39 protein-coding genes are annotated in these 57,671 nt (G+C 66.3%); 13 read left to right on the plus strand and 26 right to left on the minus strand.

Annotated elements, in window-relative coordinates:
• The 11 genes from NP3_RS23490 to NP3_RS23540 all read right to left on the minus strand — a co-directional run.
• Positions 1-623: flavodoxin-dependent (E)-4-hydroxy-3-methylbut-2-enyl-diphosphate synthase (locus NP3_RS23490; protein WP_373864783.1), on the minus strand; the 623-nt coding region annotated here is incomplete at its 3' end.
• A 25-nt stretch (positions 624-648) separates the two neighbouring features.
• On the minus strand, positions 649-1,680 hold the full coding sequence (locus NP3_RS23495; RefSeq protein WP_063043760.1) for a 4-hydroxy-3-methylbut-2-enyl diphosphate reductase: 1,032 nt from the start codon (positions 1,678-1,680) through the stop codon (positions 649-651).
• A 20-nt stretch (positions 1,681-1,700) separates the two neighbouring features.
• Positions 1,701-3,605 (minus strand): 1-deoxy-D-xylulose-5-phosphate synthase, encoded by a 1,905-nt coding sequence (gene dxs, locus NP3_RS23500; protein WP_245721082.1) that lies wholly within the window; start codon positions 3,603-3,605, stop codon positions 1,701-1,703.
• Positions 3,606-3,633: 28 nt separating this feature from the next.
• Positions 3,634-5,064, minus strand: a complete 1,431-nt coding sequence (locus NP3_RS50600; protein ID WP_063043761.1) for a cytochrome P450 — start codon at positions 5,062-5,064, stop codon at positions 3,634-3,636.
• The gene (locus NP3_RS23510) at positions 5,061-6,161 is read right to left on the minus strand and encodes a terpene synthase family protein (protein WP_063043762.1); all 1,101 of its coding nucleotides are present in this window, start codon (positions 6,159-6,161) and stop codon (positions 5,061-5,063) included. The genes NP3_RS50600 and NP3_RS23510 overlap by 4 nt, the downstream gene beginning before the upstream one ends.
• A gap of 19 nt (positions 6,162-6,180) precedes the next feature.
• A complete protein-coding gene (locus tag NP3_RS23515) occupies positions 6,181-7,281 on the minus strand; it encodes a terpene synthase family protein (protein ID WP_157124489.1) in 1,101 nt (366 codons plus the stop codon).
• Positions 7,282-7,307: 26 nt separating this feature from the next.
• Positions 7,308-8,465 carry a polyprenyl synthetase family protein gene (locus NP3_RS23520; RefSeq protein WP_063043764.1) on the minus strand — a complete coding sequence of 386 codons (1,158 nt, stop codon included), beginning with the start codon at positions 8,463-8,465 and terminating at the stop codon, positions 7,308-7,310.
• 1,034 nt (positions 8,466-9,499) lie between these two features.
• Entirely contained in the window at positions 9,500-12,130 is a 2,631-nt protein-coding gene (gene polA, locus NP3_RS23525) for a DNA polymerase I (RefSeq protein WP_063043765.1), read from the minus strand.
• Entirely contained in the window at positions 12,127-12,771 is a 645-nt protein-coding gene (locus tag NP3_RS23530) for a hypothetical protein (RefSeq protein WP_063043766.1), read from the minus strand. The genes polA and NP3_RS23530 overlap by 4 nt, the downstream gene beginning before the upstream one ends.
• Positions 12,768-13,469 (minus strand): hypothetical protein, encoded by a 702-nt coding sequence (locus NP3_RS23535; RefSeq protein ID WP_063043767.1) that lies wholly within the window; start codon positions 13,467-13,469, stop codon positions 12,768-12,770. Before NP3_RS23535 ends, NP3_RS23530 begins: the two co-directional genes overlap by 4 nt.
• Positions 13,470-13,508: 39 nt before the next feature.
• Positions 13,509-16,859, minus strand: a complete 3,351-nt coding sequence (locus NP3_RS23540; RefSeq protein WP_063043768.1) for a hypothetical protein — start codon at positions 16,857-16,859, stop codon at positions 13,509-13,511.
• A 51-nt stretch (positions 16,860-16,910) separates the two neighbouring features.
• On the opposite strand from NP3_RS23540, the gene NP3_RS48180 reads away from it, so the two are divergent.
• Together NP3_RS48180 and NP3_RS23550 are read left to right on the plus strand one after the other, a co-directional pair.
• Positions 16,911-17,315, plus strand: coding sequence for a hypothetical protein (locus tag NP3_RS48180; protein WP_157124490.1), 405 nt, complete (start codon positions 16,911-16,913; stop codon positions 17,313-17,315).
• Between the two features lie 104 nt (positions 17,316-17,419).
• A complete protein-coding gene (locus tag NP3_RS23550; protein WP_063043770.1) occupies positions 17,420-18,394 on the plus strand; it encodes an ATP-dependent DNA ligase in 975 nt (324 codons plus the stop codon).
• Positions 18,395-18,621: 227 nt separating this feature from the next.
• Here NP3_RS23550 and ligA read toward each other — a convergent pair whose 3' ends face one another.
• From ligA to NP3_RS23575, 4 genes are all read right to left on the minus strand, one after another.
• The gene (gene ligA, locus NP3_RS23555) at positions 18,622-20,613 is read right to left on the minus strand and encodes an NAD-dependent DNA ligase LigA (protein ID WP_063043771.1); all 1,992 of its coding nucleotides are present in this window, start codon (positions 20,611-20,613) and stop codon (positions 18,622-18,624) included.
• 945 nt (positions 20,614-21,558) lie between these two features.
• On the minus strand, positions 21,559-22,572 hold the full coding sequence (locus tag NP3_RS23560; RefSeq protein ID WP_063043772.1) for a nucleotidyl transferase AbiEii/AbiGii toxin family protein: 1,014 nt from the start codon (positions 22,570-22,572) through the stop codon (positions 21,559-21,561).
• Entirely contained in the window at positions 22,572-23,189 is a 618-nt protein-coding gene (locus NP3_RS23565) for a DUF6088 family protein (RefSeq protein ID WP_063043773.1), read from the minus strand. Before NP3_RS23565 ends, NP3_RS23560 begins: the two co-directional genes overlap by 1 nt.
• A gap of 748 nt (positions 23,190-23,937) precedes the next feature.
• Entirely contained in the window at positions 23,938-24,816 is an 879-nt protein-coding gene (locus NP3_RS23575; protein WP_157124491.1) for a DMT family transporter, read from the minus strand.
• A 918-nt stretch (positions 24,817-25,734) separates the two neighbouring features.
• On the opposite strand from NP3_RS23575, the gene NP3_RS23580 reads away from it, so the two are divergent.
• The 3 genes from NP3_RS23580 (at position 25,735) to NP3_RS23595 (ending at position 30,190) form a co-directional block, all read left to right on the plus strand.
• The gene (locus tag NP3_RS23580; RefSeq protein WP_063043776.1) at positions 25,735-26,982 is read left to right on the plus strand and encodes an IS110 family RNA-guided transposase; all 1,248 of its coding nucleotides are present in this window, start codon (positions 25,735-25,737) and stop codon (positions 26,980-26,982) included.
• A 116-nt stretch (positions 26,983-27,098) separates the two neighbouring features.
• Positions 27,099-28,412, plus strand: a complete 1,314-nt coding sequence (locus NP3_RS23585) for an IS256 family transposase (protein WP_063043777.1) — start codon at positions 27,099-27,101, stop codon at positions 28,410-28,412.
• 803 nt (positions 28,413-29,215) lie between these two features.
• Complete coding sequence (locus tag NP3_RS23595) at positions 29,216-30,190, plus strand: ATP-binding protein (RefSeq protein WP_063043779.1); 975 nt, start codon at positions 29,216-29,218, stop codon at positions 30,188-30,190.
• A 120-nt stretch (positions 30,191-30,310) separates the two neighbouring features.
• On the opposite strand, the gene NP3_RS23600 is transcribed toward NP3_RS23595, so the two are convergent.
• From NP3_RS23600 to NP3_RS23645, 10 genes are all read right to left on the minus strand, one after another.
• Positions 30,311-31,147: a class I SAM-dependent methyltransferase gene (locus NP3_RS23600; RefSeq protein ID WP_063043780.1), complete on the minus strand. Its 837-nt coding sequence runs from the start codon at positions 31,145-31,147 to the stop codon at positions 30,311-30,313.
• 67 nt (positions 31,148-31,214) lie between these two features.
• Entirely contained in the window at positions 31,215-32,174 is a 960-nt protein-coding gene (locus NP3_RS23605; RefSeq protein WP_063043781.1) for a fused (3R)-hydroxyacyl-ACP dehydratase subunits HadA/HadB, read from the minus strand.
• A gap of 13 nt (positions 32,175-32,187) precedes the next feature.
• Complete coding sequence (locus tag NP3_RS23610) at positions 32,188-33,321, minus strand: class I SAM-dependent methyltransferase (protein ID WP_063043782.1); 1,134 nt, start codon at positions 33,319-33,321, stop codon at positions 32,188-32,190.
• The gene (locus NP3_RS23615) at positions 33,318-34,721 is read right to left on the minus strand and encodes an FAD-binding oxidoreductase (RefSeq protein WP_063043783.1); all 1,404 of its coding nucleotides are present in this window, start codon (positions 34,719-34,721) and stop codon (positions 33,318-33,320) included. The genes NP3_RS23610 and NP3_RS23615 overlap by 4 nt, the downstream gene beginning before the upstream one ends.
• Entirely contained in the window at positions 34,718-36,052 is a 1,335-nt protein-coding gene (locus tag NP3_RS23620) for a class I SAM-dependent methyltransferase (protein WP_063824879.1), read from the minus strand. Before NP3_RS23620 ends, NP3_RS23615 begins: the two co-directional genes overlap by 4 nt.
• Positions 36,053-36,126: 74 nt before the next feature.
• Positions 36,127-37,374: a 3-hydroxy-9,10-secoandrosta-1,3,5(10)-triene-9,17-dione monooxygenase oxygenase subunit gene (hsaA, locus tag NP3_RS23625; protein ID WP_063043785.1), complete on the minus strand. Its 1,248-nt coding sequence runs from the start codon at positions 37,372-37,374 to the stop codon at positions 36,127-36,129.
• Positions 37,371-38,120, minus strand: coding sequence for a class I SAM-dependent methyltransferase (locus NP3_RS23630; RefSeq protein ID WP_169814557.1), 750 nt, complete (start codon positions 38,118-38,120; stop codon positions 37,371-37,373). The genes hsaA and NP3_RS23630 overlap by 4 nt, the downstream gene beginning before the upstream one ends.
• Positions 38,113-45,294 (minus strand): type I polyketide synthase, encoded by a 7,182-nt coding sequence (locus tag NP3_RS23635; RefSeq protein WP_063043787.1) that lies wholly within the window; start codon positions 45,292-45,294, stop codon positions 38,113-38,115. Before NP3_RS23635 ends, NP3_RS23630 begins: the two co-directional genes overlap by 8 nt.
• The gene (locus NP3_RS23640; protein WP_063043788.1) at positions 45,294-45,788 is read right to left on the minus strand and encodes an OsmC family protein; all 495 of its coding nucleotides are present in this window, start codon (positions 45,786-45,788) and stop codon (positions 45,294-45,296) included. The genes NP3_RS23635 and NP3_RS23640 overlap by 1 nt, the downstream gene beginning before the upstream one ends.
• The gene (locus tag NP3_RS23645; RefSeq protein ID WP_281197485.1) at positions 45,775-49,590 is read right to left on the minus strand and encodes a non-ribosomal peptide synthetase; all 3,816 of its coding nucleotides are present in this window, start codon (positions 49,588-49,590) and stop codon (positions 45,775-45,777) included. Before NP3_RS23645 ends, NP3_RS23640 begins: the two co-directional genes overlap by 14 nt.
• A 164-nt stretch (positions 49,591-49,754) precedes the next feature.
• Here NP3_RS23645 and NP3_RS23650 point away from each other — a divergent pair, with 164 nt between their 5' ends.
• Positions 49,755-50,840, plus strand: a complete 1,086-nt coding sequence (locus tag NP3_RS23650; RefSeq protein ID WP_063043804.1) for an aldo/keto reductase — start codon at positions 49,755-49,757, stop codon at positions 50,838-50,840.
• A 151-nt stretch (positions 50,841-50,991) separates the two neighbouring features.
• Positions 50,992-51,522 (plus strand): class I SAM-dependent methyltransferase, encoded by a 531-nt coding sequence (locus NP3_RS23655; RefSeq protein ID WP_063043790.1) that lies wholly within the window; start codon positions 50,992-50,994, stop codon positions 51,520-51,522.
• A 302-nt stretch (positions 51,523-51,824) separates the two neighbouring features.
• Here NP3_RS23655 and NP3_RS46985 read toward each other — a convergent pair whose 3' ends face one another.
• Positions 51,825-52,124 carry a hypothetical protein gene (locus tag NP3_RS46985; protein WP_084508866.1) on the minus strand — a complete coding sequence of 100 codons (300 nt, stop codon included), beginning with the start codon at positions 52,122-52,124 and terminating at the stop codon, positions 51,825-51,827.
• A 318-nt stretch (positions 52,125-52,442) separates the two neighbouring features.
• Here NP3_RS46985 and phoU point away from each other — a divergent pair, with 318 nt between their 5' ends.
• From phoU to NP3_RS23690, 6 genes are all read left to right on the plus strand, one after another.
• Entirely contained in the window at positions 52,443-53,117 is a 675-nt protein-coding gene (gene phoU, locus NP3_RS23665) for a phosphate signaling complex protein PhoU (RefSeq protein ID WP_063043792.1), read from the plus strand.
• A 449-nt stretch (positions 53,118-53,566) separates the two neighbouring features.
• Positions 53,567-54,370: a metal ABC transporter solute-binding protein, Zn/Mn family gene (locus NP3_RS23670; RefSeq protein ID WP_245721083.1), complete on the plus strand. Its 804-nt coding sequence runs from the start codon at positions 53,567-53,569 to the stop codon at positions 54,368-54,370.
• Entirely contained in the window at positions 54,371-55,285 is a 915-nt protein-coding gene (locus NP3_RS23675) for a metal ABC transporter ATP-binding protein (RefSeq protein WP_063043794.1), read from the plus strand.
• Entirely contained in the window at positions 55,282-56,271 is a 990-nt protein-coding gene (locus tag NP3_RS23680) for a metal ABC transporter permease (protein ID WP_084508868.1), read from the plus strand. The genes NP3_RS23675 and NP3_RS23680 overlap by 4 nt, the downstream gene beginning before the upstream one ends.
• Positions 56,268-57,134, plus strand: a complete 867-nt coding sequence (locus NP3_RS23685; protein WP_063043795.1) for a metal ABC transporter permease — start codon at positions 56,268-56,270, stop codon at positions 57,132-57,134. The genes NP3_RS23680 and NP3_RS23685 overlap by 4 nt, the downstream gene beginning before the upstream one ends.
• The gene (locus NP3_RS23690) at positions 57,106-57,579 is read left to right on the plus strand and encodes a Fur family transcriptional regulator (RefSeq protein WP_063824876.1); all 474 of its coding nucleotides are present in this window, start codon (positions 57,106-57,108) and stop codon (positions 57,577-57,579) included. The genes NP3_RS23685 and NP3_RS23690 overlap by 29 nt, the downstream gene beginning before the upstream one ends.
• Positions 57,580-57,671: the final 92 nt, after the last annotated feature.

The raw sequence follows: 57,671 nt of genomic DNA on the forward strand, positions 1-57,671 counted from the left end.
GGGTAATCGGACTGCGCGGCCAGCTGGCGGTAGGCCTCGACCATGACCACCGGATCGTTGTGCTTGACCGAGATCTTGATATCGCCGAAGCCGTGTTCCTCGAACAGGCTCGCCTCCCATAGCGCCGATTCGACCAGCGCCTCCGGGGTGGCCTTGCCGTACTTCTCCAACATCCGCTTGTCCAGCGAACCGGCGTTCACGCCGATGCGAATCGGGATGCCCGCCGCGCCGGCGGCCTTGGCGACCTCGCCGACCCGGCCGTCGAATTCCTTGATATTGCCCGGGTTTACGCGCACCGCGGCACAACCCGCATCGATGGCGGCGAAGATATAGCGCGGCTGGAAATGGATATCCGCGATGACGGGGATCTGGCTCTTGCGCGCGATGGTCGCCAGTGCGTCGGCGTCCTCCTGACGCGGGCAGGCGACGCGCACGATATCGCAGCCCGAGGCCGTCAGTTCGGCGATCTGCTGCAGGGTGGCGTTGACGTCGTGGGTTTTGGTGGTGGTCATGGATTGAACCGCCACTGGGAAGTCGCTGCCGACTCCGACAGTGCCGACCATCAATTGGCGGGTCTGGCGGCGAGAGGCGAGAACGGCCGTTGAGGGTGACACACTACCCATCGTCGGTATGCCGAGCGCGGTGGCGTTATTCATCGTGGGCCCTGCCGCTTTGAACATCCGGGCTTGATCGGCGGCCTGCCCGTACACCTCGCGGAAGGGAGAAGACCACCGTTTCGGAAGCGGTCGTCACGGCCTGTACTTCACGGAAACCATTTTGCGCCAACAGCTCCAACACACCGCGAACCAATATCTCGGGCACCGAAGCGCCCGAGGTCACTCCGACAGTGCGAACGTTATCTAACCATCCGGGTTCCACCTGGCGGGCGTAGTCGACCCGGTAGGCTGTTCGGGCTCCGGCGTCCAGGGCCACCTCGACCAGGCGCACGGAATTCGATGAGTTCCCGGAGCCGACGACGATCACCAGATCGCATTCCGGCGCCATCGCTTTCACCGCAACCTGACGGTTCTGGGTCGCGTAGCAGATGTCATCGCTCGGCGGATCGGTCAGTGCCGGGAAACGCTGGCGCAGCCGCTGCACCGTGGCCATGGTCTCGTCGACGCTCAGCGTGGTTTGCGACAGCCAGACGACCTTTGATTCGTCGCGCACCGTGATGGCATCGACCGCGTCGGGACCGTCGACCAACTGCACTTGATCCGGTGCCTCACCGGCAGTGCCCTCGACCTCCTCGTGACCAGCGTGACCAATCAGCACGATGTCGAAATCGTCTGCGGCGAAACGCCGCACCTCCCGGTGCACCTTGGTCACCAGCGGGCAGGTCGCATCGATCGTGCGCAGATTGCGTGCTGACGCCGACTCGTGCACCGCGGGTGAGACACCGTGCGCGGAGAATACGACCAGAGCCCCCTCGGGCACCTCGTCGGTCTCGTCGACGAAGATCACACCCTGCTCACGCAGCGTCTGCACCACGTGGCGGTTGTGCACGATCTCCTTGCGCACGTAGATCGGGGCGCCGTGCTTCTCGAGCGCCTTCTCCACCGTCTCGACCGCACGGTCCACACCGGCGCAGTAGCCACGCGGTTCGGCTAGCAGCACCCGCTTGCCCGTGGGTGCGCTGTCGTGGGCCTGCGGCTGTGTGCTGATCAGGGTATGTGTCACTGTGGCGTTTCCTTCCGCTTCTATGGTGTCGGCTCGGCGACATGCGGCCCGGTCAGCCAAGCAGCGATACGGTGCGCGATGCCGGTGGGGTCTAGCCCGAGACTGTGGAGGAGTTCGTCGCGCGATGCGTGCTCGAGGAATCGTGTGGGCACACCGATGCCACGCACCGGGGTGTCGATATTCGCCTCGGCGAGGTGGCGTGCAACCGAGGCGCTGATGCCGCCGTTGTCGATGCCGTCCTCGATGGTGACGACCACGCCGGCTTGATCGGCGAGTTTTGTCAGGGCGTCGGGAACGGGCAGGACCCACCTGGGGTCGACGACCCTCACACGGATGCCTTGATGTGTCAGGATCGCTGCGGCTTCGACGGCGACGCCCGCCATGGCGCCCACGGCGACGACGAGAACGTCAGCGGCGCAACCGGATTCGGGGACGACCAGCACATCGATTCCGTCGATCTGGTCGACCGCGGCGATCTCGGCGACAACACGGCCTTTCGGGAATCGCAGTGCGGTCGGTGCTGTAGTGGCCAGTGCTTCGGTCAACTCCTCCCGCAGTGTTGCGGCGTCCCGTGGCGCGGCCACTCGCATTCCGGGCACTATCGACAACAGCGCCAGGTCCCATACGCCGTGATGGCTCGGACCGTCGGGACCGGTGACCCCTGCGCGGTCCAGCACCAAGGTGACCGGCAGGCGCAACAAGGCCACATCCATGAGCACCTGGTCGAAGGCGCGGTTCAGGAATGTGGAGTAGATCGTGACCACCGGGTGCACACCGCCGAGTGCCAGTCCCGCGGCGGAGGTGACTGCGTGCTGCTCGGCGATGCCGACATCGAACATCCGATCCGGGAAGCGCTCTGCGAACGCGCTCAAACCGGTCGGCCCCGGCATGGCTGCGGTGATCGCGACAATATCGTCGCGTTGCTCACCGTGGCGAACCATCTCGGCGGCGAACAGCGACGTCCAACTCTGCCCAGCTGGGGCCATCACCGCTCGGCCGCTCAGGGGATCGAACGGTCCCGGAGCGTGCATCTGATCGTCCAACTGATTCTCAGCGGGGGCATAGCCCATCCCTTTACTGGTTACGATGTGGACGAGCACTGTTCCGCCGAAATCCTTGGCGCGCCAGAGTGCCAATTCGAGCGCCTGTAGATCATGACCGTCGACCGGACCCACATACTCGATATCGAGATCACTGAACAGCGCCTGCGGATTCATCGCATCACGAACACCAGTTTTGATCGCGTGCAGCAGCGGATAGGCTGGTCCGCCGAGAACAGGGATCTGCTCGAGCTGTTTTATCGCATCGGCGAATCGCAGGTAGGCGGGCTGGGTGCGCAGCGCGGTCAACCGGTCGGCGAGGCCGCCGATGGTCGGCGCGTAGGAGCGGCCGTTGTCGTTGACCACCACGACGACGGGTCGGTCGGGTGCGGCGGCGATATTGTTCAGTGCCTCCCAGCACATGCCGCCGGTGAGCGCGCCGTCGCCGACGACGGCGACCACATGCCGGTCCTGCCCGGTCAGCGCGAAGGCCTTCGCCATGCCGTCGGCATAGGACAGCGAGGCCGAGGCGTGCGAGGACTCGACCCAGTCGTGCGCGCTCTCGGATCGGCTCGGGTAGCCGGACAACCCACCCTGCTTGCGCAGCGTGTCGAACTGATCCTTGCGACCGGTGAGGATCTTGTGCACGTAGGCCTGATGCCCGGTGTCGAAGATCAACGGATCGGCCGGCGAGTCGAAGATCCGGTGCAGTGCGATGGTCAACTCCACCACGCCGAGATTGGGTCCGAGGTGCCCGCCGGTAACGGCGACCTTCTGCACCAGGAACTGGCGAATCTCCTCCGCCAGTTGTACGAGTTCGGCGCGGTGCAACCTCTTCAAGTCACGAGGTTCCCTGATCCGTGCCAGCAGCTGCTCCTTGCTCACGCCGGGTCTGTGCGAATCACTCACTGCCTCAACCCTTTCGCTGGCTCTCGTCTCGTATCCCCGCGGTACTTGTGTTCGCCTGAGATACCTCCAGTGCCGGGCGATTTCGGGGCATGGGAGGCTGGCGGTGTCGGTGGCCGGGCGGGTGGCGGTGCAGCCGTAGCCGTAGCCGGTTCGGGGTGAGTGTGGCGCCGATTCCCCGGTGTACCGGGCCGGGCAGGGATTCCAGGTGCCACGTGGCGGCGATCGTCGCAAGCGACAGCGTGGTCTGTGCGAGGGCGAAGTTGCTACCCAGGCATTTGCGAGCACCACCTGCGAATGGGACATAGGCGTCGGTGCGCGGGCGTCCCGGCTCGGCCCAGCGGTCGGGGTCGAATGTCTGCGGATCGGGCCAGAAGTCGGGGTTGTGATGCAGGATGTATGGGCTCACGGCGACTGTCGTGCCGCGCGGGATCGGCACCCCGCCGAGTTCGGCATCGGTGGTGGCGGTGCGGGTGAGGAGCCAGCCGGGCGGGCACAGCCGCAACGTCTCGTCGATGATCTGGCGGGTATAGACAAGCTGGCCGATGTCGTCCCAGGTGGCGGCTCGCCGACCCAGCACGGCGTCGGCCTCGTCGTGCAGTCGCCGCTGCACGTTGGGATGCTCGGCCACCAGGTGACAGGCCCACGACAACGTGCTGGCGTTGGTTTCGGTGCCGGCCAGATACAACGTCGTGATCTCGTCGATGATGGCGTTGTCGCTGAGCGGCTCGCCGATGTCGGTGCGGGCGGCGAGAAGCATCGACAGCACGTCGGGCTCGTCGATTCCGGTGGCCCGGTAGTGGGTGATGATCTGTGCGCTGATATGCCTCATGCGGATACGTGCCCGCTGGAACCGGTGGCGGCCCGGCAGCGGCAATCGGTCCCATGCTGGCGGGACCAGCATTCGGAGCGCCATGGATTGCAGCATGGTGCTCATCGCGGCCGCGAATTCATCAGTGTGCGCGGTGATTTCGTCGCTCGAGAACAACGTCTTGGCGATGATGCGGCTGGTAACGGAGGTGAGTGCTGGATACACCGCGAGGGTGCCGCCGTCGCGCCATCGACCGGATTCCAGGGCGAGCTGGCGCGTCATTTCGGCCGCATATCCGGCCATCCGGGACCGATGGAATGCGGGCTGCACCAGGCGGCGCTGCCCGCGATGCGCATCGCTGGGGCAGGAACCGACACCGGAGCCGATCACCTCGCGCAATCGCTCATACAGCATCCCGCCCTTGTCGTAGATCCGGTCATGGGTCAGCACGTCACGCGCAAGGTCCGGGTGGCACACGATCAGCAGGTGCGCCGGGCCGATCCACAGACTGACCAGATCGCCGTACTGGGGCAACGAGGTCAGCAACGACAGCGGGTCGCGCAGCCCGGCGGCGTGCCCGATCAGCGGCAGGCGCCTGGGTGCTGAGGCTCTGGTGTAGGTCGTCATCGCGGGCCCTCCGAGATCTGTTCGGGGACAGGGCCGGTGAGCAGGTCTTCATACGCCCAGGGGCCGGGCGCCGGGCGTTGGGCCAACGCGTTGAGGTAGCGCGCGCTGCGACGGTGCCACGGCTCGTAGCCGCCCAACCAATACTCCAGAGCGGCCCCGTACCGCAGCGTGCGCTCGCGGTCGGGGGCGCTCAGCTCCAATGCGGTACACACCTGCGGCAGTTCGCTGTGCAGCTGGCGGAAGCGTCGGACGCGGGCAGCGATGAGGTCGAGTACGTCGCGCCGGGCTACGGGCACCGACTGGCCTGTCTCGGCGCGCACGACCATCACCATGTTGCTGGTCTGGCCGCGGGCCAGCTCTTTCGGCAGCGAGTACACGTCGTTGACGAAGTTGCCGAGATCGACGACGAGATCGCGCATCAGACGAAGGTGTGGCGAATAGTAGGCCAGATCGATCAGCTCGAACTCAGGTCCTGCAGCAGGCTCGAGCACATCCAGGAACGGCACCATGAACCCGCTCGCATGACGGATGGTGAGGTGGATGTCGCGAGGCGCTGGACCCCCGCGCAGTTCGCGGTCGGTGATCTCATGCACGATCGCGAGAAGACTGGCCTGCCAGGCCTGCGCGGCGCGTTGCCACCATGCGACCGAAGCACGTGCGCGGCAGTCACGGATCATCTCGGCGAATGCCGTGTGCAGCGGCAGGGTCGCCGCTGCGGGGATCCGTTCCCCGCCGCCGTCGACGATGTCGAGGAACGGGCGCACCTGGCGCGCGCAGTCCGCCGGGGAACCCAGCTCGTCGAGCTGATCGTCCAGCAGGATCGCGACCGCCATGAACCGTCCGACCAGATCCATCCCCTCACCCGGTGTGGCGTCGGGGTAGCTGCTCGCGACGAAATCATGTATCCCCCACGCCGCAAACCATGCGAATGCCTCTGGGCTCACGACCAGTCCTCGCTCGAGCACCCACTGCTGGACGCGGATGCGGCTGGCCGTGGCGTCGTCGTCGGTGTGCCGACGTGAACGCAGTCCCAACTCGATGGCGTCGGCAGCGTCCAGATGTGCTGGGTTCGGCAGCTGGTCGGTCGAGTCAGTCATCGGGAACTTCCTTCGCTGGTCAGGCGAGACACCGCCACCACCGCGCGATTTCGGGGTATGGGGGCGGTGTGAGATCGGCGGGGTCCCACAGTGTCGGTGCGCTGGAAACGATCAGCGTGGGTGGAGTGGGATCGGCCTTGTCTTGGTCGTCCACTCGGTAACGTGCGGTGGTGCTGGCCCAGTGCAGTCCGGCCGGAATCCATTGGGGCAGCTCAGCGGCGAAGCGCGCGACGGCGGGACGAGGATCGGCCAGCAGTCGTTGTTGCAGGACCACTACCGCGATGACGAGGCGCTCGTAGAGCTGCCAGGCCGCAGCGACGGCGGCGACGGGATCGAGGTGCTCGGCGTGGCCGAGGACGGTGACCAGATTCATTCCCCCCGTCCCGGCGACGAATTCTTTTGCGGCACTGAACAGGTCGTTGAGGATCGCGCACGCCAGCATCGTTGCCTGGCTGAACGCTCGAACCAAGGGTTCGTCGAATTGCCGGGCGGTCATCTGCAGCGATCCCATGGTCGCGCCGGTGAACGGAATCAAGGTGCCGACGCCGACTTTGGTCCACCTCATACGCAGCCACTCGCCGATCTCGGGTGGTGTGGCGCGCTGCCGGAGCTCGGTGTACCACAGTTGGCCGTTGAGCCAGAGGGCATGCTCGTAGCGGAAGACCGCGAACTCGGTATCGGTGAGCACGCTCTCAAGCTGTTCACGCAGATCCCGCAGGCTGGCTGTCCACTCGTCGTCTGGCGGGAGCGGAGCGTCGGGGGCCTCGGCCATCACCCGTTGCAACTCACCGGCATGCGCGGCCATTCCGGTGGGGTGGGTGTCCCAATGGTCATCGAGTAGCGAGCCCCACAGAAAATGCTTAGTCGCTGCCAGGACCGTGCTCTCGGCGGCGAACCGCAGGGCAGGCGCGATGCCGTGGGCCCAACCCATTCGCGTGGCGCGGCTGCCCGACTCGCATAGCCCGTTGGTTACAGCCCAGTTCACCGCCTGCTGGTCTATGCCCGCCACATCGAAGGGGGGATCTGGCAGCGGAAACGGACAATACACAGTCAACGCAGCAGGTAGCGGCAGAAACACGGTCTCGGCCGGGTTCGCCCCAGCGAAATGTGCTGTGGTCATGGGATCTCCAAGGCGACAGGGTTGATTCAGATGTTGCGGTCGACGACGAGGGCGGCCAGTGCGGTGAGCAGCTCGGCGCCGTGCGTGGTGGGCTGGGCTCGGGTCAGCTGCTCAAGCGCAGCGTCGATCTGCTGGCGGGCGTAGTCGCGTACCCATTGCCGGGCACCTGTCGCGTCGATCAATTCAGCGGCCTCGTGGACCTCAGTGTCGGTGAGCGGTCCCTCGCCGTCGTAGATAGCGGCCAGCGCGGCGGCCGCTGGAGTTTGGGTGTGTAGTGCCCTCACCACCAGCAGTGTGCGTTTGCGGCGGCGCAGGTCTTCGCCTGCGGGCTTGCCTGTGACTTGCGGGTCGCCAAAGATGCCGAGGTCGTCGTCGATTGCTTGGAATCCCATGCCGAGGTGGTGCCCGAAGCGTCCGAGCGCGTTGATGCGCTCGGAGGTCGCCGAGCCGTAGCGGGCACCCAGCACACATGCGCATTCGATTAGGGCGGCGGTTTTGTCCGCCATCATGTCCAGGCACTCCGTCACAGTCACGTCCCGACGCGTCTCGAACGAAATGTCTGCTCGCTCGCCCTCGTTGAGGCGCTGACCGGCTGCGGTCAGCGCGGCTATCGCGTCCACGGTGTGCCGCGGCGCCCCGCGCAGTAGTGCCTGGATGGACGCGAAGAACAGTGCGTTACCCGCGAGGACTGCGGTGGGGGTGGAGTAGGCGGCACAGACTGTTTCCCGGTGCCGCCGCAGGCGATCTTCATCGAATACGTCGTCGTGGAGTAGTGATGCCTCGTGCATCACCTGGAGCGCGACCGCTGCGGGCAGCGCTGCGGATGCGTGGCCGCCGACAGCTTCCGCGCAGGCCAACGCCAGTGCCGACCGCAGTCCCTTGCCCCACGAACCGTCGCCGTCAAGGGACCGGCCGTCTTGATCCATCCACCCGAAGTGGTACTTCACGACCTGCCCGATGCCCTGCGGCAGGGCGTCGACGGCGGCGCGCAACTCGGGCGTGACCACGGCCCGTGACTGGTCCAGGAGGTCGTCGACCTCCGATTCCGTCCGCGCTGTGGACGGTGCAACCGCATTCGCCATGCGGGCCTTCGGATTTCGGCCCGCTTGGGCGCGGTGTTGCCTGGTCGCGGTGCGGGGCTGAGCTGCGGGTGTGGCGATGCTCTGGTCGTCGGCAATGGTCATGATGTGTACCTCCCTGCGGATTACGAAAGTGGTTGCACGGCAGGAAGGTTCCCGTTGCGCAAGGCGTGCCGGGCCATCGGCGGATGGGGCTGGGACAAGGTGGTCGCGCGGCGATTCGTGGTAGTGGTGTCGGGCGGTGCCGAACAGATTCTCAGCAATAGCCGGCCGGTACTCGTCCCCCGACCAGTGAGCCCGCCGGACTGCCCCTGCTGCGGGTTCGTAGAGCAGGGGTAGCCCGTTTCAGCTGGTGCGCTGGCCGCCCAGCCTGGATTCTCTCGTCAGTGTGGAATGAAGGGCCACACGATGTTGATCAGGTTCGACACGATCGAGAGGCCGAGGTTGACGATGTAGAGGATTTCGCCCATTGCTGGTGTTCCTTTTCTATTTTGGGTGCGTCTTTGCGGCGCACCACATTTCGCTATGACCGGCGCATGCCCTGCTCGCCGCGGCCGATCGGGACAGGGTGAGCCCATGGCGCTGTGGCTGCGGCTCGGCCCGGTGAGTGAGTTGCGAGATCCCGCGCGGCGAGCGCCGGCTGGCTGGGTTCGGTGCACGGCTGTCCAGTGCTTCGACGCACATCCGTTTGCCGTGCCAGCCCGACCGCGATCACGATTCCCCTCCCCTCGGTGTCAACTTTCTGAGAACACCGAGAGCTATAGGCGGTCGAATGCGGCGACCTCAAACAACCACGGGCCAACCCAAACGATCTGCTGGGCAACACCACCGCAGTCGGAATAGATCGAAAAGCACTGGTGCCGAACAGTTCTCCCTGAAGTCCTGGCCTTTTCCAGCAGAGGCACCTTCGGGCCGGCTCTCACACCTTCAACTGTGACGTAGATCACTATTGATGTGTTAGTTGCGGAGGCAACCGGCGTTTCACTGTCGGATTGCGGATCGGTTCGCGGGCGCTGGAAGGAAGACGTCTTACGTCCGGCGATCGCGCCCCCTCTCGCGCATGCCTGCGGGTGTGCATGACGGCGGTTTCACATCAAAGGACCCGAATCCCGGCCTGAACAGCGCTGATGGCACGTCCCTCAGCGATGGGCTTGTGCCCAGCTGCATCCGGTGCCGATCGAGACGTCCAACGGCACCGCAAGTTCGACGACTGCTGGCATGATCTGTTCGACGATGGCGGCCAAGGCGGGCTCTTCATCGGCGGGCAGTTCGAAAAGCAGCTCGTCGTGGACCTGCAGCACCATGCGTGCTCGCAGGCCCGCATCAGCCAGGGCGGTGTCGATGCGGGTCATGGCGAGTTTGATGATGTCGGCGGCCGTGCCCTGGATCGGCGCGTTGAGTGCGGCGCGTTCGGCAGCCTCGACGGTCTGGGGGTTGCTGCTGTTCAAATCGGGCAGGTACCGCCGGCGGCCGAGCAAGGTTTCGGTGTATCCGGTGCGGCGGGCCTTTTCGACCAAGCCGTCGAGATAGTCACGGACGCGGCCGAATCGGGCGAAGTAGGCGTTGTAGTGGTCACGGGCCTCGGCCAGCGGGAGTCCGAGTTCGGTGGCCAGACCGCGCACGGACTGGCCGTAGGCCAAGCCATAGGAGATGGCTTTGACGCGGCGGCGCAGTTCCTGAGTGACCTCGCTCACCGGCACCCCGAACACGAGGGAAGCGACATAGCGGTGCATGTCCTCGCCGCTGGTGAAGGCGTCGATCAAGTGCCGGTCACCGGAGGCATGCGCCATGATCCGCATCTCGATCTGGCTGTAATCGGCCGCCAGCACCAGGTCGTAGCCCGTGCCGGGCACGAAGGCCTCCCGGATGCGGGCGCCGTCGTCGGTACGGATCGGGATGTTCTGCAGATTCGGAGCCTCCGAAGACAGCCGGCCGGTTTCCACGGTGGTCTGCTGCAGTGTGGTGTGGATCCGGCCGTCGGCGGCGACGTGTTTGAGCAGACCGTCGATCATCGACGCCAGCTTGGCCGCGGACCGGTAGTCCAGCAGCTGTTGCAGGAATGGGTGGCCGGTGTTCTTCAGCAGCCTGGTCAGTTCCTCGGCGGCGGTGCTGTAGCCGCTTTTGATGCGGCGGGTGCGTGGTAGGCCCAGGTCTTCGAACAGGGCCTTCTGTAGCTGCTGGGTGGAGCCGATATTGACAGGGTGGCCGAGGATCTCGGTCGCCGACACAGCCGCGGCATCCGCAGTCGCGGTGAATTCGTCGCGCAGGGCGGCCAGCTGCTCGGCGTCCACAGCGACGCCGCGGTGTTCGATCGCGGCCAGTGTTGCGGCCGTGGGCAATTCGACCCCGGTGTGCAACCGTGCCATGCCCGCGTGGGCGAGCTCAGCGGACAGCGTGTCGGCCAGCTGCGCGATAAGTGCGGCGTCGGCGACCGCCGCGGGATCACCATTGCCGGCGAACAGCGTGCCGACCTCACCCAGGTGAGTCAAGAATGCGTCGCCGGTGAGGTGGCGGGTCGCCAGCGTGGTCAGGGTGAAGTCACGGCCACCCGGATGGAGCAGGTAACCGGCGAGGGCGACGTCGATGTCGACCCCGGCCAGGTGCCAGCCGTGTGGACGCAGGGCGTGGATCATGGCTTTGGTGTCGTGCACTGCTTTCGCCGCGGCCGGGTCGGCGAGCCACGTCCCGAATGCAGCGCGATCGTCGGCAGTGGTGTCGGTCAGGTCGAAGTAGCCGATCGCTCCTGCGGGGGTGGTGATGGCCACGGTGGCGATGTTGTTCTGGTCGCCGGTGAGGGCCAACGCATGGCGACCGCGACCGCGTGCGTGGTCGGACAGCCAGGTAGCGACGTCGCCGGGGCTGATCGGCTGCGCGGGTGCGGCGTGCGGTGCGGGTGCGCCGAGGGCGGTGAGGATCTGGGTGGCGAGACCAGGGAGCTGGAGGTCGTTGAGCCGCTGCTGGATTCCGGTGCGGTCGGTGAGCCTGGGAATGGTGAGCTCGTCGAGTTGGGGAACGGTCACATCAGTGGCGAATCGCAGGACGGTCCGGTAGGTGGCGACCTTGGCGGCGTGAGCCCGCAGCATGGTGCTGGCGCGAGAGCGGTTGTCGAGCCGGGCGAGCAGGGTATCGAGGGTGCCGGCCTCGGCGAGCCACGCGGCTGCGGTGCGGTCCCCGACGCCTGGAACGGGCATCAGGCCGCGGCGTCGGTCTCCGCGCAGGGCGAGGTAGTCCACGTAGGTCTGCAGGGTGACACCGTGTCGGGCCTGAATGGTGCGCGGGGTGAGCCGATCGGGGCGACGTCCTGGTGCCGGCGAGATGACGGTGGCAGTGCTGGTGGCGCACTGCAGCATCCGGTCGTCGGCGCTGACGATCACCACCGGGGCGTCGGTGCCAGCCGCGAGCGAGGCGATGAGGTCACCGGCTTCCAGCCCGGCGGGTGCATCGAGAACACGAATCTGCATGGTGTGCAGCAGATCCCGGAGAACGGGTTCTTGCTGTGCGAGTTCCGGTGGTGTGTGGTGGGCGCGGTAGCCGGGCACGATCTCGGCGCGGCGGCCCAGCCCTGCGCCGTCGAACACCACGGCGACATGAGTGGGTACCTCGGCCACGAGAATGTCGGAAATGGTTGTGAGGAAACCCGATACGGCATTGGTGGGTTGGCCGGAGGCCGTCGTGGACGCAGACAGCGGAACACTGCGATAGGCGTAGGCCAACAGCGCCGGCGCGTCGACCAACAGCACCACCGTCGTCGCTGTGGCTGGGGCGGTCATCGGTGGACCACGTCCACTGCCAGCCCGAGTTCGACGGCGAGCACCGACAGATCGATCTCCGGGGCATCGTCGGCCCACACCTGTCCGCGACCTACCGACAGCGCGTTCTTGGGCGGGCGCACCGCCCACGCGGCCTGGTGGGCCATGACCTCGTGAATCAGCACGTCCCCGTGGAACTTGGTCGGCACCACGACCTGGTCGATCACTTCGCCGCGTTTGCGAGCCTGGTCGGCGGCGTTGCCCCGCTTGGTCATCAGCAGCTGCCGCCAGGGCCTGTCATAGATCTGGATGAGCAGCACGAAATGAGCGTCCAGCCACTCCTGCTGACGCCATTGCGGGTTGATGCCGCGGTCCTTGGGCAGCGCGATACGTGCGATCGCCTCCCGCGCGTAGTCGGCCTTGCCGACGGCTTCGCGTTCTGTGCGCGGGCCGCCGGTGGTCAGCTCACGCAGCCGCGCCGCAGGCATCGCTGATGGCTGGTCGTCGGTGCCGCGCAGCCATTTACGGACGGTGGAGGGTGCGCGCTTGAACGCGGCGGCGACCGCTGTGACATCGACCTTGCCGGTAGGGGTGCGGCCATAACATTCCCCGAGGGTGGCGGCCAAGCGCCCGCGGGTCCAGGTTGGTTGTTTGCTGGTCATTTGGCCTTCTCGTCCATCGCGACGCTGTCGAAGGTGAAAACGTTCCAGTCGTCGAGGTTGCCGTAGGCGTCGGTGTTGGCGTAGTCGGCCATGAAGTCCGCCAGCCCGATGTCGCCCTTGTCTTCGTAGGCCTTCAGGGCTTCATCGGCCAGTTCCGGCGGCAGGTCCCAGTGCACGGTGCGGTCGCGCTCGTATCCCTCACGTCCCTGAATGCCTGAAATAGTCAGGCGCGCACCATATTTCGCTATTTTCGCGCCTGCGGCGCTGTTGCGGCGCGTGGTGATCGCGGCGCTGCGGCCGGACTTGGTCGCGGCGGCCTTGCGGGCGTTGGCGAGCAGTTGTGCGCGGTTCTCGTCCTTCGGCGTCGCTTGGTTCTTGATCCAGCGTTTGATGGTGGACTGCGATTTCCCTTCGCCTTTGGCGGCGGCGGAGATGTTGATCGCGCCGCCGCGGGGGCCGGGGCCGTAGGCAGCCAGCAGCGCGGCGCGCAGCTCGGAGTCGACGTGGCCGGTGGCGTCCGCGCCGGCGCGGCCCGAGAACCCCGCGAAGGCCGAGGACATGCCCGAATCCTTCGCGCCGGTGATGGTGTCGGTAATCTCCGACGCCGGCAGCCCGGTGGCCTTGACGACACTGCCGACGTTGACGGTGCCGCGTACGATCGACCCGCCGCCGTGGATCAAGATCTTGAACAGTGACACTGGCATTGAGTTCGCTTCTTTCGGTTCGGTGTCCTCGGATCAGGCGACGAGCTGGGTCTGCCATTCGGCGTATCGGGTCAGCAACCGCTTGCCCTTGTACGGGCCGCCGGTGAGGTACTCGAGCTGCTCGGCCATAAGACCACTGGCCTCGGGCTTCCACTGCCCGAAGCCGCGCCCGAAACTCAGGCGGTGGCGCGGGTTATCCGCGACCGCGGCCGCGTCGATCTCCCTCATCGGCCAGGCGGTCACCGGGTCGGGGTCGTCAGAGGCGATCACGAAGGCGTCCTTGTCGATGGCCAGGGCCGCCACGCCGGTGAGCTCGTACATGGTGTTGAGGAAGTGGGCGATGTTGGCGGTCGACTTCGACACACCCATGAACCACTTCTCCGGCGAGTACGGCGAGCGCGGGCCGTCGTCGCCGACGAGCTGCTTGCTGGCCAGCATGCCGTAGCCGCGCACCCGGGCCACCTTGATCTGCTTGCGGACAGCCTGGTCACCGGGATCTGCGGTGTCGAGCACGGTGGCGGCATGGGAGAAACGCTCGGCCCACTTGCGCAGGGCCCGATGGTGTTCGGGCCAGATCCACGCCTCCAGGACCGGCAGCTCATAGCCCAAGAGCAGGGCGCGTTCGAACTGCGGCGTGCACACCCATTGCGGCTCGTCACCGAAGTCGGTGCCGCCAGGGCTGAGCACATACGGCAGCAGCCAATTCGCCGACGGCGGGATCCGCGTCCGGATGTAGGCAGGCACGGTCGCATCGAAGCTCCACTCTCCCTCCGCCATATGGACCGGGTCGCCGATCGGCAGCTCCAGCCCGGCAAGGCCCGCGGTGTAGCTGCCACCACGGTCATAAGCGTGGCAGTATTTGCACGCCGCCTCGGCCGGTGACGGCTTGCGCGTCCACGTGAAGTCGCGGGCGAGGACACCCACACCGCGCGGCGGATCGAATACCGAAGGCGCCCAGATCTTTTCACGCCACTCAGTCGGCCCGTAGGTTTTCGGCCGGGCCTCTTTGATCAGGTCCAGACCGGTAGTGGGACCCGACACCTTCCAAGGGAAGCCGAGGGTATCGGCGAACAGCTGCAGACGGCGGGCCAGCACGACTGGTTCCGGGTCGCCGGTCAGGATCGGCATATCCGGATCCTCGGCGTCGGGGTCATCGACCATTCCAGCTAGGAACACCAGCCAGATCGTCGGGCTGTCGTCGTCGGTGCGCCACACGCGCGTCCAGCTGCCCACCCCCGGTTCCTCGTCGTCACGCTGGCCGCCGAACTGCCAGCCCGCAGCGACAGCGAGGGTGACGAACGGCAGGTTGGCGGTCAGTTTGCGCAGGTCGTCGTTGCGTGTCCGGTGGCCGATGTTGTCGACATCGATGCCGAACGTGCGGGCCAGGGCATCGGTGATCCAGATCTGGCCGCTCTCGACGAACGTCGGCGACAGCGGAAAGCCCAGACGCAACGTGCGCGCGAACTCGACGAGATCACCAGCATGCGTCAGGTCCTGCGGGAGGTCGACGCAAGTGCCATCGGCCAGCCACGCCCCGGTGACATCGACGACCGCGGCCGGTCCGGTGAACCGGGCATCTGGCGTCGGCTTCTTCCCCGGTGCGGGACGGCGGGCCGGATTCTTCGGCGCCACAACCGATTCGGTCGTCGAAGGCGCCACGCCCGGCTCATGTGGCGGTACTCCCCGGACCGGTAGCGCCGGTTCGTCGGTGCCGGATGCCTCGTCGAGATCAGCTGGTGTCGAGCCGTCGTCGGTGTTGTCGAAGGATCCGACTTCCTCGCCGACGGCTGGCCGCGGGGGCACGGGTTTACCGAGCGCGAGATCGATGGCGTCGGCGACGTCGGCGGCGGATTGCGGGCGAAACAGCGCCATGATGTCGTCGTCGGTCGCGAGGTGGGCCCGTCGGCGTTGCTCGTGGCGGCCACGGTTACCCGGCGGATCGCAGATGTCCTGATCGGCGCCGACGGCATAGACCAGGGTGGTGCCCTCGGCCGCGAGCGGAGCAATGCGGAACTCCCGGCTGATGCGCAGCATGGCGCGGCGACCGCGGAACCGGGTGAGCTCGCAGTTGGCGGCAAACCAGACCGGCTGCAGGTGGTGCGCCAGCGCCTCGGACTGCCACGGTCGCGGATCAGCCTGGTGCGCGAGGTAGTCGCGCCAGGCATCGGTGGCGATCGCGACCAGAGCGCCATCCCCAGCGGCGGTGAATTCGTCCAGACCCTCACGCAGCGCGGCGGCCCACTTGTCCAGTACGCGGCCCTGCTTGTCCCAGGTCACCACCGCGGTGACCTTCAGTTCGTCGATATCCAGGCCGAGCCCGCCGTGCGCGACCGGGGCGAGCAACCCGTCCAGGCCCGGCGTAGTGACCCATACCCGCACATCGGTGTCGGGGAGCATCCTCGGGTCCGGCGGCGGCAGGTGCGCGGGCAGATCGAGCCCGGCCAGCGCGGGCAGCGTGAGCTGCCACGCCGCGAACGGCCGCTTGCGGGCGGCCGCCAGCTCGCGGGCGTGATCGCCGGTGCGCAGTTCGGGGGTACCGACGGGCAGGGTGAGCATGCCGGCCGAGGCGAGGGGACCGCAGTCCTGATCGAGTTCGACCAGGTACTCCGCGTCGGGGACGTCGATGTCGTCGGCCTCGACGATGCGCGCCCAACGCGGCTGGACTTCGGTGATCAGACCGGCCCGCACCTCATCGGGCACCTGCCCCGACTCGGTGGCGACCAGGCCCTGCTTGCGGGCGAGGCGGTCCGCGCTGATGCGGTCCAATACGGCTGCGCCCGTGCCAGTGCCGGTGCCGGTGGGCAGCACCTTGAACCGTGTCCACCACGCACCCAGGATTCGTCCCAGTTCCGCGGCCGCGGCGTCATCGTCTAGCCCCGTCAAAGCTGTTGCGGCAGGACAGGTATCGACGCCGCCGATCGTCGCGGCGATGACCAGTTCGACATCGATCCCGCTCGACTCGACGGTGCGGGTGATCCGAATCCGGTCTCCCCCGCCGTGCACGGTCCAACCGGCACCGATCAACGGTGCCAGAGAGGCAGCGACCACGCGGGCGAGTTCGTCACGAATCATGTTGCGCCGCTGCACTTCCGGCAAGCATCCGGCGTCGTCGGACACTGCGACATTCCATCCCAGCCATTGGCAGGCCTCGGCTCCGACGAACCAGATCTGCGGCACCAACTGCCCCCGCCGACCCGGCTGTGACGGGTCGCCGAGGGGGGCGAGAGCGCGGTGTTTCCAGGCCCATTCGGCAAGCACACCGAGCTTGTCGATCGCATCGACCGGGCCGGTGAGCGACCGCCCCGACGGTGTGCGTGATCCGGTGGCCGTCACTAGGATCGCACGGCCGTCGGCGGCTGCCGCAGGTGGCGTTGCAGTGGTCATCGGCAATGCCTCCAGGATTCAGTCGAAGTAGGCGACGGAGTTACGGGAAGGATGAGCCTGATCGGTGAGCTTTCCGACACGCGGATCACCAAGGAGGAGTTCCCCTTCCACCGCGTATCGGTCCTCGTGCCGGGACAGGCCGGTGATTCTGCCGACCGCTCGCACGGTGTCGCTGAGGTCGATGATCTGCAGTTCACGCTGCTCGAGCGCGCGCTTGGCCTGCAACTTCCAGACCCCACGGCCGGCTTCCCAGACTTCCTGCTCGGTCATGCCGGCCCGGTATCCAATCGAGTCACGGCCGAGCGGGTCGGGCTGTCGCGCGGGCCGTTGCTTGCCAAGGCGGATCTGCAACATTCGAGGTCTCCCGTTTCAGCTTCCTCAAGCACTCACAACATGGCGCCGACACTGGCCGTCTTTCAGCGCTTCACCACCCAATACTACCAACTTTCTAACTAGTTACAAAGTTAATTTAACCTGGCCTTTCAGGACTACAGCAGCCGCTGGAGCAACAGCACCGCGCTGATTGTCACGGTCTGACAGTCCCTGTGTTTGCTGCACGTATGCTCGGCCATGTGTTGTCGGTGCCGGTGCCGCCGATGCTGGCGGTGACGGGGATCCCTCCGCCCGGACCTGAGTGGGTCCGGGAATTCAAATGGGACGGGTTTCGCAGCCTGGTGCGCTGTGAGGCCGGAAGGTGCACGATCTTCAGTCGCAACGGTCGAGATCTGACCGGTTCGTTCCCTGATATCGCCGATGGAGTGCTGGCGCTCGCAGGGGCCCGGATGATCGTCGACGGAGAGATCGTAGCGCCGGACCCCACCACAGGCCGCCCGAACTTCGGCCGACTACAGCGTCGGCTCGGGGCCCGACCCAGTGCCCAGCGGATAGCCGCAGTTCCGACCCAGCTGTTCGTCTTCGACTTGCTGTGGCTCCAGGATCGATCGACAACGACGCTGCCGTACCTTGCTCGCCGCGATCGACTCGACGACCTGGGCCTCGAAGGACCGTTTGTGCGCACTCCCCCCTACTTCCTCGTGGATCCCGACCGGATGCTCGAGGTGGCACGCACTGAGCAAATCGAGGGCATTCTCAGTAAAAGAACCGATTCTTTGTACCGGCCGGGGAGGCATGCCACCTGGGTGAAGAGCCCGATCTGGCAGACGGCCGACGCCCTGATCGTTGCCGCTTTGCCCGGCAGCGGCGCGAACCGCGACACCTTCGGCGCACTCGCGCTGGGCGCGTACGACGACGCGGGGCACCTGGTCTACGTCGGCAGCGTCGGCACCGGGTTCTCGCGGGCGGCCCGGCGCGCCATTCGAGCTGCTCTCGACGAGATCGGTCGCACCACCAGCCCGTTGACGAACCCGGATCCGAAAAAGATTGGGGCACAGCAATCTTGGGTGGACCACATCCTCGTAGTCAGCGTGCGGTACCGAGAGTTCACCGCCGACGGCGTGTTCCGGCATCCGAGCTTCCGTGGGATACGCCCCGATCTCGCCCCTCACGACATCAAAGTGCCGGAGTATGGTTCGTAAAAGCATCCTGAACTGCACAAACGATCGTCGCTGCCGCTGGAACGCCGTGTAGTGCCGATTAGTGCGTGACCTTGCGTTCTTTGCTCAGTTCGGCGCGCAAATCGGACTGTATGGAGATCGGTGAAGTCTTGTGGCCGAAATGGCCCGCGCCGAGAACCGAACACAGCGCCACGAGCCACTTCGGCGGCAGGTTCCGGCCGATGAGGCCAGGCCGGGCGCCCCGAGGTCTATACGACCTTGGCGGCGATCAGCAGGTTCCAGATATCGCCTTGGTCGACGATCTCGACGCCGAGTTTCTTCGCCTTGGTCAGCTTGCTCTCGCCGACTCCCGCGCCGGTGATGAGCAGGTCGGTGTTCGCCGAGACCGAGGACGCTGCCGTCGCGCCCGCCTTCTCACACAGGCGTTGGAAGGTCGGGCGGGCGACTTTTTCGCCGGAGCGCGGGTCGCTGATAGCGCCGGTGATTACCACCGTCTTGTCTTGCAGGGGCGCGCCAGCCGCGACGACCGGGGGTAGGTCCTCCTCGCGCACGTCCAGGGAGACGCCCGCCTGTCGTAGCCGCTCCAGTTCCGGGCGCAGGCGATCCAAGTGCGCGGCCAGGGAAGCGGCGACCTTCGGTCCGATATCCTCCACCGCCACGAGCCGTTCCTCGCCCGCGTCGGCGACCTCCTCCAGCGAGCCGAATCCCGCCCGGGCCAGGCGCGCGGCGGTGCCGTCGGAGGCCATCGGGATCGCCAAGCCGATCAGCGCACGACGCAGCCCGACCTGGCGGCTGGCATCGATCGAGTCGATCATGCGCGCGGCTGAGACCTCGCCGATGCGGTCGAACTCGAGCAGGCGCTCCTTTGTCAGCATGTAGAAGTCCGACGGGCGCTCCAGGATGCCCGCCTCGGCCAGGCGTTCGATCCACACCGGCCCGATGGCGTCGATGTCGGCCGCCGCCCGCGATGCCCAGTGGATGAGCCTGCGCACCGTCTGCGCGGGGCAGGAGACGTTGGTGCAGAACAACTCTCGGCTGTTGCCCTGCTCGGTCACCGGCTGCTCGCACGATGGACAGGCGGTGGGCGGCACGATCTCGCGCTCGGAGCCCGTGCGTTTGGAGGCGTCGAGCACGCCCGCCACGAACGGGATCACGTCACCCGCGCGGCGCACCAGCACGGTGTCACCGACCTTGATGTCGCGGGCGCGGATCACCTCTTGGTTGGCCAGCGTGGCCTTCGTGACCGTCGTGCCGCCCACGAACACTGGCTCGAGCCACGCGACCGGGACGATCTTGCCCGTCTTGCCGACGTCCCAGACCACGTCGCCCAGCAACGTGGTCTTTTCCTCGGCGGCGAACTTGAACGCCAGCGCGCCACGCGGGGAGCTCGATCGAGTCCCGGCCGCCGCGTAGGCACCACGGTCGGCCAGCCGCAGCACCGCGCCGTCGATGTCGTAGTCGAGCTCGTTGCGACCTTGCTCGATCGCGCTGATCGCCGCCTGGGCTTGCTCGGCGTCGGCGCAGAGCCGCATCTGGGCGCCTGCGATCCCCAGTGTCCGCAGGCCCTCCCCGAGGTCGACCGCAGCGCTGTCCGCAGAGGTATCCAAGTCGAAACCGAAGAACTGCAGGCGACGCTCGGAAACTGTGGCTGGGTCCTTCGCACGCAGGGTGCCGGCTGCGGCGTTGCGAGGATTGATCAGCGGCTTGTCCGGATGCGCCGTGTTGTAGGCGAGGAAGGTCGAACGCAGCATTACCGCCTCGCCACGCACCTCCACCCGCCCCGGGACGTCGATCCGCTCGGGAACACCATCGACCAACGCGCGGACCAGTACGGTCACGTCGTCCCCGGTGGTGCCATCACCCCGGGTCACCGCACGCACCAGCCGCCCGTCCTCGAAGACCAGGGCCAGGGACAAGCCGTCGAGTTTCGGCATTACCACCACCGACTGGCCGGCAAAGCGATCGAAGAACGCCGCGACCTGATCGGGCTTGGTTGCCTTCTCGAGTGACAGCATCGGACGCGAGTGCCGGATCGGGGCGTGCAGCACGGCGGGCGCACCGACCTGCTCGAGCGGATTCGGGTCGGGCGTGAGGTCGGGGTGTGCCTCGATCAGGCCGCGTAGCTCGTCCTCGATCGCGTCGTACTCGGCGTCCGCGACCAGCGGCGAGCCCTGGTAATAGGCGTCGCGCAGCGCCACAATGCGCTCCGCGAGCTCTTGGATATGCTCCCCAGTTTCCACAGCGCCCGACGCTACCGACACCCACCGACACCCAGGTGAAACGTCGTCGCGGGGGCGATCAGATGTGGTTGCACCGGCTCCGAGGCTGTGGATGTTCATTTGCATTTGGTCTCCTATGGTGTGCTGCCCAGCGACTTGTCGCCAAACAATACACCCGTTACGGGGATAAAGTAAAACTCACCGGAACTGGACCTTGTGGTGGTAACGACCAAAGGAGTGAGCGGCAGAAAGGAATCCGGCCAAGAGATCCGTCTTGTTGTCGGTCACGCTGTGCGCGATCCGGCTGCTCACCCGGGCTTGTTCACCCGGGCTTGTTCACCCGGCGGGGATCCGGCACGACGAGCGCGCCGCTCTCAAGGACCGGCAAGCCACCGTCACGTCTACTCGGTCGACGCGGACACCCCGATCTGGCGCCCGACGCCGCTCGAGATGACAGTCGCACCAACGGTGAAGTCCGCTGCCGATCGTCTCTGTAGCGAACTGCGGCATCGTTGCCGGAGTGCTATCCCGATCGTGAGAGCCGAACTTGATGTCGGACCTGCCCGCCATCGTGAACCCCTGCCGCAGCGCTGGCCTGACTCCGAGGCCGACCACCCACCTCGGACGACGAGGACCGAATGGTCTCGGACTCGCGCTGATTCACAACCCATCTCGCTCCACTTGGCCTGTCCCATGACGACGAGGTTTGGGGTCGTCGTCGCGATGCGGGGAGCAGAAAAATGATATCCGGCACGACGAGGTGGATCCCGGGGCCAGGTCTCGCCACCTTCCCCGAGGGACGTGCCATTTTGCCTGGTCAAATGGGTCGAGCGCGCTCACCAACACACCGCGCGAAGTCACCTCGTACGACAACGGCTCACGGTCGAACCTCGGTACCTTGCCTGCGTCGCCAGCGGGGCCGTGTTGATGTATGTGTTGGCCGTGCGCCGCGGACCAACCTCCCAGTTACAGGATGCGGGCGTTAGCGCGGATCGATTCCAGGCAGTCCAGCATTGACGGCTGAGCGCCGTACACCAGCTGCATCGCGCGCTGGTAGCCGACCTCGAGGGCTGGCCTGCCGGGATGTTCGTCGGCGACAAGCGGGCTGACCGCGAAGCCTCCGGCCGGGCGCGGGGTGTGGCTGAACCCTGCCGCGGCGCTGTGCTCATCAACGTCAGCGCACAACTGCGCGATCCCGTCAGTGCCGAGCGCATTGAGCGCGGCGAGCACCTGCGCGTCGCTGAGCAGGCAGTGGATGTCGTAGAGGTGGCGCGCATTACGCTGCAGAGCAGCAAGGGCCTTCTCCTCGGGCGCGCGTGAGACCCCGTCGTGCAGTGCCGCCAGCTTCTCGAACAGTGTCCGTTCGGGTGCGAGTACCTCGACTGTAAACTGGTTGAACTCTGCCCACGTATCCGCGGTGTCACCGAAGTGTTTGATCGCGAAATCGGCTACGAGGGAGCGGATCTCGTGACGTCGAGTCGGGAAGGTTCCGCCTCGGGTGCCCATCTCGAGCAGCACGCCTTCCTTGATTGCGTCCGCTGCGGCCGGCGAAGCCGTGGCCTGCGCCGGGTAGAGGTAGCTGACGTTGCGTTTGACTCCCGTCGTCACCTCTTTCGGCACGATCGCTTCCTCGGGCAGGCCAAGGTGCGCGGTGACGGCATCGCGCAGGCCTTTGAGCACCTTGTCCTTCGTACCGAGACCAGCACCGACGTCTGGGAATGCGACCAGCAGGTCGATGTCCTCGGAAAACCGTTCGATCAGGTCATAGGCCCGCGACAGCGAGGTACCGCCCTTGAATATCACTGTCACCGTGCCGTTTCCGGCTTGCCCGGTGACCTCGACCGGGAAGGTGCATGCTCGTAGAACTTCCATGGCCCAGAAGTCCTTCTCGAGGTAGGACTGGTCGAGGCCGAGTTGCTGTGCAGCCGAAGCGATCAGCGCGGCCAGCTCGTCGGGGTGCTCACGCAGCAGAGGAGGCATTAGGCCAGCATGCCCGATACCTGCAAATCCTCACCCAGGCGCCGCAGGTTGTCGCGCAACGCCGGAGAACGCTCACCCTCCGCTGCGGTCGCGAGTTTTCGCCACCGTAGCTTGCCGGTGGCCACCGCTTTGCCAATCGCCTCCGCGAGCGCGGACCAGCCACCATCGACAGTGGTCTCCCAGTCACCGCGCAGCAGTTCGAGCGTGGCGATCTCGAGCGACCTCAACCCCAGCCGCTTGAGGTTGCTGCGCTTGGACACCTTTACCCCCGGCACCGCTGTCGGCACCGATCCGGTCACGACCATGGTCGGCTTGGCCGGGACCTGTGTGGTCAAACCGAACGCGCGCGCCGCGGTGAACCCTGTCGGTCCGGCTCCAATGGTGCCCAGCACCTCGACGGCGATGGCTTCGGCGGAGGGCCGGGTGGTGCCGTAGCGGGTCTTCGCGCCCTTGAAGTACAAGCCTTTACGGATGCGCACCAGCTCTCCACGCTGGTGCGCGCGCTTGACCGCCGAGTTCGCAGCATCGACTGTCCCCGGCAGGCGGTTAGTGTGCACGAAGCTGCCAACCGGGACCGTCGCCAACGCCTTACCGGCGTCACCTACTGCAGCCCTCATGACAGGAAAGTGTAGCGAAAACCTGTCACGAAATCGAGGCAAGAAGGCGTGACGCCACACACCAGACTGCCCGACTACCTGCGGAAATGACAGGTCCCGCCCGCCGCGCAGACTTTCCTGGCTGTCCCAAGCAGTACGCCCCTCTCCGCCGCCGGTTCGCCGCACCCGGCCCAGGCTCGTCACAGTGGCCCGCAGCTGCAGCCCAGACCTAGCGGCCCGGCGGATCGCCCAGGTCAGCCCAGCAGTGCGTCATGACCACTTCGCAGCATGGGGCGGCCCGGTGAGGCTCCCGGGCGCTCGGAGATGATGCCGGTCAGTTCAGGCCGCTGCAGATTCCGGCCCAGCGAGGTGTGCTCTGGCAGCTGTGGCCGCCGCGATTCTGAGTGAGGTTCTCCGACTGAGCGCAGATTCAGGCGGCGCTATCATTCGGTCATCTCCTGGCTCGGCGCGTGGTCGCCATAAACCCGCGGATTCCGAGAACGACGAACAGCGTTCCCCAGGCAACCAGCGCTCCGCTGGCAACCTTTCCCAGGGGCTCGGCAAGGATCAAGGCCAAGGTCACGATGGTGATCCCAGCCGCGGTACCCATCACGAGGTATGTGATGGCTGCCGTGGTGTTTGTGATCGTGGGTGCGTGATCGGCAGGCGTGGTCTCCTGCGGGTCCGTGTGGTCGATGCCCAGAAGTGAGCGCAACATATAGAACCTCTTTCGATGATGGAGAAGCCCTGACCGCGAAGGCAGTACGTCTCATTCAGCTGGCCGGTTCCCGTCAAAACACCTGGCATCCAACACTATCGCTGCAGCGACGAGGAGCCCACTCAGTGCCGTCGCCAGCGAAATCTGCGATCTGTCCAGTGCCGCAACGACACCCGAGGCCACGATCGCTTCGTTCACTCCGACCGCACCGGCTATAGGAGCAGACAGTCGAGGCATCGCCCGCCAGTACAGTGCCAGCCCTGGAGCGAGCAGCCCCGCACCGAGTGCTAGTTCGGCGAGCATGTGCTCGCAGTCCCTGGTGGTCGTTGTCAGCAAGGGCGCGGTGAAGGCTGCGGCGGCGGTCAGTTGGAGCCCGGCCGACACGGTCGGATCGCGATGGCGAGACTCCCGGGCCACCAAGGTGATCAACGTCGTCACCGTAGCCGCGCTCGCCAGGGCCAGTCCGCAGCCGATCAGCGCCATACCCGCGCCGACGTGGGCGCCGGATCGTGCCGAGACGAGGGCGATAGCCGCGGCGAGCAAGAGCACTTCGGCGACTATTACCGCGCTCATTTTCCGTTTCCGGGTGAGCACGGCGAGAGATAGCAGCATTATCGGGGAAGCAAGGTGTAGGGCGACGACCACGGGGACGGGCCCGATCGCGAGCGCCGCGATATACAGCGAGAGGTTCGCGGCCTCGAGCAGGCCGAGTTGGACGTAAATTCTTGGGTGCGAGCGCAGTTCACGCCAAGGCCGGCGGCCGCCGAGAGTTGCGATAACCAGCAGCGGAATCGCCCCGCCCAACGCCACCAAAGGCCCGGCTCCCCCAGAGTCCAGCACAGCGAGACCCGCACTGAAGAGCCCCCATAGGCTCGTCCCCGCGAGAAGTACCACTACCGGCACAGCCGCACCTACATCCAGCTGCGGCACGTCAATCCTCGCACGTTACGTCGCAGGGCCTCAGGGATGGGCCAGAACGCGCCATCGATGATCGTCGCGAGACCCCACGCAGTTCATTCATGTTGGGATTGTCAACCGCCAGGGTCGTGAAGATGTAGAACGCTTCCGCTGACGCGTCCCATCGGATCACTGGTCTGATGCGACTGATCAAGACAGGCCTTTGGGTTCGCGGCGCGGCGATCGGCGCCAACCAGGATGTCGCCGAATGCCGTTTCGAGTTCACCGCGCAAGACTAGGTCCCAACATCGCAGCCGCCGAAACACATGAACCATCCTCTGCACCATTGAAACTCGCGTGGTTCTTGCTTCAGATCTCAGTTTCGCGGATGGTGGCGGGGGTTCGCCCGCGTGTTGCGCGCAGTCGTGAGTCGTCGTTGCGGAAGCCTGGCTTGGAGAGAGCCCGGCGCCGAACATGACGAGAAATGATCAAGACCTACTTATAGGTGAACGGTGTCCCGGCGGCACGAGACACCTGATCAAAACAGGGCCGCGTGTAGGTCTATCCACAGGCTTGGTGCCGGACCGTCGGTGCACCGTTCGTTGACCGCCGCCGCGGCGACTCCTACCCCGATCTTGGGCGAAAGCCCTTATGTCAGACCGTGAGCGCCGGGGTGGTTTGGCCGGTTCGAACGGGATGGCACGGTGTGTCCTCCCGTCCGAACCGGTGTGGACCCGGTGGAATTGCTCGTGGTTCGAGCCCGCCCGCGCGACCGGACGCCCCATCTGCTCGAGAGCCGTGGAGCTCTGATCAAGACCGGCGCCGTGCGGGTGCGCTGGGATCGCGAACAGCTCATCGGAGGCAAGCCCTGTGAGGCTCGTAAGTAGGGCGCTGCGCGTTCCTGCCCGGGTGTCGGACCCGCGGAAAACCCGACCTGATGGAGGTACTGGATTGAGCTGCTCCTGCGGAATCGACTGGGCCGAAGGGCATCACGACATCGCAATCGTCGACCGCGACGGAAAGCTGGTGGCCAAGAAACGCATCAGCGACGACCCGGCGGGATTCATCGTATTGACCGAGATGCTGGCCGACGCCGGCGACGATCCCGACGATCCGATCCCAATCGCGATCGAGACCCCGCGCGGGCTGATGGTGGCCGCCCTGCGCGCGACCGGGCGCCCGGTGTTCGCGATCAACCCGATGGCTGCGGCGCGCTATCGGGAGAGGCGCTCGGTGGCCCGCGCGAAGTCTGATCACGCCGATGCGATGACGCTGGCGAACATCTTGCGCGTCGACGCCCATGTGCACCGGCAGTTGCCCGCCGACAGCGAACTGGCCCAAGCGATTTCGGTTCTTGCTCGTGCCCAGCAGGATGCTGTCTGGCGACGCAGCAAGGCCAGCAACGAGCTGCGGTCGATCCTGCGCGAGTACTATCCGGCGTTCCTCGACGCCTTCGCCGGGAAGTCCGCCACCAACCTGGCCAAACCGGACGCCCGTGCGATCCTGGCCATCGCGCCCACGCCCGCGCACGCGGCCAAACTCACCAGAACCCGCATCGCCACCGCGCTGCGCCGTGCCGGCCGCAAGCGCGGCATCGACAACCTCGCCGACGATATTCTTCAACGCCTACGCACCTCGCAGCTGCGCCAGCCCGACCTCGTCGAGAAGGCAATGGGCCGCCAAGCGCTGGCTCTGCTCGGGATGCTCGATGCCGCCTGCACGGGTGCCGACGACCTGGAACAGGCCGCCGCCGAAGAATTCCGCAAACACCCCGACTACACCGTCATCACCAGCTTTCCCGGCCTGGCCGACCTGACCGGAGCCCGTGTCCTCGCCGAGATCGGCGACGACCGCGACCGGTTCGCCGACGACCGCGCACTGAAGGCCTATGCCGGATCCGCGCCGGTCACCAGGGCGTCGGGCAAGGTCACCTCCATAACCCACCGCCGGATCAAGAACGACCGACTCGCCGCCGTGGGCTGGGTCTGGGCCACCTACGCCTCCATCAACCCCGGACCCGCCCGGCAGCACTACCGCAAACGCAGAGATCACGGCGACCGCCACGCTGCCGCCCTGCGGCACCTGTTCAACAAGATGATCGGCCAGCTCTACCACTGCCTGCAAAACCGTCAAACCTTCGACCCCGTCAAAGCTTTCAGCCACCCTGCCAGCACACCGCAAGAACCAGCTGCCGCTTGACATTTAGCGGAATCGGAGGTCTGTGGATGACGGGAAGGACGCACCTTCCCGGATGATCTATCAGTCCGAAGTCTTGATCATGCCGGCGCGCCAACGCCGGTCGGGAAGGTACGTCCGTGCTTACGGTAGTTCAGAACATCTCCTGCGGCGACGAGCAGGCCGGTGCGACGCGGTCGCTGCTCGATGAGATCGTCCGCGACGGTGCCCGGCAGATGCTCGCCGCCGCCTTGAAGGCCGAGGTCGCCGCCTATGTCGCCCAGTTCGCCGACCAGCTCGACGAGAACGGCCACCGCCAGGTGGTCCGCAACGGCTACCACGCCGAGCGGGAAGTCCTCACCTCGGCGGGTGCGGTGACGGTAAAAGCGCCTCGGGTGAACGACAAGCGAGTCGACCCGGAAACCGGTGAACGGCAACGGTTTTCCTCGGCGATCCTGCCCGCCTGGGCACGGAAATCGCCGCAGGTCAGCGAGGTGTTGCCGCTGCTGTATCTGCACGGGTTGTCCACCGGGGACTTCGGTCCGGCCCTCGAGCAGTTCCTCGGTTCCGGGGCCGGGTTGTCGGCCGCGTCGATCACACGACTGACCGCGACATGGCAGGACGAAACCCGCTCCTTCGCCTCCCGAGATCTGTCGGGCACCGATTTCGTCTACCTCTGGGTTGACGGTATCCACACGAAAGTGCGCCTCGAGCAGGAGAAACTGTGCCTGCTGGTGATGCTCGGCGTCCGGGCTGACGGCCGCAAGGAGTTGGTGGCGATCAGCGACGGCTACCGGGAATCGACCGAGTCGTGGGCCGATCTGCTGCGTGATTGCCGCCGCCGTGGCATGACTGCGCCGGTGCTGGCGGTCGGTGACGGCGCGCTCGGGTTCTGGCGGGCGTTGCGCGATGTGTTCCCCGAAACCCGCGAACAGCGCTGCTGGTTCCACAAATCGGCGAATGTGCTTGCCTCGCTGCCCAAATCGACGCATCCCGGCGCGATAGCAGCGATGAAGGAGATCTACAACGCCGAGGATATCGACAAGGCGCAGATCGCGATCAAGGCATTCGAAATCGACTACGGCGCAAAATATCCCAAAGCGGTGGCGAAGATCGTCGACGACGCCGACGTGCTGCTGGAATTCTACAAATACCCGGCCGAGCACTGGATCCATCTGCGCACCACCAACCCGATCGAGTCGACCTTCGCCTCGGTCCGGCTGCGGACCAAAGTCACCAAAGGGCCGGGCTCCCGCGCGGCCGGAATCGCCATGGCCTACAAACTGATCGAGGCCGCCCAGGCCCGCTGGCGAAAGGTCAACGCCCCCGAACTCGTCGCGCTCGTCCGCAACGGCGCCCTGTTCCACAAAGGCAAGCTGCTCGAACGGCCCCGCGACATCACCCCGCCGCCATCGACCAGCCCGGCCGACCCCACCCGAACGGAGGTCGCCTAAAACCTACCGATCCACAGGTTTTGACAATTCCTCGAACATGACGCGATGACGCTGAGGTTGGAGGCACCAGCACCGGCCGCGCGTCGGTGGGGACAGAGCGTGGGACAGGTGCGGGCCCGGAGAGAATCCCGGCGTTGATCTCGCCGATCACCGCCGGCTGACCGAGCTTTTCGGCCAGCCGCCCGAAGGTCTTGGCCGCCACCATGATGATGAGGAGGTCGACCAGGACCATGACAAGGGTGTTACTGGGCATGGTCGGCTCCGTCCAGCTGGGTCGGAACTGACCGTGCCCGGGTCGCGAGGGTGGCCTGCGGTTCAGTCGTGGGTGGCGTTGGGGATGTGGGCGATTTTGTAGATGGGGTTTCGGGGCTGACCGTTGACCGCCTGGAGGCATCCCAGGTGATTCTGGCAGCCAGCGCCAACCACCCGACCAATGCCGGGACAGGAGTGCCAGTGCTCCAGCCGATGATGCACCAGATCATCACCAGCACTGTCACCGGGACGGCGCACAGTGCCAGGATCGTCTTCCGTATCGACGCCCCGACCGAAGGGGCAGCCACGTCCTGTTTGCCAGCTCCAGTGGTCGACTACCAGCGAGGAGATTCGCTGTCTCATCAAGAACTCGGAGACAGCCGACTTTTCTCGAATGCGCCTGCTGTTCAGCAGTATCGGTGGGCGATCCCTGGTCTGCTTGTTTGGAGGAGACACACCCTTCCGAGGCTCTGACGTGAACCGTTTATCCGCTACCCTGCTGGGGCAGTGAATATGAATGTCATTTCTGACAAGGAAGTGGGTGTCTGGCAGTGAAGATTGCCTTCGTCGGCAAGGGTGGCAGTGGCAAGACAACATTGTCGTCTCTGTTCGTCCGCTATCTTGTCGAGCGGGGTTTGCCCACGCTGGCCATTGACGCGGACATCAACCAGCATCTGGCTACCGCGCTGGGTGCGAGCGACGAAGAGTCGGTGGCTCTTCCGACGCTCAGTGCGCATCTGCCGTTGATCAAGGACTACCTGCGTGGTGACAATCCGCGCATCGGCGCACCCGATGCGATGATCAAGACAACTCCGCCGGGCTCGGGTTCGCGGCTGCTCGGCGTCATCGAGGGCAACCCGATCTACACCGCGTGTGTCCGCGAGGTCGGTGGTGCTCGACTGGCGGTGACGGGTCCGTTCTCCGAGGAGGACTTGGGTGTTGCCTGCTACCACTCCAAGGTTGGTGCGGCCGAACTGCTGCTCAACCATATGGTTGACGGGCCGGGTGAGTATGTGGTGGTCGACATGACCGCGGGTGCGGACTCCTTCGCTTCCGGTTTGTTCACTCGATTCGATCTGACCGCCTTGGTGTGCGAGCCGACGTTGCGCAGCGTCGGTGTGTATCGCCAGTACCTCGGTTACGCCAAGGATTTCGGCATCCGCATCGCGGTGATCGGCAACAAGGTCTGCGACGACGATGATTTGGCGTTTCTGCGTGAGCAGGTCGGTGAGAACCTGCTGTGCTGGATCGGGCGCTCTGCGCATGTGCGGGCGGCCGAACGTGGCCAGATCCGGCCGATCGCCGAGCTGGAACCCGATAACCTGCAGGCGCTGGCGACCATCCGGTCTACGGTGGATGCGACCACGCGGGACTGGGTGGCCTATCAACGGCAGGCGGTGGAGTTCCATCTGCGCAATGCGCGGGCGTGGGCCGGGGAAGACTTGGCTGCGCAAGTGGACCCGGATTTCGTGCCCGGCCCGCACCTTCTCGCGAGTCGCGGACGGTTGCTCGACTCGCGAGCGTGACCGATCGGCCGCCATCACCCGTGTGGGCGGTGGCGGCCAGCGGCGTCTTGACCGCACGCGCGGCCGAGATCAGTCCGACTCGGGTGCGCTGCGGCGAGTTGGCGTGGACGCGTTCATGTTTCAGTTGGCCGGGCTTTCGATGCGGTAAAGGTTGACCTTGTAGCGGCCGAAGCGCTGGCGGAAGATCGCGCTGACGGCCCGGAGCATAGTGCGGCGCGATAGTGGCACTCGGGGGCGGATCCGGTCCGGTAGTTGGGATAGGTCGTGGGATTCCAGGGTGCGTAGGCCGGTGTGCCAGCGTTCGAGTTCGCGCGGGTCGTCGCAGGCCCACCGCATGCGTGCAGTCACTTTTTGCATCGCGTCGTGGCGGTCCTGGTGGTCGATGATCCACCGGCCCGAGGTGTCCAGGACGAGATGTGCGCCGGGAAAGTTCGCGGTGATGAGAGTGAGCGCCCGGCGGACGTCGGGTTCGTCGAGATAGATCAGCACGCCCTCGGCGATGAGGAAATACGGTGCGGGAAAGGCCTTGACGATGTCGATCCAGGTTTTCTCGAGCACCGACGCCGCCACCATGTGGCGGCGGTCGGATTCGGTGAAGAATTTCGACCGCAGGTTCATGGCATCGGGCAGGTCGAGGTCGATCCAGTGCAGGGTGCCGTTGTCGACTCGTTCGAAGCGGGTGTTGAGCCCGGCGCCGATTTCGACGACGGTGCCTTGGGGGTGCTCGTCGAGGAAATCCTGCACCCACGCATCGATCATGCTGGTGCGCAGCACGACGCCGAGCAGGCTACGGCCGCCGTCGAAGCGGGCGAAGTCGTAGTCGATCGCCTTGACCATCTCCACGGCTTTGGCGTCGTGCAGCAGCCCGTCTGGTTTTCGGGTTTCGGTGGCCCGGCCGTAGAGCGGGATGAGTAGTGTCTCCTGGATTTCGCCCAGTTCCGCGGCATCGGTAGTCATACGCCAACTCTTTCTGGAAATCGTTTTCAATAAGTGTAAGGGGTTGAGTGGTCGACGGCGACGGCTTTCACGCCAGGCGTACCTTGGCTGTCGCGTGGCTGAAAATGTCGTGGCCGCCGGTTTGTGCGGTAAGTGCGATGACAGCGGTGCGTTCGCCCTGGTTGATGGATTGCACGGTGCCGCTGAACTCGAGGTCGGTTGGGTGTCGGGAGTTGACGGCGACTGTCCGGGCAAACCGGACGGTGTATTCGCGGACGCAGCTCGGATCGTCGAGCTGGCTGGTGAGGTATCCGGCGCCGAGGCCCATGGTCAGCATGCCGTGTGCCACAACGTTTTCCAGGCCTGCGGTGCGTGAGACGGTGTCGCTCCAGTGGATCGGGTTGTTGTCGCCGGAGACTCCGGCATAGTTGACGAGGTCGCCGCGGCCCAATCGGTAGGTCCGTCGCGGAAACTGGTGTCCGGTGGAGAGTTCTCGACGGTGTGGCGATACGGCGTCCGGCTGGTTCGGAAGAGCCAACGGGGCCGGAACCTTCCGCGGACTCTGGATCGGCGGGGCGATCTCCTGTATCGAAACCCGTTGTGCGGCTTCGATGATGTCGGTGACATTGTTGCCGCGGCGGCCGCTGAGTGTGGTGTGCACGGTCTGCGCCGGGCCGCTATCGCGATCGCTGATGACGGTGGTGACGACGATGAGGTCGCCGCCGTCGACCGCGCGATGGCTGTTCACCGTGAGTTCCCAGGTCAATCGGTCGCCGGCGAGGATCGGCCGGTGGAACAGTATCTCCTGTTCGATATGGAGCAGGCGGCTCGGTTCATAGCCTCCCGTCGCTTCGCGGAACATCGCGCGCTGTGCGAAGGTCGCGACCGACGAGGCGAAGGTCAAGGGCGCCAACAGGGTTGGGTAGCCGAGCGTGGCGGCCGCGGTGTCGTCCCAGTGTGTCGGGTGGACGTCCTGGATGGCGCGGGCGAACTCCCGGATCTTTTCGCGGCCGACCTCGTAGTAGTCGTCGCAGCGGTATTGCTCCACGATGTCCTTGGGGTCAGGGGCGTTTGCGGGCGAGGAAGACGCGTTGGCCGAGCGTGGCCAGTGGATGGTCTGCGTCGGGCAGCATCAGCTGCGGTTGCAGACCGGCGAGGGTGAGCTGGTCGAGCCATTGGGGTTCGCTGAGGAAGATCCGGTCGGTTCCGGCGCGGATGTCGGTGCCGCCGGGTGGGGTTGCGCCTGGTTTCGGTGACATGAGGAAGTGCATCGAGGTGAGCAATTGGCAATGCTCGCGACAGGATTCGACGAAGATCAGGAAGCCGCCCGGTGCCAGCAGTTCACGCAGTTCGTGCAGCATCCGGCCGCAGTGCTGCGCATTGTGCAGGACGTTCGCGGCCAGCACGATGTCGCATGGGGGTTGCTGTGGCAGGTCGGCGTTGAGATCGACGATGCCGTAGCGCATCCAGGGGTAGGCGGCGAATTGTCCGCGTGCGGTGTCGAGGAAGAATTTCGATAGATCGGTGAAGTGGTAGTCGACCGGCGAACTGCTCAGTGCCGCAACGATATCGGCGGTCGTGCCGCCGACTCCCGCGCCCAGCTCCAGAATTCGCACCGGTGCGCGCTCGGCCTCGAGTTCGTGCACGGCCCAGGTGATGATCTCGCGGGTCGCGGCGTTGAGGTAGTGGTTGATCGGGTTGGTCCGGTAGGCCGCTTCGGCGGTGCGGAAGTCGCCGTCGGGAAACAGGAGTTCTTGCGCGAGTACACGATCGCGCAATAGCTCGGGAAGTGCTCGGTTAGCGCGGGCGAAGAATTGCGCGAGTTCGGGGGCGAAGCCCAGGTCGGCGCATACTTCGCGCAGCTCGGAGCGGGCCGGAATATTCTGCTCGCGCAGTGCTCGGTAGCTGCCTCCCGATTGCCGGGACAGCCATCGGCGCGCGGTCAGTTCGGTCAGCCAGCGGCGCAGCAGCCAGCGGTGCCGTGGCGCCACCCGCAGATGGGCGGCGATCTCGTCTTCATCGCGAACCGTGTTGTCGGGCAGTGCTTCTCGTAGCACGGCGGTCATGGCTCGCAGTCCGAAGGTGTCGAGGTCCTCGACGGCCGAAATGTAGTGCTGTGCGTCGGCTGTGCTGTTGGGCAGGGCGGTCGCGGCATCGGCCGCGCGGCGGGCGTGATCGGCGAGTTCGGCGATCATCGCGCCTCGGCGTCGGGTCGGGCACCGGCCGGTGCGATGTTGTGGTTGCAGCGGAAGAGGTTGTGCGGATCGTATTCGGCTTTGACGCGTTGTAGCCGTTGGTAGGCGTCGGGGTGGAAACAGCTGCGGATCCGCGATGGCGAACTGGATCCGTCCAGGATGCCGAGGTAGGGGCCGCCGGCCGAGCAGTTTTGGACGGTTTCGATGATGTCGGTGATCCAGCGCTGCGATGTCACCAGCTGGCGACCACTCGGTGCGCCGGAGAAGACGACGAGATGATAGTTCGCCTCGTGGAAGCTGAATGCCGTTGCCTGGTTGGTTGTTCGGCGGGTCGCCCCGCCGAGTTGATGGATCGAGATCAGGGTGTGCGGTGTGGGTATCCGGGCGGCGAGGTCGATCAGCGCGTCGATGGTGTGGTCGTCGAGTGCGCGCAGCCATTCGGTTCCGGTCGCGGTGGCGTGGCCTTCGGTGAAGGCCTGTTCGGTATTGCTCTGTAGTTCTGGATAACTCAGTGGCCGCATCAGATCGAGTTCGGGTTCACCGATCCGGCGCAGTGGTCGCAATGCCGCGCGGGCGTCCTCGGCCGAACCGAGATAGGAGGCGGTGATCGCCGCCATCGGTGGTCCCTTGGGTGCGGTGGGCGGCCAGTTGATCAGAGTGGCCCGCAGGGACAGCTCGGCCGGTGCGGTGGCGCACAATTCGCGGAAGGCGGTGAGCACCGCGCGCGCCTTGTCGAACCGGTACAGCAGGGTGCCGGCGTAGACGGTGCCGATCGGGTGGAGTCGCAGTTCCAGGCCGGTGACCACGCCGAAGTTGCCGCCACCGCCGCGGAGCGCCCAGAGCAGGTCCGGGTGGTGGTCGGCGTCCGCGCGCACTTGTCGTCCGTCGGCGAGCACGATATCCGCGGCCAGGACGTTGTCACAGGTGAAGCCCAATGCCCTTTGCAGCCAGCCGGTTCCCCCGGACATCGCGGTGCCGATCACCCCGACCGTCGAGACGTCGGCACCGGTGACCGCCAGTCCGTGCGCCTGGGCGGCGCGGTCGAACTCGGTCCAGGTCACCCCGGGCGCGACGGTGCCGCGGCGGTGCACGGGATCGATGGTGATGGTCTTCAGTGGTGACAGGTCGAGCATTATCGAGTGCTCGACTTCGGCGTGGTCGGCGACATCGTGTCCGCCCGCGCGCATCGATACGGGCAGGTCGCGGCGGCGCGCGAAGTCCACGGCCGCATGGATATCCGAGGTGTCGGCGCAGCGCACGATCACCGCGGGCCGGTGGTCGACGGCGGTGTTCCAGGTATGCCGGGACGCGTCATAACCGGGGTCGGTGGGGAGCAGTACCGCCCCCTGGCAGGTGCTGCGCAGCTCGTCTAGTTGGTCGAGGAATGGTGTTGTCGTCATGGGACGGTGGGCTCCTGTGCTACCGCGATATCGGGTGTGGCTGCTGTGGGGAGTTCGCGCTCCAGGTAATCGGTCAGGATCTCCGGCAGTCTTCGCTGCACGAATGTGGTGTTGGGATCGTTGCTGCCGACTGTCGAGTCGTTGTCGCGCACGGCATCGCGGTCGCGATAGAGCTCCGGTGGGCCGACGGCGAGCAGGTGGCCGTCGGCGGAGTCGAGCAGCACCGCCCACGAGGGCGGAAGCGCGGCGGCCAGTTCGGCGGGGTGGATGGCGTCGGGGGCGTGCGGATCCAGCAGTGCGTTCGGAATGCCGGTGACCAGGGTGGGTTCGCGCGTCAGGTTGGCGTCCCGGAGCCGTTCGGCGGTTAGCTCGGGCCATTCGATGGTGCGAGCCGTTTCCGGTGCTGGGACGTCGACGGTGTACACGATGTCGTAGCGGTATCGGGTGAGTTCGGTGTCCTCGCGCAACGGCTTGGCGTAGCAGGTGGTTCGGATATCGCGGCGGTGGCGATCGGCGATGCGAGCGAATAGCCTCGGGTCGCAGAGCAATTCCTCGTCTGCGGCGAGCCGATCGGCGGCCCGCGCGGCCAGTTGCGGCTCGGTCGACTCGGGGTTGCGTGCCGTTTCGAGCCAGCGCGCGAAACCCTTGGCATTGGCGAGATTGCGGATGTCGCCGACGACCACGGTCCCGCCCGGTGCGACGAGGTCGAGCGCGTCGTCGAGCACGGCCGTCAAATACTGTTCGTTGGGGAAGCATTGGGTGACGCTGTTGAGCACCACGCAATCCGGCGCCGCCGCATCGTCGTCGGTAGCCTCGCGCAGGGCCGTGGTGACCGCCGGCGAGGTGAGCTCATGCGCGGCACCCTGTAGCACCCGCACACCCGGCAATGCTTGGGCGCGCAGCCGCTGCACCGCGGGTTCGGCGACATCGATGCCGACGTAGGCGCGGGTGCTGCGGTGCACGCGGTGGGCGAGCAGACCACTGCCACAACCTAATTCGATTACCACGCGTGGTTTGTCGCGCAGGATCAGTGCGACCGCGTGCTCGATCCACTCGATCATGTGCTCGCGCGGAAAGGGCTTGCCGGTGTCGGAGGCGCGCCATCCGGACAGGTCGAGATCGTCGCCGTGGCGTCCCTGAGCGGTGGCGTACACGTACTCGTATACGTGCCGCCAGTGCTCGAGATGTTCGGTGAGCAATGGTCCGGGAACAGGCCGGACAGCGACGGCGGCTGCGGCCGGGCGCACCAGGACGGCGTTTCGGCCTTGGTCCCACCATGCCGCTTCGACCCATGGGTGGCGGGCCAGGATCGACACCGCTTGCTCGGTCACGGCTGCACCGCGCTGGTGATCACCTCCCTTGTGGCCGGCCGGTCCAGTACCTGTGGTTGCCTCGCTGTGCTCGGTCACGACTTCTCTTCTCGAGTATCGGAGGAAACCGAATCTGTGGTCGGCGTGGTCAATTCGGCCGCTCCGAACATCCGCAGGGCGCGTTCGGGGTCATTGGCGGCATGTGCCCGTCCGGCGTGGGCATCGCGCCAGAACCGCTGGATCGCGGTGCCGGCCCGTAGTGCGCGGCCGCCGGAATTCTCGAAGAGCCGGTCCACCGCGAAGATCGCCCGCTCGGTGCCGCGAACTTGGTCGCGGCGCACTCGTAGCCGGTCGAGGGCGGTGATCGGCGCACCCGTTTCGGCACGGTCGTAGAGGGTGCTGATGTTGTGGGTCAGTTGCAGCCATGCGGCGTCGATTTCGCTGGCGGCCTCGGCGATGCGCACCAGCGCGGCCGGATCGTCCTGGAAGGGCGTTCCGGTGAAGCCGCTGTCCTTGGTCGCATCACCGGGCAGCGCCACCCGCACGCGGGTGCGCTGATGTTCGATGTGTGCCGCGTATGCTCCGCGCGCCATCCCGATGATGGGTGCGGTGATCGCGCTGGTGTGGATCGAACCGAACGGAATCCGGTACAGCGGACCGTCATTCACGGCGTGGCCGGGAGCCACGCACTTGGCCACCGCGCCCGAACTCAGCACGCGATGTGCGGGCACGAACACATCCTCGACAATGAGGTCATTGCTCCCGGTACCGCGCAGACCGATCGCATCCCAGACATCCTCGATCGCGTAATCACCAAGGGGTACCAGGACGGTGCAGGTATCGACCGCCGTACCGTCCTCGACGATGCGCGCGCCCAGTAGCGCCCAGGTCGTGTGATCGCAGCCCGAGGCGAAACCCCAACGGCCACTGAGTCGGTAGCCACCCTCGACTGGAGTCGCGGTGCCGGTGAGGGCGTATGAGGAGCAGATACGGGTGTCGCGATCTTCACCCCACACCTCGTCTTGGGCGCTGACGTCGAAAAGCGCGACATTCCATGGCGGTACGCCGAGTACGGACGCCACCCAGCCGGTGGAGCCGCAAGCGCTGGCCAGCCGCGCCACCGCGGTGTAGAAGGTGACCGGATCGGTTTCGTAGCCACCGTAGCGCTTCGGTTGCAGCAGCTTGAACAAACCCGATTCCTGCAGTTCCGTCATGGATTTCGCAGGAATGCGGCGGGCGTCCTCGGTCTGCGCGGCGCGTTCGCGCAGTGCGGGCACCAGGTCTTCGACGGCGGCGAGCACCGCCTCGACACCCAGGCTGTGGATGCCATGGTCCACGGTCATTGTTCCTGCCTTTCCTTGACGAATCGCAGCAGTCCGGTCTCGTTGTCGGCCGAGGTGAGACAGAGGCCCGCGACGTGTGCTTCCGCCGCGAGCCGATCCGAGTCGGCGGGCCAGACGAGATGTTCGGCGACGGTCTCCTGCAGCAGGAGTTGGTCGCGATAGACGCGGTAGGTCATGCGCCAGACCAGGGATTCAGTGTCGATAACCTGCGCCGTACTCCAGCCCTCGTAGCGCAGCTCACCGGCGTGGGTGCGGGTGTAGCGGCGCTCGGACACCGCCGTCACGCGCCCCGGCCGCTGTACCTCCACCACCGCGCTGGCCCCGGGGGCCAGGGCGGAGGCGATCGTCGACCACACCTTCGGTCGCGCGGCGGCATCGAAATGCCCGATCACGCCAAGGGCGACGACCGCCGCACATTTGCTCGGTAGTCCGGTGTCGAGAAATCCCTGCGGCAGCACCGTGATCCGCTCGCGCAGATCCTTGCGGGCGGCCAGCCGAGACATCAGCACAGCTCGCATCGCGGACGCCGGTTCGACCGCGACGAGTTTCGTCTCGGGCAGTGCGTCGGCGATCATGACGGTGGACAGTCCGGTGCCCGCGCCGATATCGACGATCGGGCCGAGCACGGTGTCGACGTCGTCGAGCAGTGCGGTGAGCGCCGGTTCGACCTGTGCGACATACGGTGTCGCCATCAGGTCGTAGAACTCGGCAGCCGCCGCGTAGGAGTCGTGACCAGGGTCAGCCATGGCGCTGCCCAACCTTCGTCCCCGCGCGTTCCAATGCCTGCGATACCAGCCGCGCGACGGCATCGACGGTGGGTTCGTGCAGGAGCGAATAGTGGTGCGCCGCGACCGTATGCGTGATGATCGTGCCGTCGGTGTAGTCCCGCCAGCCCAGATCCGGCAGATCCCGGCAATCGTCGACCCCCATCCCGACCCCGGAATTGCGCGGCGCGGGCAACTCCGCACGCACGATGAGCGTTTCCAGTCCGTCGTTGTCGAGGAATCCGGTGCTGTGTGCGCCGAGGGCGCGCAGGTGTCGTTCGAAGGTCGTCTCGCGCAATTGCCGGGTCGCGCGATCGCGTCCCGCGAGACCGGCCGCGGTCAGGCGTCGTGTTATCGCCTCGCGCAGTTGCTGTTCGGGCAATTCGGTATCGAGCGAGGCCGAGTCGAGGTCGATATCCAGGAACGCTTCCAGCGAACCGAGATACCGCGACCAGAATTCGCCAGCGTTGGTGGGGCGGATGCGGTCGGCGATATTGGCGTCGATCAAGGCCAGCACGGCGACGGTTTCGCCGGAATCTTGCAGGCGGCGTGCGACTTCGTGCGCGAGGATGCCGCCCATCGACCAGCCACCGAGGCTGTAGGGCCCGGTGGGCTGCTGGGTGCGCAGCACCCCTTCGTAAATCCGAGCCAGCTCCGCGACGCTCTCCGGTCCCCGTGCACCTGCCAGCGCCGGATCCTGGATGCCGATGACGCGGCGATCAGTGCTGAGCTTGCGTGCCAATTCGGTGTAGCACAGCACATCCCCCCCGGTGGGATGCAGCAGGAACACCGGATTTCCGGTGCCGTCGCGCAGCGTGACCGCGCAATCGTCATACGCTGCGGCGACCTGTTGGACCTCGGCCGCGGCAGCGGTCGCGGCGAGCGTGGGATCGGCCAAGAATGCTCGGGGTGTGACGACCAGTCCGAGTTCGCCGCGCAGCCGATTCAGCATGCGGATGGCCAGGACCGAATCCCCGCCGATGGCAAAGAAATCCGTCGCCCGGTCGAATCGGGCGTCGTCGGGTTCGATATCGAGCATCCGTGCCCACAGCGCCGCGACCGCGTGTTCGGCGTCGGTGCCGAGCGGACCGCTGGCGGCGGCCCGTCCGGTCGTCGCGGCGGCGGTGGCGCTGCGTTCGGCAGCGGGCAATTCGACTGTGGCCGTCCAGGTTTCGGGCGCTTCGATGAGCGCGGCGATCTGGGCGCGAATATCGGCGAACAACGTGTCGAGCACGCCGGGGGAGAACAATTCGGCGACGGCGTCCAGGTTCACCACCACCGAGTCGTCCCAATCCCATTGGAAGACCTGCATATCCAAGGCCACCTGCGGGGTGCGCACACGCTGATAGAACTCGCTGACCCGCACGGTCTGCGGCGTGCCGCCGGGTGGATGCAGTCCGAGGGTGCTGTGGAACACGACCGGTGCCTGCGGTGCGGTATCGCGGCGACGGCGACCGAGTTCGCGCACGATCTCCACCCCGCTGACCTGTCCGTGGTCGAGCATTGCCGCGGTGGCGTCCTGCATGCGCCGGGCCGCATCGATGAACGGTGCCGGTGCGGGCAGATCGACATCGAGCAGCACCGTTGCGGCGTACGGGCCGATCGCGTGATCGAGATCCGCGGGCAGGTGCAGGCGGTTGAGATAGAGCACGTTGAGCAGGAACCGGCGGTGCCCGGCCAGCCTGGCCAGCGCGATCGCGTAGCAGGTGGCGAAGGCTGCGGTGGGGGTGATGCCGTACTCGGTGCAGCGGGTGCGCAGGGCCGTCATCTGCATGCCCGACACCCGCAGTTCGCGCCGGACCAGGGTGTCCGGGCGCACTTGATCGAACGGAGTGGCTAGGGGAAGGTTCGGCGCGGTGGGTAATTCGTCGAGCCGGTCCCACCACCAATCGCGTTGGGCCTGCCATTCCGGTTGTTGTCGTTGCCGGTTGATGGTTTCGACGTAGTCGCCGAAGTGCGCGGTCAGCGGCGGTAGCACCGTATTCGGCTCGTCGAGATAGGTGAACAGTTCGGTGAACATCAGCTGCACTGACCAGCCGTCGGCGACCAGCAGGCTGCACACGATATGCAGGCTGAGTTCGTCGCCAGGTAGTCGGATCGCGGTGATCCGGAACGGCCATGGGTCCATCGCGGGCCCGCTGCGCTGCATCTCGGCGCGGGTCTGGGCCAGCAATGCGTCGATAGCACCGACCTCGGCGCCCCGCCGATCGAGAGCGGTGATCGGCAGTACTGTCAGCCGCGGATCTGTTTCGTCGAGCACCTGCTGGGTGCCGTCGGGCAGGAATATCGCGCGCAGCATCGGTTGACGGCGGATCTGGCTGCGGACCGCGGATTCGACCTCGGTCGGGTCGATGCCGGAGAGCCGGAAATCGACATAGTTGTGGGCGGAGTCGTAGCTGAGCGCCCAACCATGCTGTTGACCGACCCAATACGCCTGCTGCAGTGGGGTGAGCCCGAATGCGGCGGTGGGGTCGTCCTGGTGCACCAGTTCGACGCTCGCCGCGGCGGGGGTATCGGCGCGGCGTTCGGCGATGAAGGCTACCAACTGGTCGAAGGTCAGATCGCCGACGAGATCGACTACCGGGACCGCGACACCGAGGCGCCCGCGCACCATGGTGGCCATCCGCACCGCTAGCACCGAATCACCGCCGAGTCCGACGAAGGTGGAATCGGCACGGACAGTGTCTGTTTCGAGGCCGAGCACCTGGGTCCAGATCGCCTCGATGGTGGCCGCTACATCCGCGCCCGGACTGGTCAGGCGCGGCCCGGCATCGGCTGTGGTCCAGATGCTCGGATCCGCGACGAGCTGGCGCAGCCAGGCCAGGTAGGCGGCGAAGGCGGTATCGGCGGCATCTGGATCGAGCACGGTTTCCAGGACGTCCCATTGCAATTGCAGTGCACCCGCGTGCGTGAACGCCTGATGGTCGAGCCAGACCTGTGGTGTCTGGCTGACGCCGTGCACCATCGGTCCGGCCCATTCCAGGTCCGGATCCGCGCCGACCAACTCGGCGACATCGAGTGCGCTGGTGAAGACCACCGGAAGCAGTTGCCGCTCACCGAATCTGGTGGACAGCTCGGCGAGCAGTTCCAGCGCGGAGTAGTCGCGGTGATCGATATCGTCGAACAGTCGCTGCTGGGTGCGTTTCACCCGGTCGGCGAACGATTCGGCACCGGTCCGCTCGACCTCGTGTGCGAGCAGCGTGGTGAAATCGCCGATCACGTCTTCGATTCCGGGCAGCGCGGACGGCCGGTCGATCAGCGTCAACATGACCGCGAACCGCTCGTCGCCGGACCAGGCCGCGAGTACATCGGCGTAGGCGGTGAGCAGGACCGCCGACGGTGTCACGCCGTGCTCGGCGGAAATCCGGCGCAGCGAGGTCCACTCGGTGGCGTCGAGTTGGCCGGAGCGGCGGGCGAACCAGGGCCGGGTCTGGGTGCGGGTGCGGGTCGGGAGTGCGGGCGGGCCGGGGATCAGGTCCATTCGCTGCTGCCAGTAGGCCACCGCGCGGCGGCGCGTGGGCGTGTCGAGGCGGGTCGCGGTGTGGGCGACGTAATCGGCGAATCGGGTCCGCACCGGGGGCAGGGTTGTCGTGGGGTCGTCGTAGAAGTGGCGCAGATCGCGATCCAGGACCAGGAAGCTGCCCGCATCGCAGATCAGGGCGTCGATTCCCAGGAACACGCGGGTCGTGGTGTCGTCGATCGTTGCTGCGCGCACGTCGAACAGCGGCCAGCGATCCGGGCGGTGTACCCGATGTGATAGCTGCCTGCGCAGGTCGGCGAGGGTGTCCTCGCGCTCGGCGGCGGGTAGATCGGTGAGGTCGTGGCGGCGGATCCGATAGTCGGGGACCGTGTCGAGCACCCGGTTGCGGCCGTCCTCGGTGATGACCGCGCGCAACATGTCGTGGCGTGCGATCAGCCGATGCCAGGCCTGCTGGTAGCGGTCGAGATCGAGGTCGGTGCAGTCGTATTCGAGATAGATGTGACAGGACACGTCGCTGAGGCCGAAGGCACCTGAACGGCCGACCCAGTAGGCGTGCTGGACGCGGGTGAGTGGGAATGGCTCGGCGGCAGTGTCTTCGATGATTTCAGGGGTGGGTGCCACCGATTCCGTCGAGGATGTCCGTCGCGACGACAGGAGTTTCGCGAAAGTGGCTACGGTCGGCTGCGCCAGCAGTTCGCGCAGTCTGATATCGGCCTGCTGCTGGTCGTTGAGCTGTTCGAGCATGCGCGTGGCCAGCATCGAGGTTCCGCCGAGGGCGAAGAAGTCGGCATCGGCGGCGGTCACCGGGGCACCGAGCAGTTCGCCCCACAGCGCCGCAACCAGTTGCTCGTCGGCGGTGGTGAATTCGATCGGGTTATCTCGATGAAGCCGAGTCACTCCGGATCGCGCCAGGTCACCGAGATGAATGGCATTGTCTGCCAAGGTATCCCGGTCTTTGCCGGGATGCGTGGGATCGTGGCCTCGAGCTTGGGACGGTGCGGCGCTGCTTTCAAGCAGTGCAGCCGAATGCCCATTGTTCGTGGCGGAATTCGATACCGAGGCAGGTGCTTGGGGCGGGTCGATCCAGGCCCTGCGCCGCTGGAACGGGAACCCGGGCAGGCGCACTCGCCGCCGACGGCTGTGCAGTGCCTCTGGTCGGAGAGCGGCTCCGGCGCACCACAATTGGCCGACCGCGGCCAAGAGCGCGGCCCGATCAGGCGATGAAGTCTCGGCCGCTTCGTCGGCATCTGCCAACGTGCTCAGCGTGGCGACCAATCCCGCCGGAGCATTGCGCCGCGCCAACGCCGCCAACGCATTCCCGGGTCCGACCTGAACGATCACGGTGGGTTGCGCACCGGCGGCAGCCTGGACGGCCGCCGCGAAACGCACGGGTTCACGCAGATGCCGCGCCCAGTGCTCGGCGTCGACGGTGCGCGTCGTCTGCCCGGTGAGTGTGCTGTAGAGCGGTATCGCGGCGGGCCGTGTCGGCACCGTCGTCGCCGCCTCGCGTACCGCCGCGACCGCGTCCGCCACAGCCGGGGAGTGCAGTGCGGCATCGATCCGCAGCTCGGCGGATCGAATCCCACTGCGGTTCAGCACGGTGGTGAGATCGCCGAGCGCCGCGGCGGGACCGGAGACGACACATGCGTCGGGCGCGTTGATCGCGGCAATGGTCAGGTCCGGATGATCGGCGAGCAGGTCGCCGAGCTCGGTTTCGCTGAGCTCCACCGCGAGCATCCCACCCGGCGCGGCCTCGGCCAAGGCGAGGGAACGCACCGCGGCCAGCCGTGCCGCATCGGCGAGATCCATCATTCCGGCCACGACCGCGGCCGCGTATTCGCCGAGGCTGTGCCCGAGCACACCGTCGGGTGCGATGCCGAACTCGCGCAACGTCATCGCGGTCGCCAGCGAAACCGCGAACAATGCGGGCTGGCCATAGCGCACGTCGTCGACGGAACTCTGGGGTGCCCGCCCGCTGACGATGTCACGGATATCGAAGTCGAGCAGCGGTCGCAGGGCATCCGCGCATTTGTCGATCGTGTCGGCGAAAACGGGTTCATCGCGGTGAAGCCCCGAACCCATTCCCGAAAACTGTGCCCCCGCACCGGGAAACGCGAAGACAATGTGCGGCCGCTGTACTGGTGGCCGCTGGGAGGCCACCTGCTGCGGCCCGTGTTCGGTCAGAATCGCCGCCGATCGCCACCCGCCGTCGGTGTGACGGCCGCGTAGCTGCGTGTAGGCGTAGTCGGCGCGGCTGTCGGCATCGATATGCGCTGCGGCGAGGTCGAGTTGCGCGCGGCAGCTCTGTTCACTGTGCCCGGAGAACAGCAGCAACTGGGCTCGGTCGTCCGGATCCGACTGCGGTGTATCGGTGGGGGCTTGCTCCAGCACGATGTGGCAGTTCGTCCCGCCGATTCCGAACGAACTGACCCCGGCGATTCTGGTGCCCTGGCGCCAGTCCGTGGTGTGGTTCACCACCGCGAAAAGTCCGCGGTGGCGGGCGAGTTCGGGATGGGCCGGGTCGGCGTGCAGCGTCGCCGGTATGCGGCCGTGGTGCAGCGCCAGGGTGGTCTTGATGAACGCGGCGATGCCCGCGGCCGTATTGGTGTGCCCGATATTGCTTTTCACCGAACCGATCGCGATCGGCTCCGGCGCGGCGCGGTCGCCGAAGACCGCTGCCAGCGCTGCCAATTCGATCTGATCACCCAAAGCTGTCGCGGTGCCGTGTGCCTCGATGAGACCGACCTCGTCGGGTTCGACATCGGCGGCGGCCAGCGCCTCGGCGACGACCCGAGCCTGTCCGGTCGCCGATGGCGCGGTGAATCCCGCCTTCCCCGCGCCGTCGTGGTTCACCGCGCTGCCGCGCAGCACCGCGTAGATCGGATCACCGTCGGCCATGGCGTCTTCCAGCCGACGCAACAGCACAATGCCGACGCCTTGGCTGTGCACCATGCCCGACGCCTCGGCCCCGAAGGCTCGGGTGTGCCCGTCGGCGGCGAAGATGGCGTCCGGTACGTGCAGGTAGCCGTGCCCTTGCGGCACAATGAGCGAAACACCGCCCGCGAGTGCGGCATCGCACTCACCGTTGCCCAATGACTGGGCGGCTGTGTGCACGGCGACCAGCGAGGTGGCGCAGGTGGCCTGCACCGCCATCACCGGTCCGGTCAGATCCAGCCGGTAGGCGATCTGCTGCGGGAAGTAGTCGGTGATCGAACCCATCGTCGCCTGCAGATACCCGAGCGGGTCGAGGTGGGCGGTGTGTCGATAGCGAGCGAGGTTGTCGGCGAGGTAATCGCTGTGCGAGGCGCCGGTGAAGACGCCGACCGCGCCGAGTCCCGCCCCACCGGCATGGCCGGCGTCGCCGAGGGCGTTCCACGAGCACTCCAGCAGCAGGCGCAGCTGGGGGTCGAGCAGTTCGGCTTCACCGGCGGTGAAACCGAAGTGGTCCGGGTCGAAGCGATCCTGGTCATCGATGAGCCCGCCAACTGGCACGTAGTTGCGGTGTGCGCGCAGCTCGGCCGGTACGCCGCGCTCGGCCAGTTCGGTGTCGCTGAATCGGCTCAATCCCTCCCGGCCCGAGGCGAGCAGATCCCAGTAGGCAGCGAGGTCGGGGGCGCCGGGGAAGCGGCAGGCCATGCCGACGATCGCGATGGCGTCGAGGTCACTATTGGTCATCAGGCGATCTCCAATTCCGAATGCACCGGGGTCTTTCCGCGCGCGATCGCCAGGACCGGGCAGGATTGATCGACGAGGTGTTGAAGTTCTCGGTAGCGCCCCGGCGCGCTCGGGCCGCTGACCCGCGCTCGCAGCTGGATCGCGCCGACCTGTGGCGTCGTGTCGATGCCGAATACCGGGCCCATATCCAACTGGGCGCTGATATCGACGGTGAGTGAGTCGATTTCGATTCCCAGGCGGGCCGCGTGGAAGCGGTAGGTGACGATCTGGCAGGTGCCGAGGGCGGCGAGCGCGAGTCCGATCGGGTCCGGGCCCGCGTTACCGCCACCCGCCGCGACGGGTTCGTCTACCACCAGCGCGTGTCCGTTGATTCGGACGCTCACCTCGGTGGCCGTGCCCGGCCGGTGCTCGGTGTGGGCGGTGAAGCTTTGTCTGCGGTCGTCCCGGCGGCGCAGGATGGTTTGCAGCTGCGCTACGACATCAGTGAGCGGCATGCGATGCCTGCCTCGCTTTCGATCGATGGGCGCGCCGCCGCTTGCCGCGTTCGGCGGCGTCGGTGAGATTCGGTGCGGCCCGCAGTGATTCGTCTCGGTGATCGGCGTCGGATCCGTTGCTCTGCTGGGCGATCCAGACGGCGAGGCGGCGGACCGAACCGTGCCGGAACAGATCCGGCACGGTCAGTTCTGGTGCCAGCCGTCGCAGCCGGCGGTGTGCCCGGACCAGGGTCAACGACGTCGCGCCCAGGTCGTAGAAGGGTGTCGTCGGCGCTACCCCCGGTCCGAGGAGTTCGGTGAAGACCGCGGTGACGGCCTGTTCGATATCGGCGGGTGCCACCGGCTCATCGCCTGCGGGTTCATCGAAGCTCAGCATGAACTCGACCAGAGGTGCGGTAGCGGCTATTTCGGAGACCAACACGTCATGCGTGGCAGCCGCACCACGCAGCTGGTGTGTCCACTCGATGGCCGTCGAGTGAGCCGCACCGCTGTCGAGCTCACCCGGCTCCAGCCGCATCGTGAGCGTCAAACCGCGGCTGCGCGCCTGTCGCGCGGCCTCGACCAGCCATCCGGCATCCACCGCGCGCAGCAGATCGTCGGCGGCTGACCTATTGGTCTCGGAGGTGGCGATTCCATTGCGGCGGAAGGGGTTCGGTAGTCGTGAGGTATCGACCTTGCCGTTCGGTGTCAGTGGGATCGAGTCGAGCGGCACCCACCGCGACGGCACCATGTACTGCGGCAGGTGCCGGGCAGCGTAGGCGGCCAATTCATCCGACTCCGGAAGTGTGGCCCCGGCAACGAGATAGCCGACCAGCCGCGCCCGGTCGTCGGCCCCGGGCAGCACCGCGGCGACGCAGCGGCGCACGCCGGGATGGCGGGTGAGGACCGATTCGATCTCGCCCAGCTCGATCCGATGGCCGCGGATCTTGACCTGGCGGTCCACTCGGCCGAGGAATTCGATCGTACCGTCGGGTCGCCATCGCCCCAGATCTCCGGTGCGGTACAGGCGTTCGCCGAGGTGTTGATTCCACACGAATCGACGTTCGGTCTGTTCCGGGTCACCGACATAGCCGCGCGCCAGACCGGCGCCACCGATATTCAGCTCGCCGGGCACCCCGACCGGGCACGGTCGACCGTCCTCGTCCAGGATCAGGAAGAACTGATCGCGCAGCGCGCGACCGTAGGGAATGCTCGTCCACTCCGGTGCAACCTGGTCGATGGGGTAGTGGATCGACCAGATCGCGGCCTCGGTCGCGCCGCCGAGACTGATCACCCGCAGCCCGGGAACGAGCGCACGCAGGCGGTCGGGCAGGGAGATCGGTATCCAGTCACCGGAGAGCAGCATCAGCCGCAAAGAGCGCAGCTGGGCAGCCGCGGCGGGATCGGCCTCGGCGTATTCGACCAGCATTTCCGCGACCGCGGGCGCGGTATTCCACACCGTCACCTGATGTTCGGCGATCAGGTCACACCAGTGCCCGGGATCGCGCTGCCGGCCCGCCTCGGGCATGACGAGCGCGCCACCGACACCGAGCACACCGAACATGTCGTAGATGGACAGATCGAAACTCAACGCCGACAACGCCAGCACCCGATCATTCGAACCGATGCCGAACCGGTGATTGATGTCGTCGATGGTTACCCGCGCGGCGCGATGTTCGATCGCCACACCCTTGGGCGTACCGGTCGAACCCGAGGTGAAGATGATGTAGGCCAGCTCGTCCGGTTCACCACGATCCGGATCGACGGCCACGGTACCGCCGGCGTCCTTATCGATGCGATGCCCGATGACGTTGTGCGGCAATCGGTCCCGTGTCTGCGCGGTCACCACTGCGTGGGTGAGCTCGGCGCGCTCGCACACTGACGCGATGCGTGCCTCGGGCCACTCCGGCTCGATCGGTACGAAGGTCGCACCGGCCCACAGGACGGCGTACACCGCGACGATCTGTCCGGCCGACTTCGGCAGTACGACCGCTACCCGGTCGCCGGAACCGACACCGGCGGAGACCAAGTGGGCGGCGAGGGCCTGGGATCTCGCCAGCAGTTCGGCATGGGTCGTGGCACCGGCCGGACCCAAGATCGCCGGTGCGTCCGGTTGAGTCAGCGTGATCGCGTGCTGGGGATCGGTGAGCAGCGGTGCCGTGGCCGGATCGGGCCCGGACTCCATCGTCTCGAAGTAAGGATTCCACCCGAGATCGACGCTGTCCCAAGCACTGTCGCTATCGGCCAGCTTGTGTAGCAAGCGCACGTACGCCGCCAGCATCTGCCCGACGAATTCGCTCGGCAACACCTCCGTCACCGCATCCCAGGCGATCCGTAAACCACCGGCCTCGTCCCAAACGATATGGTCGAGCACAACCTGCGGGGTCTGTGAGACGCCGAACACCTCGGCACCGAGCCAGCCCGCCGCCGCGCCGCGCGCTCCGCCGAGGCCGACACCGCTGGTGAACACGACCGGATAGCGTGGCGTGAGCTCACCGGCCTGGGTGCGCTGCACTTCGACGCCGCTATAGGAGCGATGCTCCAGATCGGCCCAGAACCGGGTGTTGACCTGCGCGGCGAATTCAGCGAAGCCCGCCCAGGCGCCCAGTGCGGCTGCGGGCAGTTCGACCAGGGCGGTGGTAGTGAAGTCGCCGACCACATCCAGATGGTCGGCCGTATCGGGGCGATCGAAGAGCGTGGCGTTGAGACAGAACGGATCCGTTGCGCCCCAACGCGACAGTGTCAATCCGAACGCCGCGAGCAATACCGCCGTCGGGCTCAGCCCGCGCGCCGCCGCCCGCGTGGTCAGCGCCGACCATTTCTGAGAATCGAGTTCGGCGCCGTGCCGTGCGAATCTGGGTCGACGCACCTGCTCGGGTGCCACGGCATACGGCAGTCGGGGGCCGGACGGAAGCGTCGCCGCACGCGCCTGCCAGTATTCGCGGTCCTGTTCGCGGCGTTGCCCATCGGACTGCTTGCGCTCGCGCAGCAACCGCAGAAACGAAGCCGCCGGGGCGAGCGTTGCGGTGGGGTCCGCGACGAGCTCGCCCCACTGACGCATCAGCAGATTCCAGCTCGCCATATCCAGCACGATGATGTCGAATCCCACCAGCAGTCGCAGGTTCCCCTCGGGGAGCAGCACGGCGTGGATATCGAACAGCGGCCACACGGTGGTGTCGCGAACCTGATGTGACCGCTCCCGGCGCAACACATTCAGGGTGGACTCGACCTCGTCGGGGCGCATACGCAGATCGGTTACCTCGATGCGGTACCGCGGACCCGGCGGTTGGACGCGTTGGGTGCCGTCATCGGTGATGGTCGCGCGCAGCATCTCGTGGTGATCGACCAGCCGATTCCACGCGAGTTCGAGTGCTCGCACCTCCGCCACCGGATCCGCCGCGACGAATCGCGCCACGTCGCGCTCGAATTCGAAGTAATAGAAGGTGGCCACCCCACCCAACGGCATATCGGCTTCCCGTCCGACCCAGTACGAGGCCTGGATCGGGGTGAGCTCCTCTTCATCCGCCCGGCTCGATGCGGGCGCGTGTTCAGCCGTGCCGACCGATGATTCGGCCGCCGACCCGGCCTCCGCCGCTGTCGCACCCCGCTGCTCGACCTCTGCGGTCAACGATTCGAGGGTGGCGCCGACGAACAACTCCAGCGGAACCCGCACCCCGATCCGCTCCGCGAGCCGCAGATGTAGCCGGACCGCCAGGAACGAGTCCATCCCCAGTTCCTGCAACCTTCGAGTCGAAACCAATTCCCGCGGTTGCACTTTGAGTACCGTGCCGACACACCGTCGGACCTCGTCTGCTGCTGTCACAATCTCCAGCCCTTGCTCGACCAACCCGATACCGCTACGTTAACGATAATGATTATCAATATCAATCATTGGCGGTCGGCGGCCACGCGAGGTAGCGCCAGTGATGGGAAGGCTGGGGTCGCGACTGATTGTTCGGCCGACACTGCCAGGAGGGAACAGCTTTGGTGAATGACACGACGCGTCGCGGCCCAGACGCTCTCGACAGCTATCGCCTGCTCGGGCGGTCAGGGCTACGGGTATCGCCGCTATCGCTAGGAACCATGACCTTCGGCACCGACTGGGGCTGGGGATCGGACAAGCTCGAGGCCCGCCGGATATTCGACACCTACGTCGGACGCGGCGGCAACTTCATCGATACCGCGAATCAGTACACCAACGGCACCGCCGAGGAGTGGCTGGGCGAGTTCGCCGCTGCCGATCGCGAAACTCTGGTGCTGGCAACCAAATACAGTGCGATCCGACGGCTCACCGATCCGAATTCCGGTGGCAATCACCGCAAGAGCATGGTGGCCTCGGTCGAGGCGAGTCTGCGCCGACTGCGCACCGACTACCTCGACCTGCTGTATCTACACCTGTGGGACGGGCTGACGCCGCTGGATGAAATCGTGCGCGCCATGGATGATCTCGTCCGTGCGGGCAAAGTCCTCTACCTCGGCATCTCCGATACCCCCGCGTGGCAGATCGCGCGCATGCAAACGTTGGTGGAGCTACGCGGCTGGTCACCGCTGATCGCGTTGCAGATCGAATACAACCTCATCGAGCGCACCGGGGAACGCGAACTGATTCCCATGGCGCAGGAGCTCGGCCTCGGTGTAGTCCCCTGGTCCCCCTTGGCCAGTGGTGTGCTGACCGGCAAATACACCCGCGCCGATCTCGCCGACGCCACCGCGACAGGGGGATCGCGAAAGAGCATCGCGGTAGCCAATGACTCACTGACCGAACGCGGACTGGCGATCGCCGATGTCGTCGGTCGGGTCGCCGAGGAACTCGGGCACACACCCGCGCAGGTCGCACTGGCCTGGACGCTGCGCAACCCCGCCGTCACCGCACCCATCCTCGGAGCCCGCACCACACGGCAACTCGACGACAACCTCGGCGCATTGAGTGTGACCTTCGATGACCACCACCTGAAGCGGTTGCACCAGGCATCCGCGGTGGAACTCGGTTTCCCCCACGACTTCCTCGCCCGCCCGCTGGCCCGCAGCACCGTATTCGGTGACCTGCGCATCCGGGCCGACACGCCCACATGAGCCGCAGATAACCACGCGCACAAACAATTCTGGCGACTACGCCCAGAACAGGAAGGATGAGTGCTCGCCGATGCCGAACATCGCCGACGTACTGACAGACCGCATGCTGTCTCGTCCCAGAGGGCGAATCGCTCGCTTGTGGTGGCGGGATATGAAGGCCCACCACGAGATCTTTCGCGACACCTTGCGCGCATTGGAGCTTCAATCGACGGACAACCTACTCGAAATCGGCTGCGGCGGAGGCACCTTCGTAGGATGGGCGCTCGAGGCCGGCTGTCGCGCGACCGCCGTCGACCACAGCGCGGATATGGTCGCACTGACCACCGGCAACAATGCCGCCGCGGTGCGCGAGGGTCGCCTCGAGGTGGTCGAGGCGACAGCCGAGGCGCTACCCCTGCCCGATGAGCAATTCACCTGCGCGGCAATGACAAACGTCTTCTGCTTCCTCGACGCCCCCCGCGCGCTCACCGAACTGCGGCGGGTACTCGCACCGGGCGCGCGGATCGTCGTGCACACCGTCGCGCCGAATCCGCCCGCATCGGTCGTCCCGCCGCCGGTGGCCCGACGCATGCGCCTGTACTCCGACGACGACCTACGGGCACTGTTGCAGGACGCGGGGTTCACCGAGCCCAACCTCGCGCGGCTCGGCGCTGCATTCCAGCTCGTCACGGCCAGCCGCTAACCACCGAGATCGACCTGCGCAAGCGCAGGTCGCGTACTCGGTTTTGTCTGATCGTGTCATCGGTGCGGGAGATGGTGGGCGCACTCATCGCGGGTCACCGCGATTTCCGCTGAGGTCTTCGACGACCACAGGTCCCGCCCGGCGTATCCGAACGGGACGCTGCCGATTCACGAGCCCTGACCCGAATCGGGGCATTCCGGGTCGTCAAGGCCGCCGCGGCGAAATCTACTGTGGCTCTTATCGCGTCAGCGGCGTAGCCGGTGTTGGCCCGGGACCGATGTCGCGCTGGCGGGTCGTCGAACTCAGTGTTCGTCGTAGTGGTCGGCGTGCGCGGCGTGGCGATGGCCGTCGTGCACGTAATCGACGTGGTCGCCGTGCGGAATGGCGACATGCCCACAGCCCTCGCCGTGGACATGGTCATGGTTGTCGTGGGCGAGATGTGTTGGGGGTTCGCATTCGTCGTAGTGGCCATCGTGGGCGCGATGCACATGGCCGTCGTGCACATAGTCGACATGGTCGCCGTGGGGTACGGCGACGTGGCCGCAACCAGGGCCGTGGGTGTGTTCGTGGCTCGGATGTTCGGTGTGAGCGGCTGTTGTCATTGTGTTCCTCTCGTCTGTTGCGGCACTGAGGGGAATATCTATTTGTCGCATCATTATGTGCGCATGTCTGGTGTGTGCTGGCGAATTGCTGGATGTCGCGCTACCGGCGGCATGTCGAAGGGCGACTTCACGTGTCTGCTTCGGTTGAACTTTTCGGTTCTCGCAGTTGGTGACCTGCGAGACGCAGTTTCGGTCGTGCCGTCGTTACTCCTCCTCTGTTCGGATCTAGATTTCGGATTGTCTGGCGCGCCTTCTTCGTGGGCCTTGTGGTGAGACGGCTCGCTGGTGTCTGTGCTGGGCGGCGGGAGAAGATGAGGGATGCGGACTCGCTTCCACGAGAACCTGGTTCAGCTCGCCGACCGGTTGCAGGCGATGTGTCTGCGTGACCGTGCCGCCGTCGCCACCGCCACGAACGCACTGCTGCGCGCTGATGTGGAGCTGGCCGAGCAGGCGATCGACATCTGCCGCGAGCTCGACACCATGCGCGACGACTGCGAGCATGCCGCGATGACACTGCTGGCCTTGCAGGCGCCGGTCGCCAGTGAGCTGCGGCAGGTGGTCACCGCTATCCAGCTCGTCGGAGACCTCGTGCGGATGGGTACGCTCGCCGAGCACATCGCAGGCATTGCCCGGCGTCGGCATCCGGCTCACGCGGTCCCGGAACCGGTGCAGCCGGTCGTGGCCCGCATGGGTGCGGCCGCGATCGCCATGGCGACCAGCGCCGCCGCGGTGCTGGGTTCCGGGGATCCGCACGACGCCGCCCAACTCGACGGCCAGGACGACACGATGGATCGTCTGCATCACGATCTGCTGACCGCGGTGCTGGCCGAGGACTGGACCGGCGGAACGACCGCCGCGGTCGACCTGACCCTGCTGGGCCGCTATTACGAGCGATTCGCCGATCATGCCGTCCAGGTCGGACGCCGCACCATCTTCATGGCGACCGGTGAATCTCCAGACAATTGGCCCTCGCCTGGTCCGGCCGGTGAATAACTGGTCGATGCACACGTGCAGGTTTCATCGGAGTTGGATCTGTCGTCGCCGGTGCGGGCTGGGGTGTGAAGTAGGGCGAGGCGGCGTCGGCGCGCCCCTGTGCACCGGACTCAGGATCCGCAGGGGCAGGCAGTTCGCCCTCCGGGCCGGGGCTCACGTCCCCCAAACCCGAAAACTAAGTCCGAACTCCACAACAACGCCCGAAAACTAACCCTGAACACCGAAATCTATGCCGGGACAGGACATCGGGTCGTGCATCGGGGAGATGCGTGTTAGATTTTCGACAATGGTTTTCAGTTTCAAGATCTGATGAGGGATGCACGATGGCTCGTCCGGGTTTGAGTACACGTCTGGTAGGGGCGGCGGTTTGTGCGGCTGCGATTGTCGCGATGGGGACGGGGTGTAGTTCGTCGTCGGATTCGCCAGAGTCGGGCGGCAAGCTGGAGGTGGTGGCGACGATCAACGCCTGGGGCAGCATCGCCGCCCAGCTCGGCGGTGACAAGGTGCACCAGACGAGCATCATCAGCAGCCCCGACACCGATCCGCACGACTACGAGGCCACGCCCGCCGACGCGCGTGCCGTTGCCGGGGCAAAAGTCGTGCTGGCCAACGGGATCGGCTACGACGCCTGGATGGACAAGCTGCTGGCCGCGAATCCGAATTCGGATCGCACCGTGTTGGATGTCGGCAAGCTGGTCGGCGTCGCCGATGACGGTAACCCGCACCAGTGGTACGCGCCTGATGCGGTCGCCAAGGTCGTGGACGCGATCACCGCGGACTACAAGAAGGCCGATCCGTCCGATGCCGCGTACTTCGATCAGCAGCGGCAGAAGTTCCTCGACGAGGGGCTGTCGAAGTATCACTCTCTGATTTCGGAGATCAAGACCAAGTACGCGGGCACGGCGGTCGGCGCGAGTGAATCGATCTTCTCCCCACTCTCGGATGCGTTGGGCCTCAACCTGATCACGCCACCAGCGTTCTTGAAGGCGATCAGTGAGGGCACCGACCCGGCGCCTGCGGACAAGGCGGCCATCGATCAGCAGATCGCCAGCAAGGCGATCAAGGTGTACGTCTACAACAGCCAAAACAGCACCCCCGATGTGGCGGGCCAAGTCGACGCGGCCAAGAAACAAGGGATCGCGGTGGCGACGGTGACCGAAACCCTTGCCCCGGAGAACACCTCGTTCCAGGATTGGCAATCTAGCCAGTTGACGCAACTGCGCGACGCGTTGCACACCGCGACCGGCAAGTAGATGACCAGCACGAAGACAGGGGCCGCGATGGACGAAATCGCGGCCCCGCCGGCCCCCGCCGATACACCCCCCGCAGCCGCGATCCGGCTGCGGGGGGTCGCCGCGGTCGTGGGTGGAAAACGAATCTGGTCCGATGTCTGCTTGGACGTGCAGCCTGGCGAGTTCGTCGCCGTGCTGGGCCCGAACGGGGCCGGAAAGTCCACCCTGTTGAAGGTCGTGCTCGGCCTCACACCGCCGGTCGCGGGCACGGTCGAGGTGCTGGGCAGCCGCGCCGGGCGAGGCAATACCCGCATCGGCTATCTGCCGCAGCGGCGTGCCTTCGATGCGAGCGTGCGCATCCGCGGTGTCGACATCGTGCGACTCGGACTCGACGGCGCACGCTGGGGAACACCGATCCCATGGTTGTCCAGACTGCTCACACCCCAACGGTTTCGGGACAGGCAGCAGCGACTGCGGGAGGTGATCGAACTGGTCGGCGCTAGCGCGTACGCGCACCGCCCGATCGGGCAGTGCTCCGGCGGTGAACAGCAACGGCTGCTGATCGCGCAGGCCCTGATCCGCCGACCTCGGCTGCTGCTGCTCGACGAGCCTCTCGACAGCCTCGATGTGCCGAGCCAAGCCGGTATCAGCGCACTGGTACGCGATATCTGCCGAGCCCAGCAGGTCGCGGTCGTCCTGGTCGCCCACGACGTGAATCCGATCCTGCCGTATCTGGACCGCCTCGTGTACGTCGCGCGCGGAACAGCGGTGAGCGGTGCCCCCGAGGAAGTGATCACCAGCGAGAAGCTGACCGCGCTCTACGGTATTCCGATCGAAGTGCTGCGCGACAGCACCGGCCGGATGGTGATCGTCGGCCAACCCGATGTGCCCGCGGTGCACGATATCGCGGATTCTGTTGCGGGACAGCGGCAATGAACCCGGTCGCGACCTGGAATCTGGCCCATGATCTGCGCCAGATGATGGCGTATCCGTTCATGGTCAATGCCGTTCGCGCGGGCACTATCGTGGCCGTTGTGGCGGGGGCGGTGGGCTGGGTGATGGTGCTGCGGCGCGAGAGCTTCGCCGGGCACACCCTGGCCGTGGTCGGGTTTCCCGGTGCCGCGGCGGCCGTGTGGCTCGGGTGCTCCACCGGATTCGGTTATTTCGCCGCCTGTATGGGGGCGGCGTTGGTGATCGCCGCGCTGCCGTCGGCGGCCCGATCTCGCGGGGTCGGCGAGCAACCCGCGGTCATCGGTACCGTGCAAGCCTTCGCACTGGCCACGGGCATGCTGTTCGTCAGCCTCTACAAAGGATTCCTCTCCGGGCTGACGAACCTGCTGTTCGGCACCATCGCCGGTGTCACCGACGACCAGGTCACCCTGCTACTCGCGGCCGCAATCCCGTGTCTGGGGCTGCTCCTGCTGCTGGGCAGGCCACTGCTGTGGGCCTCACTGGATCCCGAAACCGCGGCAGCCCACGCAGTTCCGGTGCGATTGGTGGGTACGGGGTTCCTGCTGCTGCTCGGCGTCGCCGCGGCCGGCACCAGCCAGGTCACCGGGAGTCTGCTGGTCTTCGCGCTACTCGTCGCGCCCGCCGCCGCCGCGCACCAGCTCACCTCCCATCCCGGTATCGGTATCGGCATCTCGATCGTGATCGCCCTCGTCGTCACCTGGGCCGGTATGGGTTTCGCGTTCTTCTCGCCGTATCCGATCGGATTCTGGGTCAGCAGTTTCGCCTTCGCCTGCTATCTGCTGTGCGCGGGCTACCGAGCCGCGCTGCAGCGTTGGCACAGACGCCACGCTCCGGTACCGCAGCCGCACCGCGCGCTCGAACGAGCAGTCGCATACGAGCGCAGCCAGCGAATCATGTACCAGCGCGCATCGCGCATGCCGGAGCCGAACGCCAGACAGGTGCAGCCATGAGCGATGTGACCGCGATGCTGTCGCACCCGTTCATCATCCACGCACTCACCGCGGGCACCGCCGTGGCGATCCTGTGCGGACTCGTCGGCTACTTCGTCGTCCAACGCGGTGCCGTCTTCGCCGGTGACGCCCTCGGCCATGTCGCCTACACCGGAGCCATGGCCGCCCTCGCCGCCGGAATAGATCCGCGGATAGGACTTTTCGCCGCGACCGTCATCGCTGGACTCGCGCTCGGAGCAGCGGGCGGGCGTGGTGGCGACGATGTCGCGATCGGTTCGTTCTTCGCCTGGATGCTGGGGCTGGGTGTGCTGTTTCTGACCTACTACACCACCCACCGAAGCACCGGAAACGGCACCGCGAACGTCACCGTCTTGTTCGGCAGTATCTTCGGAATCAGCGCCAGCGCCGCCACGACCGCGGTCCTCATCGCCGTCGGTGTCACTATGGTGCTGCTCGCTATAGCGCGGCCGCTGCTGTTCGCCACGGTGGACCCGGCGGTCGCCGGGGCGGCGGGAGTGCCCGTCCGAATCCTGGGTGCGCTGTTTCTCGCGATCGTTGGCGCCACCGTCGCCGAGGCCACCCAAATCGTCGGCGCTGTAGTCGTTCTGGGGCTGCTGGCCGCACCGCCCGCCGCAGCCGCACGGCTCACCGGGCAGCCCTGGCGCGCGTTCTGGCTGTCTGCGGGACTGGCCACCCTCGCGGTCTGGGCGGGTATCACACTGTCCTATACGATCCCGGCCGCCCCCGCCAGCTTCACCATCATCGCCGTAGCCGCCCTCAGCTATCCAGCCGCTGTAGGCCTCGACCGAATTCGCCGATACCGTTCCCGCGTCTATGTCGCAACCGGACCGTCGCTCAGCTGAGCGCACAGTGGCGCGCCGCCATCGTGTGACCCTGCGGCAACGCGTCGTGCTCGACGCACTGCGCCGAGGCGATCGTTTCCGCAGTGCCCAGCAACTGCACACCGATCTCCGCCTGACCTCGACCATCGGAATCGGGCTGACCAGCGTCTACCGCATTCTGCATCGACTCGCCGACCAACAACTCGTGGAAACCCAGCATGCGGAGGACGGCGAACTGTTGTACCGAATCCGCGACAGCTGCGGCCACCACCACTACCTGATGTGCCGAATCTGCGGGCGCGCCGAACAATTCACCCTCGACGCTGTCGAACAGCACGCCGACCTCATCGCCAGCCAACACCGCTACCGCGACGTCAGCCACCGCCTCGACCTCTACGGCATCTGCCCCCGATGCGCCACAGAGCCTGAAATTACCGCGCAGTGCCGCACGGACGCCAATCGGTGAGCACCGCCGCCGCGAACATCGTGAGCCCGATAACACAGGACCAGAGTCGGTCCATAATCAACCAGGGCTGGTTTACGAGCCGATTCGACGGC

This window comes from Nocardia pseudovaccinii NBRC 100343 (genome assembly GCF_001613225.1).
GTDB lineage: Bacteria > Actinomycetota > Actinomycetes > Mycobacteriales > Mycobacteriaceae > Nocardia > Nocardia pseudovaccinii.

Excerpts from the sequence above, each read along its gene's own strand:
- NP3_RS23600 (WP_063043780.1), bottom strand. The coding sequence starts at position 31,147 with ATGACTACCGATGCCGCGGAACTGGGCGAAATCCAGGAGACACTACTC.
- phoU (WP_063043792.1), top strand. The coding sequence starts at position 52,443 with ATGCGGACTCGCTTCCACGAGAACCTGGTTCAGCTCGCCGACCGGTTG.
- NP3_RS23550 (WP_063043770.1), top strand. The coding sequence starts at position 17,420 with ATGCTCGGCCATGTGTTGTCGGTGCCGGTGCCGCCGATGCTGGCGGTG.
- NP3_RS23640 (WP_063043788.1), bottom strand. The coding sequence starts at position 45,788 with ATGCCGCTCACTGATGTCGTAGCGCAGCTGCAAACCATCCTGCGCCGC.
- NP3_RS23615 (WP_063043783.1), bottom strand. The coding sequence starts at position 34,721 with ATGACGACAACACCATTCCTCGACCAACTAGACGAGCTGCGCAGCACC.
- NP3_RS23690 (WP_063824876.1), top strand. The coding sequence starts at position 57,106 with ATGTCGCAACCGGACCGTCGCTCAGCTGAGCGCACAGTGGCGCGCCGC.
- NP3_RS23530 (WP_063043766.1), bottom strand. The coding sequence starts at position 12,771 with ATGACCAGCAAACAACCAACCTGGACCCGCGGGCGCTTGGCCGCCACC.
- NP3_RS23630 (WP_169814557.1), bottom strand. The coding sequence starts at position 38,120 with ATGGCTGACCCTGGTCACGACTCCTACGCGGCGGCTGCCGAGTTCTAC.
- NP3_RS23610 (WP_063043782.1), bottom strand. The coding sequence starts at position 33,321 with ATGATCGCCGAACTCGCCGATCACGCCCGCCGCGCGGCCGATGCCGCG.
- NP3_RS23680 (WP_084508868.1), top strand. The coding sequence starts at position 55,282 with ATGAACCCGGTCGCGACCTGGAATCTGGCCCATGATCTGCGCCAGATG.
- NP3_RS23520 (WP_063043764.1), bottom strand. The coding sequence starts at position 8,465 with ATGACCATTGCCGACGACCAGAGCATCGCCACACCCGCAGCTCAGCCC.
- NP3_RS23675 (WP_063043794.1), top strand. The coding sequence starts at position 54,371 with ATGACCAGCACGAAGACAGGGGCCGCGATGGACGAAATCGCGGCCCCG.
- NP3_RS23560 (WP_063043772.1), bottom strand. The coding sequence starts at position 22,572 with ATGCCTCCTCTGCTGCGTGAGCACCCCGACGAGCTGGCCGCGCTGATC.
- NP3_RS50600 (WP_063043761.1), bottom strand. The coding sequence starts at position 5,064 with ATGACGACCTACACCAGAGCCTCAGCACCCAGGCGCCTGCCGCTGATC.
- hsaA (WP_063043785.1), bottom strand. The coding sequence starts at position 37,374 with ATGACCGTGGACCATGGCATCCACAGCCTGGGTGTCGAGGCGGTGCTC.
- NP3_RS23655 (WP_063043790.1), top strand. The coding sequence starts at position 50,992 with ATGAAGGCCCACCACGAGATCTTTCGCGACACCTTGCGCGCATTGGAG.
- NP3_RS23635 (WP_063043787.1), bottom strand. The coding sequence starts at position 45,294 with ATGACCAATAGTGACCTCGACGCCATCGCGATCGTCGGCATGGCCTGC.
- NP3_RS23685 (WP_063043795.1), top strand. The coding sequence starts at position 56,268 with ATGAGCGATGTGACCGCGATGCTGTCGCACCCGTTCATCATCCACGCA.
- polA (WP_063043765.1), bottom strand. The coding sequence starts at position 12,130 with ATGACCGCCCCAGCCACAGCGACGACGGTGGTGCTGTTGGTCGACGCG.
- NP3_RS23565 (WP_063043773.1), bottom strand. The coding sequence starts at position 23,189 with ATGAGGGCTGCAGTAGGTGACGCCGGTAAGGCGTTGGCGACGGTCCCG.
- NP3_RS48180 (WP_157124490.1), top strand. The coding sequence starts at position 16,911 with ATGAGCCTGATCGGTGAGCTTTCCGACACGCGGATCACCAAGGAGGAG.
- NP3_RS23510 (WP_063043762.1), bottom strand. The coding sequence starts at position 6,161 with ATGACTGACTCGACCGACCAGCTGCCGAACCCAGCACATCTGGACGCT.
- NP3_RS23540 (WP_063043768.1), bottom strand. The coding sequence starts at position 16,859 with ATGACCACTGCAACGCCACCTGCGGCAGCCGCCGACGGCCGTGCGATC.
- NP3_RS46985 (WP_084508866.1), bottom strand. The coding sequence starts at position 52,124 with ATGACAACAGCCGCTCACACCGAACATCCGAGCCACGAACACACCCAC.
- NP3_RS23515 (WP_157124489.1), bottom strand. The coding sequence starts at position 7,281 with ATGACCACAGCACATTTCGCTGGGGCGAACCCGGCCGAGACCGTGTTT.